Below are 57035 nucleotides of genomic sequence, written 5' to 3'. Positions count from 1 at the left end.
ACTCTAATTATCTGCGGTAATTATCGGACAGCCTGTTTAGGTTGGGGTGGCCGCACGCAATTTGATTTTCAAAAATTCTTTTTTAACTTGAGTCGATAAGTGAAATTGCAGTAAGAAATTATTAAATCAACAATTCTAAAAACCAATCAACAAATCTAAAAATCAATCAACAATTCTAAAAATCAATCAACAATTCTACTAATAAATCTTTAAAAAACAATAGGACTTTGAAAAACATGCTATTTGAATAATATTTATAAGTTGCTACATACACATAGCCAATTTTTTATGTATTTACACTCCATAAATATAGTTACTTTTGATGTATGTCCCTTATTTTCAGTTAGACTGTATTTATTTCTTAAGCAACAGTTTTGTTATCGACGATCTTATTTACATCAAAACTGTTTTTATTTTTAACACATCCACTTTCGTTTTAGTATGGCTGTTTGTTTCCCTAACATTATTATTTTGTGCTAAATATTTTTTATCATTCATTGGAAGTAAAGGGGTTCAAAATTTTCCTCTATTCTTCCATGCGAAAAAGGGGGTTTAAATTTGACCTTCGGGGGGTCTGGAATTGTAAATCTCTCATTTTTTTAAAACTGAGTTTGGTGATGTCGTTTTCTTCAGGGTGTCTTTAAGGGAAATATTAGTTCCATTGGAAATGCAGGGTGCTTTACCATAACTATTAATACCGTGTACTTCCATTGCATCTACTGCAAATATACCTTGAAATCAAATGTTTATATATAAATTTCATCTAAAATTTTGGGTAAAGAGTATTCCAATTACAGGTTCTATCAGGGCTTAAGAGATGATTTAAAGTGCGTAACTCACTCTCCAGTTTATCCCCCGCATGTTGAAAATAAAAAATTCAGGCATTAACTTTAAGAAACATGCATTTATCTATCCATCTCCCCTTTGTGAATCTCTCATCCATAAGGTTTGACTTATCAAAATTATACAAAACAACAAACCAGGTTTCAAGAATTACTGAGAATCAAGAGGGACAGACACTTTGAAAATTAACAATTACGCCTTTACATATATCTTTTCCATGTCTGGGTGATATTATGTCTGAATATATTTAGTCTAATATATTCTGTCTGGATAGTGTTCTGAGTTTTCAATATACTAACTTCGAAATAATGAAAATGGTTCAAAAACTCTTTCAAAGTCTGGATTTAAATGTTTGCAGTTTTCTCTCTCATCTGTATCCATGAAAAATTAGTGATATGATTCCTTAAGCAGGACTTTCAATTATTTAAACTTGACACAATAATTGGGGCTGAAAAACAGGACTTAAAACTAAAAAAATTATAGCTCAACGACTTAAAACTAAAAAAATTATAGTTCAAAAATTAAGACTGAAAATGGAACTCAAAAATCAAGATTAAAATATGGAACTGTAATAATAAAACTGAAAATTTAAAATTAAAAAAGGAAAAAGGCGTGTATGAACTCATAAAGCGTGCAGAAACTCCTTACCTTCTTTAATTAATTCTTAACTTTGCATACTCTATCTGTGTATTAAACCGTACATATAAACCGTACATATTAATTGTCCATATAATCCATCTTAATCCGTTGCATCTGTATATTATAATTTTTATACGAGAGGGTCATTCATGATAAAAGCTCAATCATTAGACGGCTTATTCGAAAAATTACTTGACGGAAAGTCAATTTTTAAAAACAAAGAGGTTCTTCGTCCTTCTTATACACCGGACCTGTTATTACACAGGAACGAACAGATAAACAGTCTTGCAACTATCCTGGTTTCTGCACTCAGGGGAGAGACCCCTTCCAATGTCCTGATTTACGGGAAAACAGGGACAGGAAAGACTGCAGTGACAAGATATGTAGGAAAGGAACTTGAAAGGGTAAGTGAAGACAAGTCCGTTTTTTGCTCTGTTGTTTATATTAACTGTGAGGTAATCGATACTCAGTACAGGCTTCTTGCAAACCTTGCCAGGCATTTCGAAGAAGAGGTCCCTATGACCGGGTGGCCCACGGACCAGGTCTTCATGAAATTTAAGGAAGCAATCGATGCAAGAGATCAGGTTATTATCATCATTCTGGACGAAATTGACAAGCTGATTAAGAAAGGTGATGATGTCCTCTACAACCTTTCAAGAATCAATACCGACCTCAAAAAAGCCAAGGTTAGCATGATTGGGGTTTCCAACGACCTCAAATTTACAGAGTTTCTGGACCCCAGAGTCAAAAGTTCCCTGGGCGAAGAGGAACTGATCTTTCCGCCTTATGATGCCGAGCAGATCAGCGATATCCTGAAGCAAAGGGCAAAAATGGCTTACAACGACGGAGTGCTGGGCGAAATGGTAATCCCGCTCTGTGCAGCCTTTGCAGCCCAGGAACACGGTGATGCCCGCCGGGCACTTGACCTTCTGCGTGTTTCAGGAGAAATTGCAGAGAGAGAAAACCAGCCGCAAGTTCTCGAAGAACATGTAAGGCGTGCGCAGGAGAAGATCGAAATCGACCGTGTAGTAGAAGTCGTGCGGACTCTCCCCACCCAGTCCAAGCTTGTTCTCTACAGCATCATCCTGCTCAGGAACCGGGGAAGAGAAGGCAAGAACATCACAACCGGTGAGATGTATAATGTCTACCGCCAGCTCTGTCATCATATTGACGTGGATATCCTTACCCAGCGCAGGGTCACCGACCTTATGTCAGAACTTGACATGCTGGGCATAGTGAATGCCGTGGTAGTAAGCAAGGGCCGTTACGGAAGGACAAAAGAAATTTCGTTGAGCGTTCCTGTGGAAAACACTCGCAAAGTACTTCTTGAAGATTACAGGCTCAAACCTCTTGTAGATTTCAAAGCTTCCGTCTTCAACAAGATGTTCTCATAAAGTCCGGATTATCTTCCTTATCTGGCCTTTCTTTTTTATCCTGCCATTTTAACCCGTTCTTAAAATGTACTCACAAAGACTCTTCCTTTTGATTTCCCTGGTTTATTACGGAAAAACTTTTTCCCATTATTTTCTTTCCAGAAGCTTTTCCTCCAATCTTTCAGAAAATAGCCTCAGCTTTTCAGGAAATAATATATATGATCCTGTGGTTTGACTAGGATCGTATCATAATTAATATGTCATATAGATCTATATCATTCAAGTTCCATATTATTCAAGTTCCCATATTATTCAAGTTCCATATTATTCAAGTTCCCATATTATTCAAGTTCCATATTATTCAAGTTTCTACCAGAGTTAATGATCCTAATTTGCTAACTCGAGTTTCTATTGAGATTCTAATTGAGATTTCTATTGAGGCTTCTACTCAAATTTATAGTTCAATCTTATAACTCAAATCTAAGGATTCAGGTTTAAAAGGTAATTTTTGATGAAGATAATAGCGTTTGTAGGCATGCCAGCTTCGGGAAAATCCGAAGCTTCCAGGATTGCTGCTGAGATGGGCATTCCTGTTATTATTATGGGTGATGTGATCCGGAAGGAAGTACTGAAGCGTGGGCTTGAACCCAACGATTCCAATACCGGAATGGTTGCAACGGACCTTCGCAAGTGTGAGGGCATGGATGCTGTTTCCAGGCGCTGCGTTTCTCAGATCAGGGAAGTAGGCTCGGAACTTGTAGTTGTTGACGGTGTGCGCGGGATTGCCGAAGTGGAGTTCTTCAGGCAGGAATTCGGAAAAGGTTTTGTCCTGATTTCCATTTACGCTCCCATTGAGATTCGATTTTCCAGGGTCCAGAAGAGAGGCAGAAGCGATGATATGAACAGTATCGAAGGCCTTCGCCACAGAGACGAACGAGAACTCAGCTGGGGCATGGGAGAAGCTATAGAAGCCTCTAATGTGGAAATCGAAAACAATTCCACTCTTGAAGCCTTCAGAAAAGATGTTGTTGAGGTTTTGGGGAATTATTCAGGATCACGCCCGGAAAAATAACATTTCAAGAACAAATCTGACAGGATATTGTTCAAGAATAAACCAGGAAAATAACGTTTTAAGAACAGATTCGATAGACTAACTTCTCTGAAGATAGTAAGTCATTTCTGTTGAACAGTGTCGAAAATACAATTCAACTGAATACTTTCCGGAACAATCATATTGAGATTATAGTGGAGTAAATTTATGATCAGTGTAAAGATTTCAGCACCTGTATATCCTACGGAAGACCTTGAAAAGGTCATTAAAGCAATTTCAGTTCTTTTTACGGGAATAGAACTTCAAAAAGAAACTATTGAATCAACGGAATCCGAAAAAGAAGTTTCTCCTTCTTTTCTCCTTACCGGAGAGGGGGGACTTGATCTCCTGTTTAATCTGCACGGACTTATTCGCAGGGAAAAAATTATAGACAGTCTCCGTAACAAGGCTTTCAATAAAGGATTATCCCGGGAAGGGCTTTTAGTTCGTTTTTTGCTCAACAAGCAAGCAGCTTTTGTTGGAGTTCCAAGTGTTCCTGCTGAAGAAGGATCTTTGGGAGCCATTAAAGTCGTTATCAGGGCAGACTCTCCTGAGGAGATGGAAAGGCTCTTTGAGTGGCTCTTACCTCTCACCGAAGAAGGGGTGCCGGTTGTCGAAGTGGGAATGGACTATGTGGAAAGGGGCTGAAATCTCAAAGTTTAGTTAATTACGAAGTTTAGTTAATTACGAAGTTTAGTTAATTATATTTCAATTCCCGCCCCAAGTTTATGTTAATCAGGGATGTATTAAAAGGGATTATTTAAAAAGGGCTGAATTGAAAAGGATGAATTAGAAGAGACGAAGTAAAAAGGATGAATTGTCACCATGCAGCTGGATAGAATCAGTTTTTCATCGCGTGCGGTCGTTGAAGATCCTTTTAAATGGGCATACACGCTCGAAGACTATGGGTATACTGGCTGGGAGATCGTACAGGAAGGATCCCAGTGCCTGAGCAGCAAGACCTTTCAGAACCTGAAGAATATTTATGATACCACCAGCCTGGAACTTACCCTGCATTTGCCTTTTTCTGATATGAACCTCGCAGGCCTTAATGACTCAATCCGTGCAGAAGTCCTCAGGCAGATGAAGAACTACCTTGCCCTTGCCTCGAACTATGTCAATCTTGCTGTGGTACATCCCGGATATCTTTCACCTTATGGGGTACAGGTTCCGCAGCAAGCCTATATGACAAACCTTGCCTCTATCCGGGAATTATGCGACTTTGCAGCAGATTTCGGGATCCTTGTGGCTGTTGAGAATATGCCCGATTTCCCAAAGATTTTTGGCAAATACCCCGATGAAATGCAGGAAATGTTCGATGCTGTCGGGAGCCACAACGTGGGGTTCACCTTCGATGTAGGGCATGCCAACACCGTGGGGCTTGTAGACGAATTTCTGGATCAACTGGGAGAGAGGATATCCCATGTTCACATCCATGACAATATGGGCAAAAAAGATGAACATCTCCCTCTCGGAGAGGGTACTGTAAACTGGAAACAGGTTATGGAGAAGCTCTCAAACTATAAGGGAATTTTTGTTACCGAAATGGCTTCAGTCGAAGAAGGGATCAAAAGCCTCGAGTTCTTAAGAAAGCTGTGAGTTCCCTGTGGCTTTTTTACTTGTCGCCTTTTCTTCTCAGCTCTTACCGCCATTTCTCTTTAATTCTTGCTTAATTTTCTCTTTAATTTTTGCTTAATTTTCTCTTTAATTTTTGCTTAATTTTCTCTTTAATTTTTGCCTCATTCCTTTTTCAGGTCTTCTCTTTCAGTTCTTTCTCTTTAAGGTAATGGGTCCAATCTCCATGCCCTATTATTTCAGCTTCGGGTTTTTCATCGTAGACATAGATAAAACCCCGAATTTTCTGATTTTCGATTTCAAGGTCCACATATTCTCTGTGGTACCCCCCGAAAAGCTCCATATAATCAATGGATTTTGCAACTTCAAGCTGTTTTCCGGAAAACCTGCGAACCTCTGCAACCACCGAGCAGCCTTCAGAGGGATATATTCCGGGATAAGGGCCCAGAGAGTAGAGTGCATATCCGCTGACTTTTGTAGTCCCAAGGAATTCCGACCTGTTCTGGAGATCAAAGTGCCGGCTGTTGTATAGCCCGTTTCGCAGGCTGCCGTAAAGTGCCATTACGATCTCTTCGCCTTCCGCCCTTTCGTATGAGCGCTGCCAGCAGATGTTTCGGTGGAAGGTGTTCCCGTAAAGGGTTTTGTCCTTCCCTGAGGTTATGTATTCCCCTGAGCCGTTTTCCATGGCATATCCCTTTTACACTCGGTCTTAAACTCGGTCTTAAACTCGGCCTTAAACTCGGTCTTAAACTCGGTCTTAAACTCGGTCTTAAACTTGGTCTTAAACTTAGTCTCAAACTTATTTCAAAAAGCCGTAAGCTGCAAAGCGCTGGGTCAGATCAAGGTTTGAAAGCAGAAAACGGTCTTCTTTGCTGTAGGCAACCTTTTTGTTTCCTGAAAGTTCCAGCACGCAGGCAGTGCCTGGCTTTGCTTCCTTTGCTTCCTTTCCGTCAACCAGGATTTTCTCAACGCGCACAGGTTCGGACTGAAGTCCCACAAAGAGGTGAAGCACACTTTCTGGCTCTATCTTTTTCGTGAATTTTGAGATCGCACATTCCAGAACGTAGTCAGTGGTTACGTTTTCTTTATCAGAAATTATGAAGCCTCTTTCTATATCTTTGGCCTGGACATTTTTCAGGCGCATGCCAACTCTTGTGCCTGTCGGGGCGCTGTCGATGTCAACATCATGGCTCTGGATTGATTTAATTTCGATTTCCCTGTCCAGTGGAAAAATTTTGGTTTTATCTTTTTCTTTTGAGATTCCCTGTTTGACAACTCCGAGAACGACACATCCTTTGCCCTTCACATCGAAAGCGTGGTCTATAAAGATTCTTGCAGGCAGGCTGTTAAGTTCTGCATGTTCTACTTCTATTTTCTCTGCCATCTCATTTATTCTGGCTTTAAGGTCGTCCACGCCTTCAAAGGGGTTCTTTGCGCTTTTGTTTGTGTTCAGGGAGATACATTCCCAGTTCTGGAGTGCGGTTCCTGCAGTGATTACCTTTAGTTTTGCCTTAAATTCATCAATTGCATGCATGTTGGTGCTGTCCGACTTTGTCAGGGCAATAATTCCATGTTTAAAACCGAGCAGGTCCAGTGCAATGATACATTCCCCGGTATGGGCGTCCAGGCCCTGAGGGATGCACAGGACTGCTATATCGGAAATATTCAGTACTGTGACAAGGGATTTCAAGGTTTTCGGATAGCTGTGAGCATCCACAAAAACCATATTCTTGCCTTCCTTCTCGTTGTTGTACATCGTTATGTCGGAAACTGTTCCTTTTTTCCCGAGGTTTGCGGCAAGGGAAGTCCTGCCACTTTTTTCTGTCCCTATAATTGCAACGTTTACCATTGTGAGTCCCCTTTTCTGAATCAATGCTATGTATGGAGTCTTTCCAGACCCTTCGAATTTGTGTTGAATGTAAGGATTAATTGAACCTTAATGTTTCTCAGGCAACAGATTTTTGAAATTCGCAACTCTCTTTAAAGCTGCACTGTTTAGACTATGGCTTTCGCTAACTTTGTATCTGTCACTGGTATTAATATACTGTAACATCTTACTACTAAAAGTAATATATACAGTGACTGGGGTTTTTATGAAAGTTAAGGAATTGCTAGAAGATCTTGTTGTTAATGATTGGTTGGATATTTTAAATCCTTCGGGCAATACAAAAAAAATCTACCTACAGGCTATGCAAACCTTTACGGATTGGATTGGGCAGACTCCTGAAGACCTTTTAATTGCAGCTGAGGGGGAAATAAAAGCAGGGAAGCTTATGCGACAACGTCAGGTTAAGCAACACCTTACAGGGTTTCGGAAGTATCTGCAGGAGCAGAAATTATCTGATCTTACTATCAGGTCCCGTATGACTGGGATTAAAAGCTTCTATAAAACTTTTGATATTGAAATCCCAACCATGCAGCGCACAGGGAGGCGAGCAAGACCACTGGAGGAAAATAAGGCAATTCCCACAAAAGAAGACCTACAGCAGGTTTTGAAAGTTTGTGACCCACTGGAAAAGGCAGTCTTACTGATTGGGGTTTCGAGTGGGCTATCCTCAAACGAAATACGAAATCTAAAAATTAAGGAATTCAAAAAAGGGTATGACCCTGAAACGGAGATTACAACCCTCGTATTAAGGCGGGAAAAGGTAGCTGTTGACTTCGTGACGTTTATATCCCCTGAGGGATCCAGGGCAGTATGGGATTATTTAGCTTTTCGGGAAAGAAAACCAAAGTACTCGAATCCCAAAAGGATAGCGCAACTTTCTAAACAGAAGATCACAAATGATGATGGATACCTGTTTATTATTAGGAATGTTCCAAAGGAATTTATAGAAACACAGGATGAAGAGCTCAGGAAGCTACAGGAGAGTACAGTAACAAAAATATACCGAGTGATTTCTGAGAAAGCCATTAAGAATACTCCTACAGGACAATGGAATCTGATACGCTCCCATAATGTGCGGAAATACTTTAATTCAGCCATGCTGAATGCTGGCGCTGATTCTTTTTTTGTGGAATTCACAATGGGGCACGCATTAAACGGGACACAAAGCGCATATTTCCGTGCGAGTCCTGAGAAACTCCGAGATATATACAAAAAGTTTATTCCTTTTTTAACAATCCAGAAAGAGCTTGACATCTCGGAGAGTCCTGAATACCAAAAAATCAAGTATGAAAACCAGATTTTAGCGACTGAAACCGCCCGTCATATTGTTGAGCGTTCAGAGTTGCAAAATATACGGATAGAACTAGAGAACTTGAAGGCACTAGAAAAAGAAAAATCCGAGTTTCTTCTTGACATATCAAATCTAATTGCTGAAAAACCAGAAACATTAAAAGCAATTATTGACAAACAAAAGCAGCTAAACGAGCTGTAACTTTTCTTATTTCTTTTTTTTTCATTAAAAGTCAAGTCACGCACATTTTAAATTAATTCTTATTATTTTTTTTGAGAAAATTATCTTAATGGGTGCGTACACCGTATATTGTGGATACATTCTTACTTATTTATTATTAGAATTCTAATGAATATATAAACTAATCATAAAAAGTGACCTGAATGAAATATTAAACGATACCATCAGACTTTAACACGTAAAGGACAAGAACAGTAACTTATTTATATTTTTAAATGACAATAAATTATAATGAATAGAAATCAGTTAGGTGACAATAGTGTCTAAGAAAAATAACCCCGAATGTAAATACAAAATAGGTGATTGCTTACGTCGATATCCCGACGTTCAACAAAATCGAGAAAGTTCGTGGAATATACTTTCGGAACTGTTCGCGGAAGCCTGAGGTGACGATGTACGAATTGGATACCGAAACCGTAAACAAAATGAAAAAAATATACACAGAGAAAAAGGAAGTTTTGGAGTATGTTCGGAAATTCGGAAACTCATTTGAAAAAGCAGCGGCAAGCGTCATTATTGAGGTCGCAACAGCATCGATATAAGAACACAAAAGAAGAGATGAGTGCACCCCCCAGGCTGGTATCCTGAAGGCGTGCGAAATTTCTTTCCAATCTCCCCTTGTTAAGAGAGTGAAAGTTGGTGAGCCTTTGCAAGTCACCATTATTATATATGCTAGGACTTACGCACTTGAGATATTAAATCAAGTGCAACAGACGTTGAAGCTAAATCCACATTTTGCACAGTTGAAGGTTTAATATTATTGATTTTCAGTTCAACCGCGTAAGTCCTATATGCTTCAACCATAAATAAAACTTTCGTAATTATTTGTGCTTTAATCGGGCGCGAAACGCCCGACTTCTTTCTCGATTAAATTTCATTAAGCAATCCAGGAATGACTTGACTGGAATATTGCATGATGACTCAATTCCATCTTTAATAATCTTGGGATATTTTCTTAAACAAGTGTTCGACAACTTCTATACCGTCTTCAAGGAAGAGTATATTTTTATCTAGTAATTCTTCTTTAGTTGCTTTCCATTTCAAGTCTCCACATTTTGTTGGGGAGATTATGAAACAGTTCAATTTTATGTTTAGCTTTGATTTTGTCTTCAGTTCTGCCTCAATGTTCTTTATTTCATGATACAGATATAGTTTTTCATCATCTGGATCGGTCATTTGCAATCCATGGGGTTCAATAAATGTAATAGTTTGTTCGTTTCCTTTTATCGTCCAGAGAATAAAGTCTGGATAGAAGTTTTTGGTTTCGAAGAATCCTATTCCTTTTCTGGAAGGATTTCGGAGGAGATATATTTCTTCAAACTGTTGGCTTTTATTGTCATCTTCGAGATATTTGTCCAAAAGTTTAATGAAATCTCTTTCGCTTTCCACAATGTTTACGGGACTAATTTTTATGAACTCCAAATCTTTAGAATTTGAGTTTTTATAAATCAATGGCTTGAATAAGTGGACGTTTAATGCGAAGAAATCAAGAATTTTGCTTCTTTCATATAAATATGAAGTGTTTTCGTCATAGATGATGTCACTAACTTCTGAATTTAATCTCACAAAATTTTTAAGCTCGTTTGTTAGATCTCTTACATCCCTAATCAATGTTTGAGCGTTTGCATTGATGGTGAAAACATATTCTTTTGGAATTAATGAACCGTCTTCTTGACTGATGGCCTCATAATTTAGATTCTTCTGATACCAATGATATTTCTCATAATTGTACACTTTATCTATATGAGATTTTAAAAGCTGGACAACATATTCTTGAATTTTTTCAATTTTCGTAAGCTCTTCAAATTTTGACAGCTTAAGAATCTCTTTCTTGCATAAAATTAAATAATTTCTTTTAGAGAGAATTTTTTTAAGGTCTTCTTCTGAGAAGTATATATTTGAGTATTTTTTAAGATCTTTGTATTTGAGTAATTCAATATAAACAGCTTCGAAGTCGATTAAATTTAGTATTTCATCGTCAATAACATTTGATATTACTGGCGAATCTGAATCAACTTGCTTGAATGACTCTCGGGATTCCAAGACATCTATCTTTGAGCTTAAATCCATTTTTATCTGCGAAATGTTTTGACCAAGAGAAACAATTTGGTGGGAACCTACAAAATCCGTCTCATCATCAGAGCAACGCGGAACGTACAAAGCTGTATATGGCATAGTTGGTTTAATTTTTAAGATAATTTTTTCATATTCCTCAACACCTTCTTCTTCTAACGTTTTTTTGAAAGTTGCCATATAATTCGCATTCAATCCAAATATGTTAAGTGTCTCAAGAACGGTCAGATTATTTGGGATTCTAACATCAGTAGGGATCTTACTTTCATCATCCAAGACGTAACTTCGTTTTAGACAATTATCATATCCTCTCAGCCTTACTCCACGCCCGAACAATTGGATAATTTGGGCACCTTCTTTTTTTCCAATGTTGAGGAGCCCCATTGAAGATACCCTGTAAGAGTTCCATCCTTCAATGAACTTTTTAGAACCAATCAAAAAGTTTATTGGGGAATTTTTCTTATCTATTTTATGAAATAGAGATTGCTCAAAATTTGATTTTTGGCCTATTTGAAAATAAATATTCCCACTTTCAACTAATTCAAGGAAAGTACTTGTGTCTCCAATATCTATGACACCAAAATACTCTGAATCGAATCTTAATCCTATTTCCCCTTTGGCACTTTTCAGTTCTATGAATTGTAGAGTTTTCGAAGTTTTAACGTGGAACAAAACTTTTAGGATGTCTTCATATATATCCTCGATTTTCTTAGTATTAGTCCGAATCAAATCTCTTAGATAAGGGAATTTTGTGCCGAATAACGGTTGGTCATTATCATCAACCAGATTGGACTTATCAGTAAGTATGTTATTGATAAGTTTACTGAACCCATCTTTTTCATTGACAAATCTTGCAAGAAATTCTACAACTTTCAAGACATCCGAATCACTTTTCTTTCCACTGACACTACTTCCAACAAAAAGCATTAAAGGATCTTCAAGATTAAAAGGTTTTATCTGACTGGTATAATTTTTGTAGTATATTTTTTGCTCATACAATGATAGAATTGACCCTGTGAAATACTCGTCACCATATTCATTTTTATTTTTAAGGTTGAGGATGTTGTAATCTTTACCAAACCCATCTTCGTAGAAATACTTATAACGATAGTCAAAAACTATTGATGACGCATACTCATTAAAGGTATCTTCTTTTCCAGTGATTTCCCCAAACGTGGCACTATATTCAAATGTGAAGCCACCTTTTCCTGAAAGCTTTTTTTGTATGTTTTTCCAGGTCTGTGCCTCTGTTGAGTGACCTTTATGCCCCTCATCAACAAAAATAATGTTGTTTTCCCCAAATGAGTCCACAGATACTGTTTTACCATCCTGGCTTGTCACATCGTTCTTAATTTTGGAAATTTCAATAACCTTAATTGGATCCCGAAGAATCCAGTCATCAAGAGTTTTTTGAGCTTCAAACTTTTTATGTTCAATACTGCTAAACTCTAGGTCCCTGATATGTTGTGTTGAAAGACCTTCATTTGGGGTTATCAGCAGTAAATTATCATATTTCCTATTGTTGTATTTCAGGATTTGGAGCATGTTAATATGCATAATCAACGTTTTGCCGCTGCCCGTAGCTGACCAGAAAGCAAGCTTCTGCATAAAACGCTTGTCAGGATAGGGATATGTATGAGCTCCTGTTTTTTTCTCTTTAGTATTTAGTTCCAGTACAAATTTTGTGAGATCTGAGCGTAAATTATCGAATTCATTATAATACCTATCCAAATAAATTTCGGTTAGTAGAATGGCTACATATTGGAAATGTTTAAGAACAATCGGAGGATCCCGTTTTTGATTTATATGAATTAGATAACTCTGAATGTTTTCATCATACAGGTTAAGTTTCTGTCGTAATTCCTCGGAAATCTTCAAAGTCTGCAACGCTTCCGTAAAGTAGAATTTCTTCTGTTGACTAACCCCTTCTTCAGATTTAAGTAATCTGCGAAAGTCATTTATATCCTTAAAACCAAATGGAGAAGAAAGATATCTGTTAAGGAGGAGATAATTTTGAAGCTTTTTTTCATCCTTAGACATTATATCCCTCAAACATATTGGCTTTGAAGATTTCATCTACAGACTTTGCATAAGGAATCAAAGAATTGCCATTGACAAGAATCTCGTCATACTCTTCTGTGAGAATTTCTTTTTGGACAAATTCTTTATCACGTATTGGGTCAAAACCTTCAGACTTATTACGCCAAATAACGATGACGTCTTTCTCATTACGTTGCCCCTTTACAATGATGTAATCTACCTCTTGATCCTGTTTCTTCTGTATTTTCTTGACATCAATACCTGCAATATAATTAAATGTCTCAACAAGGTCAATATTGAATTCCTTAATTTCATTATTATTTTCGACCTTGAGTCTATATTCAAAAGGATTATTCAGTGCATCCAAGTTCAGGAAAACGTTGTTATCTCTCGACTCAAAATCAAGCATGTACTTAATATTGTAATCTTTTGACTCGAGAGCAAGCTTATTTGGCTGTTTAAAATCAATATTATTCAATGAGTCTTCATACTGTTCAAGAGTCTGATATTTGATAATCTGCTTTTTTGAACCATCGTTATCTAGTGGCTTTCCATTTTTCCAGTTATCGGAATAAATAACTTTCAAGATTCTTGGCTTAGTAACTGTATCAAAGTATTGACCCATTTCAACAAGAATAAACTTCCTGCTTCCACTATCTTCTTTATTTAGCTTCAATACTGAGTGCCCAGTAGTTCCAGACCCTGCAAAGAAATCAATAACATAATCAGACCTTTGGGAACCAATTTGGACACATTGTTTTATTAATGATACTGGTTTTGGAAATCCAAATTCTCTTAATCCTAATTTATTGCATTCAACAGTACCTTGTTCATTAATCATTTCTTTTTCTGTCCAGAGAGATTTGGGAGCAGTACCACTTTTTCTTGATTTCTCATAAATATTCCACCCACCATCACGTTTTTTCTTAGCAATTAATATAGAATAATCATTGTTTTTAATTGCATCAGAAACTTTTACGGTCCCCCACCTCCAACAAGAATCTTTACCTTCACTATTTAATGGAAAAACTTCAACATCGTATTCTTTTGTATTATACAATGAAATTTTAGCATATCCTTCTTCGTTTAGAGAATTCGGATTTACATAAATTGGGTAAAAAAGATTAGGTCGGTTAAATCTTCCAAATTTCGGGTTTCTATTTCTTAATTCCCATAATTCGTAAGGTCCATTTTCATCTTTTAAACTATTTTCACCTATTTCTTTGGGTAATTCGTTAATGATAGCTTCTTTTGAAGCACCGTATAATAATAGATACTCGTGAGTCTTGGCTACAGATTTGTAAGTTTGACCCCTCTTGTTTGATTGCACTATAATTTGAGATTCGAAATTATCGGATCCAAAAATTCTATCGAAAAGATATCTTAAATTAACATTTTCATTATCATCGATACTTGCAAATATGACCCCATCTAATGATAGTAAAACTTTCCCTTTCTCCAATCTTTCGCTTAATAGAGACAGCCAACTACTATGACTAAAGCCATCTTTATACAAAAAACCATCATTTCCAGTATTATAAGGTGGATCTATATAGCAACATTTGATTTTCCTTTCATATTTATTAAGAAGTAAGTTTAATGCATGGAAATTGTCAGAGTTAATTAGAATTCCAGTTGTCTTCTCATCAATATTATCAATGTTACTTAACAATTGATATTTGAAATCAACATCATAGAATTTTGTGTCTATGACTAAGGTTGGATTTTCTTTTAAAAGTTGTAATTTATTCTCTTCATCTCCTTTTCCAACTCCTGTAAGTTTTCCTTTGAGTTTTTTTGCTTCTGCTTCTACATCAAAGGAAAATGAATTATTCCATTCTTCAAGCTGAGCTTTGTTTTTTAGAATTTCAGGATAGTATTTCTCATCTACATAATCAAGTGTTATGCAATAATCCGTTGAGATAACGAATTTCTTCTTTTCCCAGAACTTCTTCTGGAATTCTTCTACTTGTGCTAAGAATTCTATAATCTTTAATGATATTTCCTTTAATACTCTGATTCGTTTCAGATTTATGTTTAAGTCTTCTTTTGAATCAATGTCATCAATGTGCAATAGTTCATTCTTGATGTAGAAGTCAAGTTCTTGTCCTAAGAATCTCTTTAAGTTTTTGTGTATGAAATAATCTGATGTGTTTTTTGTTGTGTATTTGTTAAGATGCCATTCGAGCTCAGAACTTTCAGATTTTTCCCCATCCATTTTGATGTGTTTCTTTTGTAAATTAGACAAACCATAGATACCTATTCTTTCCTGAATTTTTTGTAAGTTGTATTTGTTAACTTCATCCTTGCCTATTCTTGTTTTCTTAGTTATTTCTGCAGTTTCCTTTTCTTCTTCTGGGATAAGTCCTCTGTATCCAAATTTAATTGATAATATCTTATTCTTTGGGTCATATTCAGCATCATTGAACAAAAAGAATTTATTTTTAGAGTCTTTGATGTTATTCTTTTCGACATCCACATCTTCGCTAACAATTTCAAAATTGACTTTTGTGTCTCCTGCTGTGAATAAATAGGTCTTGAATTTCTCTGTTGTTTTTATGTAGTACTGGTCATTGTTTGCCCAATAAAGATATACTTCTTCTCCATTGTAGGGGATTGCATATTTATTTTCTTTTGAGTATCTTCTTTTTGAGATGAAGTCTCCGTTGTCATAATATCTTGAGAAGAAGTTGATGATGTCATCATAGATTTCTTCTTCAATATCATTTTCTTTATCAGCTATCTTAAGCTCTTTTTCTTTATCCAGATAATCCCTTACTTTTGGCGTTTCCGCGTATTTCTTCTTCGCTTCCTGAATCTCGCAACCAAAAGTCGATTCAATTTCCTTTTTCAGAGACTCGAGACTTTTTTGTACCCCAGTATTACCTTCTACAGTCTTGATTCCTTCACTTATAATCTCAAACAATTCGTGATCTATGAACTCTGATATTTCCTTCTTCTTGATATTGATAATTCTGTATATTCCAAAGTCCAGATCGTTATTCTCAAACTGAAATAAGTCTTTTAGAAGTAACTTTAATTCTTTAATTCGTTCTTCATTCACCATTTTGAACGTCCTCTTCTAATTGATAGCAAATATGATAAAAATCACATTTTCCTGTTCTTGTTTCACAAAAAGGTCCGTGCCAGTTTCTCTTAAACTGTTTCATTTCGATTGAGCCTGATATTGATTTAATAAGCTCTTTAGTTTTTTCCAAATCTTCTTCCGTATTTGTAAACCTGGTCTGTTGATTATCTTTAAAAGTATATGCACTTATTGTTTTAATTTTATCAGTGTATTTATTGTTTAAGGCAACGTTGTAGATTCTGAGTTGGATATCAACATTCATCCTGTGAAGCCCTTCTTTATACCTTGATTTGTAGTCGATGATCTCAATTTCTTCATTTTTATTTTTAATGACTAAATCAACCTGACCATTAACCACCAAATCCGAATCGATGTATGAAAAAGGCAATTCAACATCTACCACTTCTTTGATGAACTCAGATGTTTTCTCGTAATAATTCCATAAATCGGTTATAAGCTCGTCTCGCCATTTTTTTCTGCTATCGTCATCCTTGCAGTAGAGATCCACAGTATCTATGATGTCTTGAATTGAAACTTCGTTTCCTTCTTTAATTAGGATATGAAGTTTCTTCAGAGCATTATGAACAATAACTCCATATACCTGATAGTAATCAGTTGGTGTTTGGAATTCTAAGTAGTCTCTAAGATAAAACCTGAATGGACAGTCAATGTACGAACTAACTGCAGAATAACTCAACTTCGTTTTTTCTTTTGGTGGTTCATAATGCTCGTTATCTGATAATTTCTTGTCAAACTGATGCCTATCGATAAATAAGTCTTGTCCAATATCATCAATAAATTTGGATGGATTGCTGCCTTTCCCATCAATCGTGCTTATTGCAAGTATTTTTTTGGCTCTAGAAAGACCAACATAGAATGTTCTTTGAATTTCTTCTCCTCTATCGAATTCGTGCTTATCAAGCATTAATTCTTTTGGAATTTCTATGATAAAATCATCATCTGGTTGATTCCTATTGTAGCGCCTGTTGGTGACGCCTGCAAGTATGACAACTGGAAACTCAAGCCCTTTTGCCTGGTGAATAGTTATCAGTTTTACTGCATCTAAATCTTCAAATGAAGCTGCATCTCCCATCTTCCTTTCTGGTATTCTACCCAACTGATACAAGAGTGATTTGAATTCTTTAGAGTGGGTATTTTCTTCAAATTTATGGATAATGTTGGAGAATTTAGATAGATTCTTGATTTTAATACCTGCATTTCCATCATGTTCTGTCAAGAGTTCCTTAAACAGCCTGTAGTGGTATTTTGTAGCATCAAGGATCTTATAGAATAAACGTAACTGACTAACAGGATTTCTACTCTGTTGCTTTTTAAGATTTCTTAAGTTGATCAGTATTTCAGAGTCTTCCGCAGAGATGTTTAACCTTAGTAGTTTATCGTGATCAAATGATTCTAACAGGTTATAGATATCTACATTTTCATTTAGTTTCTGAATTGTGTCTTCATTCATTCCCAAAAAGTCTGAAGCTAAAACGTTGTGGTCAAAAAGCCATCTTTTTTGATAATCGTTGGGTTTGTATGAATTAACATATAACATTAATATAATCAAATCCTTAATCTCATCTTGAGTTAAAAGCGAGCTGTCACCAGTGGTTAAAAAAGGAATCTTATTATTTTCCAATTCATAAATAACGTCTGTAGAATGGAGCCTCACACTTTTAAATAGTATTGCAATATCTTCATATTTGACATTGTTATTTTTCACAAGGTCATTAATCCACTGAACAATATTTTTTGCTTCTTCTTGTGAATTTTCACCAGTGATAAAAATTGATTTAGAGAATTCAGCATTATTGGTGAATATTTTTTTCTCAAATGTCCTGTGGGGTTTCATGAAATGATCAAAACAAGCTACGATTTCCTTGGTGGAACGAAAGTTCTCCTCTAATTCCAGTTTCCTAGCTTCAGGGTACCGCTCTAAAAATGTTCTGAAATTCTCGACTGATGCACCCCTAAAACCATATATACTCTGGTCTTCGTCACCAACCACGGTAATGTTATATTTTGGATCGGAAATCAGCTTGAAAATCGCATCTTGAATGGGGTTTGTATCCTGGTATTCATCAATTAAAATGTAATCATACATGTCCCTGACAATCTTAAGGACGTCCTGATTTTTCAGTAGCAAATGATAAAACTCTCTCTGTAATAAAGCAAAATCTAATCGGGTATCATTCGGATTAAGAAGATTACCCAAATAAATCTCATAACTTTTTGCAATAGCTAAATCCCTTTCTGAGGAACCCTTTTTCTTATGATATTTCGCAAGTTCTGAAGGGTTTACATCATTTTCCGTGCATTTATTATAGAAATTGATCAGCTTATCCACATCAATATCTGAAGCAAATTCTTTTAAACCATAATTCCAATAATTTTTGTTCACGTAAATGAATTGATCTAAATCATCAAGTACATTGAAAACATTACCAAAATTATGGTATTCGGGAAAAGTTTGAAGCATTTTATTACAGAAAGAATGAATAGTAGATATTTGCATACTTTCTACTTTATCGCCCAATTTTACCCTTAGTCTGTCTTTAAGTTCTTCAGCCGATTTAATGGTGAATGTGCTTACCAAAATTCGATTGGGATCAAAACCTCTATCCTCTACAAGATAAACAATTTTTTCGACTAAGACGCTTGTCTTTCCAGTTCCTGGACCTGCAACTATTAACAAAGGTCCATCAACATATTTGATAGCTTTTTTTTGTTGTGCCGTTAAGCTGACAGTATTCATTCTCTACCCCAAGTTGCTACTCCTAAGATTTTTATCGATTCCTTATCATTTTTTGCCGATATTTACTAATGTTAATTTCCCTGATAACTATTTAATATAGTTTTAAAATCCACAACATCTTTAAAATTGTTCTATTAATAACTTTTCCTAATAAGATAACGTCGGAAAAGTCCATAATTTCCAAAAATTTGCCCAATTTGATCATTGTACATAAATTTAACAATTCCGCATGATGCCGATTTACTACTTTAAATTTCAATTACTGTGTGCGATAAGTTATAGATTTCAGACTTTTCCGACGCTCTCAATAACGACCAAAAAATTCCATACACTCATATGAGAGGAATTGAGCGTTCCGCTCAGAACCGCTGTAGATGCATATTTGAGCGGATAGCACGCTGGAGATGTGATGGTCACCACCAATCTGCTCTGGATAAATCGTTAAAGAGTGATCCAACTGGAAAAGATGATGCACGATATTCACATCGTGCACTCTGTGAATATATGAAGCTGAAGGATATGCCAATTGGTGAAAAGAAATAAACAAAAATATCAAGATTATTCGAGGTGTTTGAAGAAAAATTTGAATTTACCGTAAACGACCAGTTGTTCCAATTTCAATCAGATATTCCGCAGGTGCACACATGTATAGAATTTAGAATCGCATGTTTTACTATTTAGATTCATGCCTGAATATTTTGCGTCGATCAATAGAGTTATATGGGCAACTACTTGTATTATTTTGTAATGTACTGGGATTATACAAAATCGTCGAAATTGAAAAATAGGACCGTACCACTGTCCGAAATCGAAGCTCATTATACTGGTATATTAAGAGTCGTGTATCCTGACCGAAGTTTCAGTCCTCAGGAAGTTCATGAAATTGCTATTTCAATCATTCGAATACTGGAATATCCAAATGCAGATCGTAAAAGGTTCAATTCCAGTAATTTGAATGATACTATTCCCAGGGAAGAAAACTTCTACCTAAGTCTGATTACATTTGATCTCAAAACCTCAGCATACGACATTTCGGACACGGGTCTGGATCTGATGATTAATACGAAGGAACTGTTTAGCGAAGCAAAAACAGATCTCAGCCTGATACTGGTCCAGTATCAGCTCAAAAATGGGTATTTTGATAACGTGTTACAAACAGTCCGTGAGCTCACCGAAGACGTCTATAAGTTACGGGATGAGAAAAAATCCGTGCTTGAACAACTCATGTATAATGGGAAGGACGCACATCGGACATACTTCGAGTTTCGGGATCGTGTACAGTCCCAACTGGATAAGGAAAATACCCTGTTTATGGCAGTGAATGCATACATCTCCCAGACGATCCGAGACATTGAGGACAGCTTGAAAGATGACCAGGTATCCAAGAAATATACTGACATGAGCCAGTACCAAGTTCTACTGGACATCAGAACCGAGCTTGAATCGTGTATTAACCTGTACGATTTATTACCAAACAATTGGAACTGATTGGGTGTGAAAGAAACAAAATCATCTGTCTGAGATTAGTTTTATCTGGCTGATTTCTTATTTTGGTATAGAGAATGTTTCGCTCGAGAACATCCCCTGATGCAAGCCCATGTCCCCGAAAAAGAACATGATCCCGCTGGATCAAATACAATGACGGTGGAATTGTTAGGCATGCACGAAGTGCTGAGCGAAATTCTTGTATGTCATTGACATTCTCATATCCAATGTTATATATGTATCTCATTATATAAATATATATCATGTTAAGGGTTTGAAATAGTAGTGACTGTTGCGAAGTATGAAAAATACCACAAATCGAAGAAAAGATGAAGGAAAATATAAGCTTCTTCACATTCCAACATATGAAAAATACGACCAGGAATTGTTCTGTCATCATAGTTAGTGAGCTAACAATTCCATTCCCGAAATTTTTATAAGTTAATAAGTTTGACTTATTAAAGTTTTGTTATCCGCCATTCGTAATTTCAGTCAGAAATTTCCCGAGCATTTTTGGTCAGACTGAATCTTTACAATTGTGAAGAATATACAACTGTTAAAAAGTTATGGAGTTACGTTGGACCACATGGACGTCTGTAATATATTTAGAAATATTATAGATTAAAAGTTTAATACTGTTAATTATTAATTTTCTCACAAAGTAACATGATACAATAGTTATGACTTCAAACAGTTCCCTAAATTGACACATACTGAAAAAATTAAGCTGGTTTAATGGTATCAATAGAATCTGTGCCATCGGGACTTCCGTATGATTTCGGGCAAGCAGGGACATCACTCAGAAGGGCCTTCCGTGGGAATGCCCGCTAAAAAAAGCCATACTACTTTCAAATACCCAAGTGGTTTCACAGGGTATTTCCACGCACGTATTGACTGGAATCATGCGGTTTCACATGACATCCAAAACACAAAATAAAGCCGCTCGTCATCCAAATTTACTAAAACGGGCGGCCAACAATTTTAAATAATTTTAATTGGAACCACCAAAAAAGCGTTTTTTCCAACATCAGTTAGTATTCCTCAGAATATTATCTGTGTTATAGCCCCAACATTTAATTATTTTTATATTTAAGCAGTATGCCCTACTTGACCGCTACAAGGGTAAAATAATCTGTTTTCGCTATAAACTGCTATAAAGACAAGTCCCGAAATGGGCCCACATGTGTTAGAACTGGGCAGCCCAGGCAATCTGTGTGCAAACGACAACATAAGAAAATCAGGCGGTAGATTAATTCCAAAAATAGATGTAATACTGGTACGAGGGACCAGCTCATACCAGATTTCACTTTGAATATGAAAATACCCAATATATACTAACACCTTTGAAATATTTATATTTTTTCATGGCCAACACGGTCAAGTGGGACAACGTATTTATATAAACAGTTTTATATAATAATCTAAGTTGTTAATATAACAACTGAAATATATAAATATGGAGATATATTACATGGGAGCACAAACATCCATAAATGAATCAGAATGGATTGGTGCCACAGAAGCTGCACAGATCCTGAAAGTATCCCCCAAGACCGTAGGAAGATACGCGGATCAGGGGATCATTGTATGCATACGAACACCAAAAAACTACAGGCGGTTTCTTCGATCTACTGTGAAAAAACTTGCATAAGGTGAACATTAATGACTGAAAATACCCAAACTGAAAACATAAATGACCAAATTGAACCGACCCCAATAACAAGCCAACAAAATTCCCAAACACCCAAACAAACAATAACACCCAAACAAACAATAACACCCAAACAAACAATAACACCCAAACAAACAATACATGTAGATCCGTACCTGAACGCACCAATGGATCTTGGGACACCCGCTGGAAAAGGAATTGTATACAAGGTGATCACAAATGACGTCATCAGGTATATGCAGGGCGGAGTGGCCACCACTACAGGAGACCAATATCCCAGACTCTTCAAAGACGGAATATACCCACAAGAAGAAGGAGAGCTGGTATTATCTAAAATAATATATGACTTGGGTGAAGATAGGGGAGTAGTCCTATCCCCAGAACATGTATCCAATGTGATGAAGCGCCTTAAAGTGGAAACTTATGTGCCACTTGCACAATGTGAGCCAGACGCAGACCATGTCATTGTAGTGCAGAACGGCATACTTGATGTTTGTACGGGGGTCCTCACACCACACGACCCAAAAAAAGTGTACTTTTCCAAAATACCAGTGGCTTGGGACCCAAATGCACCATACCCAACAATGTTCCATACATACATGGACCAGACGGTAAAGGGTGTAGAGTGGGAGAAAGACGTCATTCAAGAAATGATCGGATACATGCTCTACCGACAATATACCTTCCATCTCATGTATTTCCTCATAGGAAACGGGTCTAATGGGAAGGGTACACTCATCAGGATCATTGAACAACTACTTGGGAAGGAAAACATATGTTCGATGCAACTTCATGATATCAACAACCCTAAAAGCGAGTTCTTACTCGCAGCCCTTCAGGGAAAACTCGCCAATCTCTGCGGAGAAACGAAACAGACCAACATCCTAAGCGCGGAAAATATTAAAATGGCCACGGGAGAAGATGAGCTGGAAACAAGGCAACCTTACGGAAGATCATTCAGATTCAGATCACACGCCAAAATGGTATTTTCGGCTAATAGGGTTCCATCAACAAGTGATTTCACGGACGGTTTCAAGCGGAGGCTCGTCATTCTGGATTTCCCGAACAAGATTTCAGGGTCAGCCACTATCAGAGGTATTGAACAGAAAATGGAGAACTGCGGAGAGCTCCCTGGGATTCTTCTGTGGGCAGTGGAAGGACTCCAGAGGATGCTCAGACTCGACAAGACCAGTTACGGGCGCAGTATCGCAATGAACGGAATCATATATGACATGAAGTCCCACCCAATTAGGTATTTCGTCCGCGATATGATAGATCACGAGTTCGGAAAACGCACCATGAAGATCTCCATTGAAGAAGCGTATATGATATATGCACAAGAAAACCTCCTTCCGACACTCACATCTGAAGAATTACATCATGAATTCGTCGCCGAATGCAACGCAATATCAATGAACGTTCGACAGATACAGGCGAGAGCAAGCCAGCTATGTAAGGATGATCAAGCAACTCTGAAAACACAGGGAAAACGGCCATCATATCGGCCATACGCCTATGAAAATGTAGTCCTCAGATATCCTCAAGGACACACCCCCACAACATGGGAAGAAAAGGAAAACCGCTATAAAGCGAAAATGAAACATCTCTGGGATGAAGAACAGAAGAAAATCATCTAATCACGGCTTATCTAATCACGGCTTAAGTGTGTCATGTTTACCAACATGGCACATTCCTTTTTGATGTTTTGTCTTTTCTTGTCTTTTCAATGTCTTATTTAAATGATCAAAAAAAAGCTCACTTGATACCTATTTTAAAAACTTGTCTTAAGCACGTCTTTTTAAACTGTTGCCGCATGTACTCGATGTCTTTATTTAAGGGTACATTTTGCCTAAAAAATTTCGGTATGTATATATACTGGGAAATAGTGCCATTAATCTTTTTATTTGTTATTTTTATACATTATTAAAGACATCGATATCAGTAGACAACTGTCTAAAAATACATACTTAAGACATGAAAAGACGAACTTATAATAATCGTATACATTAGACATGTGTAAGAGTACAGCTCAAAAAAGACATTAAAAAGACAGAACTTAGACAGTTCTCAGGCTGTTCTTAGTAATGCATTCCTAGACAAGATGTTCATAATACTATACATGAAGATCGGAATTACGAATGCATTACAAAGAACAGTCTAAATTTACTGGTATGGTCCCAGGTATCCAGTCTTACCTGTGTTGGACCAGGTAGACACTCAGGTGTTAGTTTCCAAAAACGTCTATAGACCAAAAACGGGCATGATTTGTGAGATTTTGGCTTGTTGATCGGAGTAAGTAGTGCACCACTGAGAACAGTCTATTTCACATAAGTGGCATGTATACATATAAAAAAAAGTAATATAACACTGTGAATGTTAATGTTCGCTATTTTGGTATGTGGTTGGACTTGTATGTGTGGCACAGGCAGCATATGTCACCTGTTCAGAAGACAATGTTGCCCTCTGCGTTTGGGTTGATATTACTGTTTTTGTTTTATCTGCCCGTGTCATACATGTATCCGTAACTTATGTTCTACATAATAATGTTCGTGCATTTATGATATAACAATCTCATGTGAAAGTGCAGTAGAAAGATTCTTTAGCTGGATAAAGTCATACAAAAAAAATTTTTCCAAGATATGAGATCAAAGAAATATCATATATGGGAGTTGTAATGTTAACAGCAATAATGAGGTTAAATCAAGTTTTGGGATGAACTCTAAATGTTATTCCTAAAATATGGCAAAAAGGGTATTAAATAAATAAAATCGTGTAGGCCAGTTATTGAGAAACGTCAGCAGAAGAATTAGTTTCAAATCTGACCAAGCGAGAATAATGATCATTTCAAATTTTTACGATCAATTACTTACCTCCACTATTAAAAATTAATTATAAACCAAATTTATGCCGCAGCACGGACAATTCAGATCGGCGCCACAATACGGACAGAAGTGACGTTTTATATCTAGTAAATTACCACTAAAATTAAAACTCGACGTCAGGTTGGAACTACAATAAGGACAGAAGTGACGTTTTCTATGTATTTTTTTCTCACAATTAGGACAATTTTCCTTTGTGATCTCAGTGTTCTTCGATTCATACACTCCATAAACTCCTTTTGAAATTTTATAAATTCCTTTGTCCCGTCTTAAAACAGGCGTAATTGACCGCGACACGACTACAGGAATTTCTTTATTATGAGCTTGAAAATATCCTTTCCTTAGAATCACAGATTCAATATCTTCAATATGAAGCGGTTTGCCTACTTTGTGAAGAATTTTCAACACCAACGACTGTAATGATTCCATGGGTGAGATTTCATTATCATCTACTAATAATTTGATCTGTTCCTCCTCTAACCTCTCTACAACAAAATTCATACTGTTTGGCCTCCGTAATGATTTTATTTTCCAATGACCCAAAATAAGAATAGAGGTCAACATATTTAATTATATCTTTTGAAAAATATAAATTAACAAATTATATATATTTGAATTGTTAATTTATAGTCATCTTTATATAAGAAAGACTCATACAGTTCACCTATTTTTTTAATTGCGATATGAAAGATAACTAATTGTTTTATATGCTTTATATATAGTAAGCACCCTCATGCCAATTAGCTATTTAAATATATTTCCTCTGTTCGGCTAAGTTTCTTTAATGTTGCATCTTGGAATAATTTCGCAGATTCAAAACCATTTGAAAGTTCAATGCATAATATAACAGCAAACGATGTAAAAGGTTAAAAGTAGAGTCAATTCCATTGGTCATCGGTTAAGGAATTTTCTTGCCCGAAAGCTATCGATTTTGTACCAGAAATCTGCATCAAACTTTGCCCTCTTTAGCTAAAATCGATACTCTGCTCCAGCCCACACTCTGTTACACTTTTATACAACTGTTGTGGAAATAGATGCAATTTATCATGATTCTTCACTTAACCGAAGACGCATGTAACTAATTTCAAAATCCAGTGATTTTTTAGTTTACACTAATCACTGGATTTTGGAACTGAGTCCATTCAAAGGGATCTTGAAGCTAGGTTGCAGGAATGGGAACATCTTGCGGCAAAAAACCGATTTTTTGGAGTATATTTATTTTTCTCAGTGCTGCTGCAATTCCACCGTATACATAGGTATATATTACTTTTAGGCGTTGGATATACTGTAATATATTTCTTTTCGCACTGTTCCCAAGAAAATCAATCAAGAAAAAGAAAAGTGATTAACAAAGAAAAACAAGCAGAAAAAAGAAAAAAATCAATCAAGAAAGCCAAAAATAGGTTTTATGGCCAGGTGAACACTGTCACCAGACCTCTCCTTCCCAGATCGCCTGAGTTTTATCATTGGTGCTCTTATTTATTTTTTTAATAATTATCAGATACTCGTTTCCTATCGGTTGCGGTTCTTCAAAAATCGTATCAATTCCAAGCCTTTTCAGATAATTCTCAAATTCTGCGGCGGTTTTAAGGTCCTTTACCCTGATTTTGGCTTCCTCATAGAGCCTCTGACCATTCTTTACACTCCGGATTGACTCTCTTAGAGGGTTAAGGATGCTTTCCCCAAGCTGCATAAAGCGCTTTTTGAAATCGGCTTCATTTTCATCCCATTCTACCGTCTGGAAACCTTCTCTAACAATTCTGGAGAGCATATAGTCCCTGCCCGCTTCATTGTAGAACTTGAAGGCATGCCTGAGATCAGAGCAGTTACTCTGGGATGAAGTATATTTCAGGGGGGCAAGAACCATTTCTGGGTCCTTTATCACCACACCTTCGTGCTCTTTTTCCCCAAGTGTCCGGATGATTTTAGCAATTTCTTCAGCGGCTGTTTTCAGGGAAATTTTTCCAAAGGATCGAACTTGCAGAAAGTCGTATTTTTCCAGAATTTCATGTTTTCTTGCTATGGAAAGAGGGTTGCCGCTATTCTTCTCTCGGATATCGAAGATGTAGAACTCCACGGATTCGATACCATAGATTTCTTTTGGAACATAAGGATTGTCAGGACCCAGCATCTCTCCATAAAGTACAAGCTCAGGAAAGTCGTCAAAAAATCTCAGGTCAAGCTTCTCTTTTGCCCTTTCAGTCGTGTAAGGGCAGACATAGCCGCTCCGGGTGATTGCCAGAATCTCGCCTTTTACGTTTGCTACCCTGACATTATACCCGTTCATTTTTTCTTCAACAGTTACCTTTTCAAGCCCGCTGAAATGTTTTTTAAGCGTGGGGTCCAGTACCATGGCTCTCCGGATCTTAGGAAAACCCATTATTACTTCAAACGAATCATCTTTTTCGTAAAGCACTGTTCCCCTTTCTATACGTGAAATCTCTTTGTCGAAGCGGAAAAGGTAGTCATGCTTTCCCCAATTCCTGGCAAGATAATTTTTTTCAAAAAGGTGTTGAACTCTCCCTTCATCAAACTCCAGGTAGTCAACCAGTCGCGCAACAAAGTCAGGATCAATTTCCCCATTTTCCCCTTTATTCATATTTGTTTATCTGTGTTCAGGCATGAAATAAGTTATCATTCCCAGAGTGAGTTTCAGGACAGGTCAGGCTAATAAGGAATCAGCTGGTTTGTAAAGAATAATCCAATTTCTCAAAAATCTTTTTAAGTATGCAGCTTCTAATCTCTTCCGTACTTAAATTTTAATGTAAGCCAGGAGACTACAAAATGGCTGACGATATCGACTACGAGATTATTGGCAACGACATGCAGATCGTTGAAATTGAGCTTGACCCCGGCGAGGCTGTTCAGGCAGAGGCTGGGGCTATGGCGTATATGGGGCCCGGAATCCAGATGCAGACAAGTATGGGCAATGAAGGCGGCGGGCTCCTGGGAGGCTTGAAGAAGGGACTGAAAAGAGCCCTGACAGGGGAGAGTTTCTTTATTACAAGCTTTACACACAAAGGCTCCGGAAAAGGGCATGTGGCCTTTGCGGCTCCGTATCCGGGCAAGATTCTCCCCCTTGACCTTGGCAAGTTTGGAGGCAGCATTCTCTGCCAGAAGGATGCTTTTCTCTGTGCTGCTCGCGGAATAGAAGTGGAAGTAGCTTTCACCCGCAAGCTCGGAGCAGGGCTTTTCGGTGGCGAGGGTTTCATTCTTCAGAGGCTGCGGGGTAACGGCCTTGCCTTTGTCCATATCGGAGGCACAGTGATTAAAAAAGATCTGGCTGCAGGCGAGACTTACCACGTTGACACGGGCTGTGTGGCAGCTTTTACTGAAACAGTGAATTACGATATAACCTGGTCAAAGGACTTTAAAAATGCCCTCTTTGGCGGGGAAGGAGTTGTCCTTGCTACCCTGACAGGTCCCGGCACTGTGTACATGCAGAGTCTGCCCTTCTCGCGCCTTGCTGACAGAATCTATGCAGCTTCAGCTTCCAATCAGCATAGGGGAGAACAGACCGGTATTGGTGGAAGTGACATCCTCGGCGGCCTTCTTGGAGGAGACAGGTCATTCTAAAACAGAAATAAATGCTAAGTAGCCGCAGGTAAGCGAAAACTGATCTCGGATAAAACAGGAAATATTAAAGTTAATAAAAACCGATCACGGATAAAACAGGAAATATTAAAAGATCAGGAAGGCCTGTCCCTCAAGGGGCAGACCTTTTTCTTTCCCTCTCTTTTTTCCATCTAAGATTTTATTCCTGGATTGTGTTTACGACATTCCTGCGTGCGAGGAAACCGACCAGTTCTTCTTCCAGATTAAGGACAGGGACACCTCCGACATTGTGTTCCAGCATGGTATTAACTGCATCTGAAAGGGGGGTGTTGGTGTACACACTGACTACACTGCGGGTCATAATGTCTCCAACAAGCAGATTTTTGATTCTGGAGTCCTGCTGGTTGTCAGCTACCAGGTCCCTGAAAGAGCGCATCGCAAAAGCGATGTCGTCTTCTGCAACAATTCCTACAAGCTTTCCATTTTCAATTACCGGTAGCCTTCCCACATCCTCATCAAGGATAAGGTGTCTGGCGTGGCTTACACGGTCTGAGGGGCTGACAGTGATCGGGTTTTTTTCCATAACTTCCCCGGCGAAGCCTGTGAAACGGTTTGCTTTCATAAATTCCTGTGGGGTCACCCAGCCCATTGCGTTTCCATTATCAGTGACAATGATCACGCCTCCGTTCTTTTTAATCAGAGTGAGGGCATCTTTAACATCGGTATCTGGCAAAACCCTTACAAAGTTGTCGGATACGGCTGTTGCAACATGCAAAGAGGATGCAGGTTTGCTCAGTTTCCTGCGAGTTCCGAGTTGCTCTGTCAGACTTCTCATGGTTAGTACACCGAGCACCTGGTTGTCATGCACTACCAGCAGGCGCTTTGTATCCTTTTTTTCCATGAGATCAAGGGCGTGAGATATGGTGTCTGACTTATCAATCTTGTGTGGTTGTACCATTATGTCTTTAACTTGCATGCATTTCACCTCATGCGTATCCAGAGTTTTAGTTTCAATTTTTCGCAACTTTCGTTTTTACAGACCTTAATGCATCTGTTTTTCCAAATTTCTGTTTCGCATCCTTCTTTTGCTTTCAGCCATCCTTTTCTGTTCCTTTTTTGCCGTACATACCTCCGTACCATATGTGCTTTCGTGATCTTACTGTTATAGTTAGTTGCTATAGTTAGTTGCTATAGTTAGTTGCTATAGTTCGTTACTATAGTTAGTTGCTATAGTTCGTTACTATAGTTAGTTACTATAGTTAGTTACTATAGTTTATTACTTCTTACCTTTTTAAAGGTACTTTGCTCTCTTTTATGTTCAATTTTTACTGGATTCTATTTCTTAATCCACTTTTTAGAGCACGGATTTCATAATGTCTGTCCTGCTAATTATTCCTACTATTTCTTCACCATCGCTGACAGGCAGGGCCGTTACCTCTTCTTCAATCAATTGTTTTGCAGCAGCGCTAATTTTCTCGTTTACATCAATGGATATTATTGGAGAAACCATGATGTCTTCCGCTGTTAAAGGCACTTCTTTTACATATCTGTAAGTTTTCTGACCTCCAGGTGAAGACTTCCGGGCCAGCTTGATGCTTTTTGTTGAAAGTTTGCCTTCGTTATCAGTTAAGAGGTTTAAGGCAAGGCTTCTTTTTGAGATTATTCCCACAGGTTTTCCTGCATCGTCTTTAACGATCACTCTTTCGATCTCGTTTTTGTTCATTTCGTCTATCACATGGTTGATTGTGTGGTGCCTGTGAACAGAAACGACATCTTCCGTCATCAGTTTGGGGATCCTTGTATCTATTTCTTCCGAATGTTCAGCAACATAGCGCACGATATCTGTCCTGGTGACAATACCTACGATATTGTTTTTTACCACCGGAATGTCATGCACTCCGTTCTCAAGCATTAAGGCGGCTGCCTGGGAAATGGAGGCTTCGGGATAGATGGTGATTACGGATTCTGTCATCAGCAGCTTTATAGGGATCTGGTCTATCGGCCTTCTCCTCCAGAGAGGTTCGGCTTGAGCCAGGCGGTTTCCTATATCTGATTTCGTGACAATTCCCACCATCTTGTCCTCGTTCAGGACAAGCAACGTACTGATTTTGTGCCTTAACATCAGATTTCTTGCATATGACACGGGTTCATCTACATTTACAATGTACACAGGTGAACTCATGATGTCCGCCACATTCATGAAATACCTCCTTCATTTTTACAATATATAAGTATTAACAATTATAGTTTTTGAATTAAACGTAAACTTTACAATTTTCAGCTGTAAATCTCGATATTTTACATAACTTCTGTCTATTTCCTGTAAGTCTTGTAGAAGTACAGATTAATTGGGAAGTATCGGGCAGTTAGAAGACATCTTCCGAATCTCTGTTTTAAGACCAGCTGCGCTCCGAGATACCAGAGAAATCTAGAATACGGAGTTTATTCTGGTCTGTCCAGCCAAGAAGTTTGCCTCCTTTCCCAAACTCTTTAAAGCGTGCCCGGATATTTTCCATAGCTTTTCCGGGCTTTAGTCTGGCTTATTTAGCTCTGTTTCGGTTTAGCAGAAGTTTTATTCCAAAACTCCTGTTTAAAATTCAAACCCTCTCAGGAAATCGCTCTCTGTAATAATACCGCGCAGCATTCCATCTTCCAGAATCGGAAGTGAGCCTATCTTTTTCTCGAGCATGATTTCCATGGCTTTTCCCATATCTGTGCCAGGGCTGGTCCAGATCAGTTCTTTTGAAACAATAGAGCCTACAGGCTGGTCCAGAGCCTCATGAATATTTCCTGTTGTCAACTTGCTGAATGCATCCCCTCTTCCAAGGAAATGGACAATATCGGAGGCAGTGACTATTCCCGCAAAGATTCCGTCCTTTACTACAGGAAGTCTTCGGAATCTGTTCTGTACCATTACTTTTGCTGCATGTCCGATGGACGTATCTGTTGTTACCATTGTGACATTTTTGGTCATATATTCATCAACAGTTTTGTTTGTCACAATCCCCCCCATCAGTTCCACGGCATTTCTTTCGGTAAAGATGGCGATGACCTGCATTTCATCATTTACTATTGGCAGGCCTCCGGTCCTCCTTTCAAGCATTGTTGTAATGGCCTCTTTAAAATCTGCCTGGTCATCGATGTACGCAACATCAGTTTCCATAATCTGTCGTACTTCTTCGTTTATTGCAGCCAAAAGGTTGCCTTTGAAACGGTTTTCGACAAGAAGGTTCCTACTGCCGCCTCCCAGGAAATCGATGATATCAACAGAAGTAACGACTCCTTCCAGCCTTCCTGTTCCCGCGTCTGTGATCGGAATACGCCTGAATCTTCTTTCAGTCATAATCCTAACTGCGTCCATGATGGTTGCAGTGGGAGGGAGGGTTACTACATCCCTTGTTGCCAGGGCAAGAATTCTTCCTTCATGTTCCGCAATGCGGGACTTGAAACTTGGGCCTATTCTCATTGTGCCCATGCTGCTGACCATGTGCGGGTCTTTCTGTTGCGCTTTTTTGCCTGACTTGTTCAGGTTTGGCTGAACATTCATTTTTTCGACTGGTACAAATGTCTTATTTTTGTTCAATAGGATCACCGAATCGAGTTGCAGTTAATTGCTTTTTTCATCTTCCGTTTTTCCTCTACCCGCATTTTGCAGGAATTTATCCCTTGAGCCCAATTCATATTTTAGCAGACTCATGGTTAACTGTTGGAAACAAACAAACCTTAAAGCAATCTTCTCTCGAATCTTTCTGAACACTTACTTTTGTTTGTCAATCTGTACTCTCTATTAATTGTAATCTTCATTAATTATAATCTTTAATCATTATAATCCTTTTGCGCGAGAACCTGTCTATTACCTTTCATGCAATTTGTGATCAGTTATGTGACCGGTTTCACTATTCCACTGGAAACTTCTTTCTTAAAAGGGTTAAAATGTCATTAAAGACATTTAGATAATTGGCTCTCTGCCTAAGGATTACTCAGACCACACGTTGGCGATGGATCCAAGAAGGTCCTGCCTGTCAACGATTCCGGATATTTTACCCTGTTCATTTACTACAGTAACTCTTCCGATATCATGCCGAATAATCATTTCAATCGCACTCTTTACGGAATCGTTCTCTGAAAGAGTATATGCAGGAGTTGACATAATCTTTTCAACTTTAGGACTTTCGTTTGGCCTTGTTGCCCGTTCGTCTTCTACGGACCTTCTCAAAATGCCTGATTTAATTATATCCCTTCTTGTTATCATCCCGATGGGATCGCCTTTCTTTGAAACTACTGGAATACCGGTATAATCCGTCTCTATCATATAATTCCAAATCTTGGAGACCCTTTCATCCGGCAAACAGGTTTCGACTTTTTTTGTCATAACCGTTTCTATGGTCTTCGAAACACTTTTGGGAAGTTCCACTTTTTTGAGAATATCAACGTCACTCAGGACACCTACAACCGTATGGTCTGTTGTTGATTTAACAACCGGAACCCTGTTCTGTTTCGATTGCACCATCAATTTTGCAGCTTTCACAACATCCATATCCGGAGTGACTGTCGGGGATTGCCTTGCATATCCACCCACCGTGACATCCGAGCGCGTGGACGTAATCCTCATGATATCCTGGTCATTCAGCATTCCCACAAGCCTGTTTCCCTCATCAATAACAACAAGACCTCGAAGTAAGTAATCACGCATCATTTGGCGGGCATGAGTTATGAAATCCCCTTCTTTGACACTTACAGCCCCCACTGTCATAATCTCGCTGACGTTCATAGTTTACCTCCCTGCGCTTTCGTTAAGACAGATAATTTGAAAGTCGAGATTTCAAGCTCGTGATTCATTCGTAACTCTCCCCTTCTGCTTGCCGACAGTTTTCGCATAAGTATCTGCCGTCCACTAATTTCAGGTCTACTGAATGATAAGAACATGATTCACATATTCCTGTACTGAAGTCTTCTTCAATCTCCCCCATTGAAGGAACGGAGAGGAGAGCTTCCCGGTTCATATCAATAAGATCCTTGAGTATGGTACTGAGTCCGGGTGTTACCATCAGAATATCGGTATTTGAAATCACTCCTATTATTGTACCGTTTTCCAGGACTGGTAGCCTTTTAATATTGGCTTTCAACATAATTTCGGAAGCTTTTACGACACTTGTCTCAGGTTCCACGGTTAACAGAGGGGTGGAGAGGATTTTGCTTGCATTTACTTCACCTGGTTTTCTGTCCTCTGTAACGATACCCTTCACAAGGTCCCTTTCAGTTATGATCCCCATGGCCTTTTCGTTTTCTGTAATAATTACGCTTCCGACATCGTGTTTGACCATTTCCCTTGCAATGGCAGGAATATCTGTGTTAATGTCCATTGTGATGACTGTTTTATTCATCACTTCAGCAACCGAGACCTCCCTCTCAATTTCTCTGTTGTGAATATCAGTACCTGGTTCCCCTTCAGGTTCATCAACCATTAACTGCCGATCCCCCTTTATTCTTTCAGCATCCCAAACCCCGGCAAACTTACTATTAAAATCTCTTCAGGTTTTCAATTTCCCATGGAAAAATATTCCAGATCCCTTTAAACTTCCCCTTTTTATACAGATCTGGAGTGAAATCCTGAAAAGCCGGTGTTCCGGTAAGCTTTCCGTTCAAATATTTCTTCAGGCGCGTTTCCCTTTAAAGGTCTTTCCCGCACTTCTAAGACCTTTTTATAACACTCATTATATACGAGTCAATAGTACATAATGATAACGGCATTTCTTTTTTTTTGTAAATACTAGAATTTACATAAAGTGGGTGCAGAAACCGTTTTTGAGGCCTAAGCCGTCGATTTCTTCACGAAAGGTTTATGAAAGTCCGGCAGGAATTTTTTTATAACCCCCTCATTTCCACTGGAAATTTTTGCTTAGAATTATAAATATCGCGGTTTCTTGAAAAAACATCAGGGAGAAGCAGCAGAAGAGAAATCTATCTTAGAAAAAAGCTTTATACAGAATAAATTATTCTGAATTATATTTATAATGCTATTGATTTTTTTCACAGGAAATTTTTCAGACCCCTATATTTCCACTGGAACCTATTTTCTCACTTTTTATCCGCAAATTTCCGGATTTAAAATTGCTAATAGTTTGTGTAAAGAGTAAAACAGAGAAAATAGAAATTAGATCGCAAGTAAAAATGCAAAAACTGGATAAAAGGTAAAATAAAAATTCAGACAAAATTTAGTAAAATCCAGACAAAAACTGAAATGAATAAAACCAAATCGAAGCCGATAATTATTCAACAAAGAACATATATGCATAAATAAATAGTTAAAAACAGTTAAAAACAGTTAAAAATAGGGAGTGATCAGAGAATAATCACTCTACTCCTGTTCCCAACGCTAAGTTCCATTTCTTCGTTCAACCCATACTTGGCATAAGCGTCAATGATCTGGATCTCGGAGTCGATATCCAGGTCCTCTATCACATAGGCCTGTTCTCCCCAGAGAGTTAGCCGGATACTGCCTGTTTCGTCCTTAAGCTGCAGGTTTGCGACCACACTTTCGGTTCCGTCTTCCTTCTCAAATTCTCTTAGTTCTCCGATTTCGGAAACTTTTCCCTGGACAGAATAGCTTTCTCCCGGGATAATGTTGGTGATGTCAGTAAATTTCTCCCTGTACTCAACCTTTTTTTCACTTCTCTGAATTATCCCTCTGGCTCCCAGGCTGAGTTCCACCTGCTGGCTGAATGTGTTTTCCCGGGAATAAGCATTGAGAACCTCTACGGTTTCATCGAATTCAATCTCGTCAAGAAAATCGGTTTTTTCGTCCCAGAGTGTGAGCCTGATTTTGCCTGTGGAATCGCCCAGAAGGATGTTTCCAACCCTGCCGGCGGAGCCGTCTTTTTTCTCAAAGGTTCGGACTTCTGAGATATCAAGTATCCTTCCTGAAATATTGATATTATTCATGTCAGCTTTTATATCTTCAACAGGGGTAAACTCTTCTTTATATTCGATTTCCTTTTCGCTTTTTCTGATTATGCTCCTGTTTCCTATTTGCAGCTCCACTTTCTGCGTAAAGGCATTTTCACGGGCGTAAGCATTGATCAGTTCAACAGTGTCCCCGTACTCAATCTGGTTCAAAAAATCGGTTTTTTCGTCCCAGAGAGTTACTCTGAGTGTGCCTGTGGAATCCCCAATCATCAGGTTTCCAACTCTCCCGCTGCTGCCATCTTTGCGCTGGAAAGTCTTGACTTCGGAAACCTCCAGCACCTTTCCAGTAAGGTTTAGGTCTCCCATTCCGTCTTTTATGTCCTTTATATTCTGGTTGCTCGAAGCAACATCAACTTCCTCTTCACTTTCGGTCAGGACTCCATTATTGCCGATGTTAACTTCCACTCCGGAATAGCCCTGCTTTGCATAGCCACTGACCTGAACGGTTTGCCCTACCGTGATTTTTCCGTTTTTAATCAGGTCTGCCATATTGTCCCACAGGGTTAACTTTACTTTTCCGGTTTCGTCTCCGACGATCAGATTTCCAACTCTACCTATAGTACCGTCGTTCCGGGTAAATTCCTTGATATCAAAAACCGAAACAATTCTTGCAATAAAATTAACAGGTCCGCTCTCGGGTGTAATATTTTCTATTTTCACGCTGTCCATGCCTGCATCCGAGAATCCCAGTTCATTGGCAACCAGCATGGCAGCCATCGCCTCATCACAAAGCCCTCCCATATTCTCGACCTTTTCCTGTGTGCGCTGCAGGAAATCCTCTCTACTGATGACATGGCTGAGCTTCTTATAAATAGTATCAATATCGGTCATGGTACTCCCTTGAATGTTTAATACTTACCTTCAGTGTTTGGTGGTTCTTTTCTTCGATATGTATTCTTGCCTTAAATATCAGGTGTTTGTCCCTGAGAGACAGTTCTTATTAGTGTTATTTTGAGATGTGAAACTTTTTGGAAATCTGATATATTTCAGGTGAAAGCTTGAGGTGAAAATTCAGAACAAATATTTTCAAACTTAAGATAAAATATCTTCCAATTTCATATGAGAAATCACCAGGTTCTATACGTCCTTTCATTAATGCATAATAAGAATATCCCTAAAAATTAAATATTATTTGGTAAGTCTTTTTCCTTTTTTGGTTATCTTTTTAAAGAGCTCTTGATACGGTATGTAAAGTGTCTTACTAAAGGCTACTGTATGCAGGGTGAAAGTATTCAATATTCGGGATGAGATTATCTTGTGTGCTGGGCGAGTATCTTGAGAGTGATTCTTTTGAGTGAGTGGCTTTTATTTTAACTCACATTTTGGAAAACATAATAAGTTATGCCGGTGCTTTTTATCGTGTGAATCTGCTTGATGAGAATAAATAACGTCCAGTTCCTTTCAAACATGGCTAATGTTCTCTCGCTGCTTTTTATTCCCGTTTTTGCCGCATCACTCGGTGCCTCTTATATAGAGATCGGGGTTATAGTGGGGATCTATTCTGTCACAACCCTTCTTTCTTCCTTTATTTTCGGAAGGCTTGCCGACCTTCACCATCTGCGTACAGTGCTTCAGGGAAGTTTTGGGTTTGCTGTAGCCGCCTTTTTTCTTCAGGTCTTTGCTACCGATCCTTCTGCCCTCATGCTTGCAAGGGCTCTAGCCGGTTTCAGTGTTGGGATTCACCCAGGAGCCCTGATAGCCTACGCCCATTATCAGAAGCAGAGCCTCGGAAGGTTTATTTCTCTGGGTTCTCTCGGCTGGATGGCGGGTTTTCTTCTGGCAGGGGTGATAGGGGTAAGAATGGATCTGCTTTTTGGACTTTCATCTCTCTTTTATGCCTTATGTTTCCTGCAGACTTTCAGGTTAAAAGACATTGAAAAACCGCAGCTGAATATTTCTTACTTTTCCCTTAACACACTGCTGAAGAATTCAGGGACCTATTTCTCTCTCTTCCTGCGGCATACCGGAGCCGTCGGGGTCTGGACTATTTTTCCCCTCTATCTCCGGGAGCTCGGAGCAGGCGCCTTCTGGACCGGAGTTATTTATGCTATAAATCCTGCAGTCCAGTTTCTGATAATGCGCAGGCTTGACCCGTTTGAAAATGAAAAGTTGATCCGTGCGGGCTACCTGCTCTCAGTGGTCGGTTTTATCAGTTATGCCTTTGCCTCCTCCTATCTTTACGTCATCCCCGGGATGTTCGTCGTTGCCTGCTCCTGGTCTTTTCTCTATGTGGGTTCAACCCGCAGGGTTGTGGAACTGAATCCGGATAAAGCTACAGCAGCAGGTCTGATCAACTCAATGATCGGGGCTGCAGGGGTTGTGGGAGCCATTCTCGGAGGAGGCCTATCCCAGCTTTTCGGCTTTAGGGCGACAATGCTCGGAGCTGCCATTTTCTCCATTTCAGGCTTCCTGCTCTACAAAACCCTTGGAAGGACCGCAGGCACGGGGATAACAGAAGATGAGGGATAACTGAGAGAATAACTGAGAGGTAGAGAAATCAGAATTTTGAAGGTAAAGGCTTAAAATTCTCTTATCAAAAACTAATTTTAAGAAATAAAGCAAATTAAAACAAAACCTTATTTATGGTAAAGTTTCATTATGTACGTGATACTATGATTCGAAAATGCACTGATCACGGCTATTTTAGAGGAGGCAGCTGTCAGCAGTGTAAATGCCCTGGTAGATACGTGCTGGACGACGGCAGGGAAGAAAAGCTCGGCAGGTTTGTATCAGGTACTCTCCGGCATTTCCCGGCATCTGCAGGAGTTAAAATGGACAAATACGGTTGGGTGGACCTTAACACCTTCTGTGACGTTATGAATAAACGTTATAACTGGATGAGGAAAGAGTACCTTTATGCCCTTGTGGAGTCCGATGAAAAAGGAAGATATCAGATCAGCGGGTCTATGATAAGGGCACGTTACGGACATTCTGTTAACATTGATCTTGACTACGAGGAAAGCGATACTCCATACGTGTACTACGGGGCAAGCCCGGAGGAAGTTGATGTACTGCTCGAGAACGGAATTTTCCCTATCAAACAGCGCTATGTTCATCTCAGTACTTCATATGAAAAGGCAACTGAAGTCGCCCTGATTCACACTGAAAGTCCTGTGATCCTGCAGGTTGACGCCTTTAGAGCTCAGGATGACGGAATTTCTCTAAAGCTTGCAACGGATTACATCGTACTCGCGGAAAAGATACCACCTGAGTACCTGTTTGTACTCGAGGACTAATTTCCCCTTACTGTTTTTTCTCACTTTTTTTCTCACTGTCTTTTTCCGTACTCATTTTTTACTTATTTTCATCTGTTGGTTTTTCGTGTCATTTTCTATTTTTTTCCCTTTTTCTCCTTTTTTCCTTTAATCAGTCTACTGATACTTCAAAAAGTCCCTCTTTTTCCTCTATCCTGAATTTCACATCAAGAAACTGTTCTGTGACCCAGATGTTTGTTGCCGCATGCAAAGTCAGCTCACGGACCGTGTAAGAACTGTTTCCTGCAAGTGCCATATACGGGATCAGCTGATCTGCCAGATGTACATCTACAGAGGCTTCTGTTCTGAGTTCCGAGATGATCTCTTCTGCAGCGCGCCTGCCAACCTTTTCAGCAGGCAGTCCCCTTTCTCCAAGGGCACTTCCTCCGCAATAACCGGACCAGAGGGTTATCCCGCTTCCTGTGGAAAGTAATTCGCAGGACCGGACCTTGATCCTTGAACCGTATCCGGCTTCAAGAAGCATGGATTCGGCAGCTTCAGCCTGGCGGGCTGGCACATGTGCCGGAAGATTCGATGCATGTGAAATTCCCATGACTTCTTTCCTCTGGTTTTGGCTCTCCCCTCTGTTTTGGTTTTCCTCTTCTATTCGGTTTTTTCCGGCTCTTTTGTTTTCTCCTTCCTTTCGGAAATGAAAACCACGAAGCTTACAGGGTTCAAAAATAGCTGAGACCTCTCCTCCCCCCCTGGGATAGTAACCGCGATTTTTCAGGGTCACGCTGCCTGCATATCCAAGTTGTTCAAGTGCCCTGAAGGTTACATGCTGAAGGTAGTCAATTGTCGGTGACCAGGCAACGTCAGTTCCTCCACGTATCGTTATTTCAATTTTTTCTTTTGCAAAAGGCAGGGCTGGCATAAGGCTTTGCAGAAACAGGGTTATGCTTCCTGCGGTCCCGATATCAATCTCATATTTCCCCCCCTTTATTTCCACTGGAGCAAAAAATAACTCTGAAGAACCCGGAAAAAGCCCTGAAACCCGTGCTTCGCAGATCCTGGCTGCAGTTTCCAAAGCTTTCAGGTGCTGTTGTTTCAGGCCGGGATTAGGTCTGTTTCTCCTTATGTTCGTAACCTTTACTTCTTTTCCAGTAACTGCAGAAAGGGCAACAGCTGTCCTGACTACCTGTCCTCCTCCTTCCCCATATGAACCGTCAATTTCTATCATTTCCCTCTCTCCTTATTTCACTCCGTTTTTTTCGTCCTGTGATTTAACCATATCTTTCATCCGAGCTCTTATCCGGGTCCAGTTCATTTGTTTTATCCTTCCGCATATTTCTGACTGCGTCTTTTACAGCCGGCATGAGCGGATCCACAAGCATGGAAACTGGAGGCGCATAGCAGGTTTCAAGGCTAAGAAGGTCTTTGATTGTTGTTTTCTTTCTTATTGCAAGGGAGAGGGCATCGATTCTTTCCTTTATTCCTTCTCCACCTGCGAGTTGCGCTCCTGCAAGGCAGCCGTCTTTAAAATGGAGTTTTATATAGAGATCTTTTCGACCTGGATAGTAGGAAGCTCTCGTGCGCCCGCGAGAAAATCCGGTTACAACTTTTATCCCCTGCCTTTCCGCCTGTTCGGGTGTAAGCCCAACTCCTCCGAATTGCAGGTCTCCAGCAACAGCTACCCAGGGGTCAGCAAGGGCTCCGAAAGTAGAGTATTTGCCTGTAATATTATTTCCGATCACATCTGCCATACGCCGTGCAGTTGTGCCCAGCTGGCTGAGCCTGCTTTCCCCGGTTACAAGGTCCGTAACTTCCGCACATTCGCCACCTGCGTATACATGGGGGAGAAATTCCCCTCCTGCCTTTACCTGAAGCATTTCATTTACGACTATTCCTCCTGCTTTTCCAATATCTATCCCTGCTTCTCTGGCAAGGTATACTTCAGGTTTTACACCGGTTGCCAGGAGCACAAGGTCTGCAGGAAACTGCCTGTCCTTTACAAATACAGTTTTTTCTTTCCAGAAATTTTCAGGTAAAAATATAGGTTCCCCGGTAATAACTTCCACACCGAGGGCTTCAAGGTGTGCCCTGACAATTGCAGACATCTCGGAATCAAACTGGCTGGAAAGCAGGTCTTTACTTCTGGTTATAAGGATAGTTTTAATTCCTCGCTTTTTTAGGGCTGAGGCACATTCAATTCCTATTGTACCTCCACCTACGATGCATACTGTCCGGGCGGTTTCCAGGGCTTTTCCAAAGAGCATGCCGTCAGCAAGGCTCCTGAGAGTGAAGATTCCGTAAGGTAGAATATTTGCCTGGCTTTTGCGAGATATAAAGGGCAGGCTCCCTGTAGCAATCACCAGTTTGTCAAAAGGATAGGCTCCTTCTCCTGTCAGGGCGACCCGCCTGGTCAGGTCTATTGACCTCACTTTCTCGTTCAGTTTCACATCTATGTTTTTTTCCCTGAAAAAACCCGGAGGTTTTACAATCAGTTTTTCAAAACTTTCAATTTCCCTGCCCAGAACAAAAGGAATTCCGCAGTGACTGTAAGCTGTGTGGGAATCAGATGAAAGCACAGTTATTTTAAAGTCACTCTGCCTCCTGATCTTGGTAGCAGCTGCCATGCCACAGGCCCCCCCTCCTATAATGACCACCCTTGTAAGGTTTTTATCTATCCTGGCCTGCGCGGAGACTTTTTCAGGGACCTCTTCCTGAACTTCACCTGCGGTTTGAATAACTTTGCCTGCAGCATCCTTTACGCCAAAATCGCTTCCCATGCTTTTTATAATGGTGTTTCGCGCCTATTATAGGTTTTTAAAAGGAAAAGAACCTTCAACACCCGGAGAGTCTTCAACATCCGGGGAGTCTTCAACATCCGGAGAGCCTTCAGTACCCGGGGAGATTTCAGATGATCTGGAAAGACTTTAAGTGTCCTTCAATGTCCTATAAATTAAGTTTAATCGAACATCTTTCCTGAAAATATCCATTCGAAGGTGTTTTCCAGAAAACAAAAGAGAAAGATAATGATTTTATGGGGGGGTGAACGAGCGAGTTGGGAGTGGGGGGGTTAATACATAAAACAGTGTATTTGTCTCGCTCGTTCAAATTTTTAGACGTTCTTTGTTTTATATATACTTTTCTAAATTTTTCTAATTAACTCTTTTTTAGGAATTTTGAGAACATTTCCAGATATCATTATCCTTAAATTTATCAAGAATGAATTAAAATAATTCAGGGTTAACTAACCTTTTAAATAACCACAAAGTTCTTAAAGCCTGCAGGCATTAGACATATGAATTTAAGACATGTGACATACAGGATTCCTGTTTCTCCGAAGTTGCTTTAAGGCGGGCGGGAGCTGTTCTGTCAGGTCATATCATAAATTAATTACTTCATCCATTCATCACCTACCGGATTCGTAAAGAATCTTACGTAACTAAACGTATGCAAACTTAATAGAAATTTCAGATTATACATGTTACCAATTCAGGGCTAATACCATTCAGTCCAAAAATAAACCTTATACTTATCACCCATGAAGTAATAGTCAAAAAGTGCTTTCAATAAACCTGATGCATTTCATTCACTGCTTTACCACTTATCGTTTAGGGATACTTGTTTAATCAAAAAGGCGTCTGGCACACTCTAGCTGCTCACGCCTCAGGTTTATCCCATCTCTGGGAATATCTCTGGAAGTCTTCAGTTATCAGGTATATTGAATGGTAAACACATTATTTGACTTGGGACTCTGAGAGTTATTTCAGACCCATCAATAAGCTTATGTTAGGGCAAAGATTTTCGGGCAGGTGCAAAAAGCCTCCGTGGATATTGTGGAGGTATACTGTTATACTTTGGTCGAAAATCAGGAATAGCTCTATCTTTGAGAGCTTTAAAACCAGGCTGGTACTTATCTGGCGATTTGCCTTGCAGGTAAGATTTCATCAAGCAACAGTCAGGAAGTATTCCGCCGGTTTAATTATCCTGGCATAAGCGCAACAGGCAGTTGCAGGCAGGTTCGGAACTCCTCTTTCCGGTTCATAGGGTTCATAGTAATCCTCAATTATGAAATCTGTCTTTTCAAGGGTGTATTATCTCTGATCTGGTTTTAAATCTGATTTTTACTACTATTTTTGCATTTTCTGGCCCTTTATGGTATCCAGCACGTTTCCAGGATATAGAGGATAGGTTTGTACTACCAGAAAAGTACTATGAGCCTGAAGACGGAAAAAGAATTGTATGCCGGAATTGTTCGGGTGTTAAGGGTGATTTCCCGTCGATTAATTAAAAAAATCACCAACGAAAAAACGTTCACAATACATTGTTCATAATACCTCGTTTATAATACATCGTTCATGATAAATCGTTATAATAGTTTGGGAGAATTCACATGCAAAATACTGATACTACAAAATACATTATTCATTCTAAAATCAATGCTGATGGGGTAATTGAGCGTCCTGATATCGTAGGCGCAATTTTTGGTCAGACTGAAGGGCTGCTTGGAGCCGATCTTGATCTGCGTGATCTGCAGAAGACCGGAAGGATCGGCAGGATCGAGGTAATGGTTACCGCCAAAGGTGGAAAAACCAAAGGAAATATCTTTGTTCCTTCGAGCCTTGATAAAGTAGAGACATCGATTCTTGCAGCATCTCTGGAAACCATTGACAGGGTAGGTCCTTGCAGTGCCAAAATTGAGGTTTTCCAGGTCGAAGATGTAAGGGCTGTAAAGCGCAAAAAAATTATTGAAAGGGCAAAACTCATCTTCACGAAAATGTTCGATGAGACTGTACCCGAATCTCAGGAACTTGCCGACGAAGTCCGGCAGTCCGTAAGGGTTGACGAACTGACTTATTATGGCAAGTCAAGGATACCCTGCGGGCCGAACGTGCTCAACTCGGACGCTATCATTATTGTTGAAGGAAGGGCTGACATCCTGACCCTGCTCCGCTATGGTATAAAGAACACCATCTGCGTGGGCGGAACTAACATTCCACCTGAGGTCGCTGAACTTACTAAAAAGAAAACAGTAACTGCTTTTACGGACGGAGATCGGGGTGGAGAACTCATTATACGTGAACTCCTGCAGGTGGCAGATATCGATTATGTTGCCCGTGCTCCAGATGGCAAGGGTGTAGAAGACCTTGTCCAGAAAGAAATAATCAGGTCTTTGCGCCGAAAAGTTCCAGTGGAACAGATTATTGAGAAATACGGAATCCAGGAAAAAGAAACTGAAGATAGTGCCTGCAGGCTGGAACACATTTCCAAGAGAAAGATAAGAGCACCTGAAGTTGCTCCCAGAATTGCGGAGAAGAAGTTACACAAACGTGTGAAAGTTCACAGGGTATCTTCAAAGACAGACGTTTACGAAGAGGAATCCCCTGAAGAAATGGAAGAGGCGGCTTCTGAGAAAACTTCGGAAAAAGTTCCCGAAAGGCCCTCTGAAAAAACTCATGCAACGGTAGAAAGAGTTGAGGCAAGAAAGGCTGTCTCAAAGCCAGTTATAGCAAGAGCAGTTCCAGTCACTAGGGTTCCCAGAGGAAAGGCCTCAGCTGAGAAGGTTTCAGCTGAGAAGGTTTCAGCTGAGAAGGTTTCAGCTGTGAAAGTTCCTGGCGGAGAGGCCGTAAGGGTTTCCCCCGCTCCTGCCAGACAGGCTCCGGCTCCACTCTCTCCTGAAGCGGTGAGGTTCAGACCGCATGTAGACGCCCTTAAAGGAACATTGACGGCAAGGATTCTGGATTCTGAAGACCGGGTAATAGAGGAAATGGCAGTCAGAGACCTTGCAAGCAGGTTAAAAACCTACAAAGACAATGTGAAAAGTGTGATTTTTGATGGTGTAATTACTCAGAGGCTCGTTGATATTGCTTCGAGTAATGCAATCAAGAATCTTGTAGGGGTAAAAATCGGAAATCTTGCTAAAGTTCCTGCAGATATGGAAGTTATGACCTCCAGCATGCTCTGAGCAGGTCTTTTTACTTCCTTTCTTCATCTTTTTTATTTCTTTTCTTGTTGTTTTAAAAAAAATCGTTTATTTACGTCTGTTTTTCGTCCTAGAGTCAATTTTTCCCTGAAAATAGGGTACCGTACCCAAAAATAATTCCAATAAATATATGCCATTGAGTATATTCTCCTGGTCAGGAACTAATTATTTCATTGTTATTATTTTATGTGTATCATTTATATATATCTCCGGGGAAATCACTACGATTTGGCATGGATTCACACTATAATACTAAAATTCACACTCTATCCTACAATTCATCATCATTTATCATTTACATTATATGAAAAAGTTTATTAACAAAAACTAGGAAACAAATTTCCTCGGGTAATTCTTTTATTCGGTTCAAGATAATATTTAATTGATCTTGTAAAATTGTAGGTATTTAATTGAAAAATTGTAGGTCTGTTCGCTATGCACAAGGAAGAACTGATACAACTGCACACATATATGGCTCAAATGAAGAGATACTTTGAGAGGCACGGTGTAACGCACGAGTTCGATGACTACAAGGCTTTATCGATAAGCCCCGTCCACATCCACAGGAGCAAGGCGGATCACAAGCGCGCAATTTTTATTTTGGGAGGCGAGCTTGCCACTCTCATGTCACGGGATGACCCTATCTTCGAGGAAGCGTCTACCCATATGAGAGATTCTTTGAATTCCGTCATTAAGCTCATCGGTAATAACTGATAGGGCCCTTGATTGTAGTAAAGAGTTCGTTGTTCGAGAATACGGGTTCGAGATATTTTTGTTTTGAGATCAAGAGGCGGTATGGGTGCAGATGCATTTTCATAACCATACCGTCTTCTCCATCTGAATAATACTTTTTTTCAGTCCAGCAGGATACGAATCCTATCGATCTGTATAATTTTTGTGCGTCAGTGTTACTGTTTCTTACTTCCAGTCTCGCGTATCTAAGTCCGTTTGCAACAAAAACGTCACATATGGCATGAATAAGTTCCGTGCCTATTCCCCTTCCCCGATATTCTTTTTTTACGCCAACGGAAAAAATATGCCCTTCGTTTTCCGCGGAACGGTAGCCCACTACATACCCTACTACTTTTCCATCCTGTTCCGCAACAAGGAAGCCGTCTCCAACCATCTCGTAAAAGTTCATATACACCAGGGAATTATGCTCCGAAAAAGCCTCTTCTTCAATTTCGACTATTTCCTGGAAGTCCTCAGGTGTGAAACGTCTTATCATAATATCATTATATATTCCTGCCATTTTATTACTTCTTCGAGGGAAGACCCACTCTCTCAAGGAAGCCTGTATGGCTTTCTGTTCTATATATTTTCTATTCAGGAATATCTTTTTTGACGCAGGCTCCGCACTTCTGTAATGTTTTACCGGGCTGAAAATCAGGCTAGATAATCAGCTTTAAAGTTTTCAGCCCCAAGGTCTTCAGATTTAAAGTTTTCAGGTTTAAAGTTTTCAGGTTTAAAGTTTTTTTACATGCCGGACGTCTACAGCAACACCCCTGCCTGATTCTTCCATTTCTCTCCCGCTCATCATAGCCCTTCCTACACAGAGAGCTTTTTTCCCGAGAACTATTACCTCGTCATTTGGTCGTATTTCGGGGTCTGCCTCAAGCACACCAGGGGCAAGAATGGAACCACGTGGGACAAAGTCGTCAATCTTTACCACATATTTCTCACTTTTTAGTACCAGTTCCGCTCCTTCAGGAGAAAGGGCAAGCATCCCGTACTGCGGGATTAAAGTTGCAAGCTGTTTTTTCCCTGCAAAGAGCTGGTACTTCGGGAAACGGCCTTTAACCATGGGGTTTCCGACTTCTTCCGAAAAGAGATGCTCTGCGCCCTCTCCGAATTGATAGCCTGCAACCGCCTTTACGAAATTCTTCTTCTCTTCTTCAGCATTCTGTTTTTTCTGGCTGAAATTCTCGGATATGCAGATAGATTCAACAGTATTTTTCAGGTTCGAAAGAGACTCATAGGACGTGAGACTTTCCCCGGCAGTATAGACTATGTCAATCCCCAGTTTTTCAGCTACCCTTTCACAGATCTCCCTGTACGCCCCTTCCACATGGGCAACTATTGTTTTATACTCGTGTTTTGAGAGATAGGCTTCCAGGCATCCGGAAACCCAGGCTTTTTCATCTTCGTCCCAGTGCCCCGTAACCGCAGTATCGTAATGGGCTGCCGGATAGGTTAATTCGAGTTCCCTGGGCACAATTCCCAGGGGTGAGGTTATGATTACCTCATGGACAAACTTCCGGTATTTGCCAAGGGTAAGGATAAACTTCTGGTGGGATTGGGAAATTGAATAGGGTTTTTTAGCTGCACACGGGAGGAGCAGGAGAATATCAAGGTCCGGAGGTGCATACCTTTCCTGCACACGCTGTGCAAACCTGACCACTTCGATCCTTGAAAGGGCTTCGGAAGTATCTGCAAGGAGCTGGTTTTGCCGGAAAGCGGGAACTCTTTCTTCAAGGTAGGAGTATTCGAAATCCCCAAAGCGCAGCAGGGCTGTAAGCCAGGGCCTGACCCTGCACTGTCCTTCCACATACTCCCGCAGTGTCCCCGCCCTAATTTTTTCGCGGACAAGAGCAAGTTCGGCGTCAAGGGCGTCTCTGTTATGGGCTGAAAGAAGCTTTGCCCTTTCGGCTCTCGGGAGAGTTAGAAGCTCTGCGGGCGTTGTGGCGGCACATACCCTGCACCTGCAGGGAAACTCTACCAGGGAATCAAGATAGAAACTACCTGCAGTTGTAAGGTAGATGTCAGAATAGGCTGCAATTTCTGCCTTTGTATCATCCATAACATCTATCCCGATGTAGGCGAGCATTGCTGCATTTTCAGGACGGGCCAGGTTGGGGGCATAGAGAGCAGTATCTGGGGGGATCTGGTTTCTCAGGCCTATTAAGGTTTCAAGAAACCGTCGAGCGTTATTTTCCAGAGTCCCTGCCCCTTCCATTATATAAAGGTCGCTCTTCTGAATCTCTCCTTCTGCTCTAAGAAAAGAACCTGTAGGACCTTCATCTTCAGTATTTCCATCACTTGTGGCAGTAAATGTTTCTACTTTTTCGAGTGATTCGGCTGGGATGGCAGGCGTATAAGTCTGATGGGGAAGGATTATGAGAGTCCCCTTTCCTGTTTTCTCACGAATTTCCTTTATGCGTGCTGCAAGTTCTTTCCGGTCAACAGTCCAGAGGCTGCCTGCATCAACAATAGATCCAGGGTTTTCAAGGTTTCCTAGTGCTGCCGTATGCAGGGCACAGGGAGTGCGGAGTTCGGGAGAGAGCAGGAGTTTTCCTATACGTGCTGCTCCATCTCTATTTTCTATTTCAAAGTACTGTGTCATATTTGTCCTCTTATGTCTATCAGGATGTAAAGGTTTGCCCTGCACATTTTTCTGAAAAAGTTCTTATCTCTCTTTCTTTTTCCTTACTTTACCTTCACTTTAATCTGAAAAGCTGTCAATTTTCTTCTGGTTTTTAAATAGATCTCAGGAGGAAGGAGGATGGTATATTCTTATATATTATTAATATTGATTATCTGCTGCAACTTATCTCTCATTTCTGTCCCAACTGTGGCAGAACTTTCTATTTTTCACATCCGAATTCCAGATTTGAGGTCTATAATGGATATAACTGCAGAGCTTCGAAAAATCGTTGGCGAGCGGCTCTCGGTCTCGCCTTCTGAACTTTATTGTTATTCTTCTGACGCATCCCAGGTCAAAGGGATGCCTGATTACGTGGTACGCCCTACAAGCACGGACGAAGTCAGCCGCATTGTCAGGCTTGCTTATGAAAATGAAATCCCTGTGACTGCAAGGGGAGCAGGCACCGGACTTGCCGGAGGCGCAGTCCCTGTTGGAGGGGGCATTGTGCTGGACATGTCGGGAATGAACCGCATTCTTGAAATCGATATTGACAACATCCAGATAGTCGTGGAACCGGGAGTAATCCAGGATGTCCTTAATGACGCCTTAAAGCCATACGGCTTTTTCTTTCCCCCTAACCCGGGCAGTTCTGCCATGTGCACTATCGGGGGCATGATCGCTTATAATGCAAGCGGAATGCGCTGTGTCAAATACGGCACCACCAGGCACTATGTTCGCGATCTGGAAGTGGTGCTTGCGGATGGGACTGTCATTCACACAGGCTCAAAAATGTTGAAATCCGCTGCAGGTTATGACCTGACCCAGCTTATTATAGGCTCTGAAGGCACGCTCGGAATTGTCACTAAAGCCAGCCTGAAGATCGCGCCTCTCCCCAAGACCCGGAAACTTGTAATCGCATCCTTTAAAAGTGCTGAGATTGCAGGGCAGGCAGTTGTAAAGACTTTTTCAAACGGGGTCATCCCCTCAGCCTGCGAGATCCTTGACAGGGTTTCCCTGCAGGTGCTTAAACGCTACGATCCGAAACTTGTGCTCCCCTCGGAAGGAGATGTAATCCTTTTCGAGGTCGACGGTACCGAAAACTCGGCGCGTGAGGCTGCAGAGCAGATAATAGAGGTCTGTTCCCCCCTTGCCCTCTCCATAAAGCTTGCGGAAAGTGAAAAGGAAATGGCAGATATCTGGGCAGCCAGAAAGCTTGTAGGAGCTGCTGTTTCCCGCCTTGATCCCACGAAAACCAGGATTTATGTGGGGGAAGACGTGGGAGTTCCTATAAAGAAGATTCCGGAACTACTCAGGAGAGCACAGGAAATTTCTGAGAAATTTAACCTGCCTGCCATGAAGTACGGGCATATTGGAGACGGAAACCTGCACCTTGCCCTTTTCATTGACGTCCTGAATAAGGACGAGTGGGATCGCTTGAACCGGGCTGCTGATCTGATCCACAGGACTGCAATAGAACTTGGAGGTACGGTCAGTTCCGAACACGGTGTGGGGGCTGCCCGCGGCCAGTATATGGAAGCCCAGTGGGGTCCGGCCCTTGAGGTAATGCGTGCAATCAAGAAAGCCCTTGACCCGAAAGGAATCCTGAACCCGGGCAAACTGGGGTTGTGAGAGCCGTGAAAAACGAAGGAAAAAAGGAAACTAAGAGAGCAGAAGAAATGAAAGAAAGTGGAATAAGTGAGGCCAGAGAGAAAAGTGAGACTAACGGCAAAGAGCAGCCCTTTGAAATTGACCGCCGTTCGGTTTATAAATGCGTGCAGTGTGGAACCTGCCGTTCAGTCTGCCCGGTCTTTGATGTAGTTGGCTGGGAGTCCGCCAATACACGCGGAAGAATGCTTATCATTAAGAGTCTCCTCGAAGGAAGGCCGCCGTCAGAAGATGTCCTCTCAAGCCTTGCTTCCTGCACAACCTGCGGGATCTGCGCTGCCAAATGCCCTGCCGGAGCAAACCCTCCTGAAGTAGTGGAAGCTGCCCGTGCCCAGCTGGTAAAATGCGGTGTGACAACTGAGGCCCAGGAAAAACTGAAGGCTGCGATTACGACCAGTGGTAACTCTTTTGGGGAAACACGAAGTCGCCAGCACTGGCTTTCCGATACAGAACGTTCAAACCTCCCGGAGAAGTCTGACTATGTCTACTTTGTAGGTTGTTTCGACTCCTACCGCTATCCGGAATTTGCAAAAAAGACTTTTGAGGTTTTGCAGCGCTTTGGAGTCACCCTCCTGCCGGACGAGCAGTGCTGTGCTTCTCCCCTCCTCCGTACTGGTTTCCGGGAAGCTGCGGGAAAGATTATGGAGCATAACCTTGAGCAGATTCGGAAAGTGGGAGCTCACACCGTCATCACAGGCTGCGCCGGTTGTTACACCACTCTCAAAAACAACTACCCCGAAGAGCTCAGGGTCATCAGCCTCCCCGAGTTCCTTGCCGAGCACCTGGAAGAACTGAACCTGAAGCATCTTGACCTCACAGTTACCTACCACGACCCCTGCCATCTGGGCAGGCACAACAAGGTATATGACGCCCCCCGGAAAGTTATTCAGGCTATCTGCACTCTCAAGGAGATGAAAAACATCAAAGAAAACTCCCGCTGCTGCGGCGGTGGGGGCGGAGTCAGGATAGGATATCCCGACATCTCCCTTGCACTTGCAAAAAAGCGTATTGAAGACGTGCCCGAAGGCGTGGACTACCTCGTTACCTCCTGCCCCCTCTGTGTGAGGAATCTCAGGGATGCAGGTGGAGATGTCGAGATCATCGATATTGTAGAACTCGTGGCAATGGCACTGGAGTGAATTAGCTACTGATTTATGGTTGATTTTTTTCCGGGCCGGGTTTCATTCCGGCTCAGTAATTCCTTTTTTTGCTCCTGAGAAGAGGTTTGTTCCTGATGTAAAATCAGTAATTGTTTTTTTGCGACTTCTATTTTTTAATTGTAAATATCACAGAATTTTTATCTTCCTGATTTTATCTTTCTGGATGGACACAATGATAATCCGTCCGCTGTCGGTCAACGCTATATTTTTATTTCTTGAAGGCGACTGTTGTTTATTGAGCAATACAGACAAACGTAAGCTTTAGGAATTTATGGGAGGATAGGATCTATGAGTTGTAAACCAATTAAGTTTCAGAACGTTCCCCCTGATGTGTTTAAATGTATGAAGAAAAAGCTTCAGGACTATGATATCCATGTCCCACCGGGAAACAGAGGGGAACTTTCGGGCAAGGGGGTCACTGCAGATTTCGAATGGGACGGAAAGTCTTCCCTTACCATCACAATCACGGAAAAACCGTTTATTGTCAGCTGTGACACTGCAGCCCGGAAAATAAAGGCTTTCGTGAAAGAGTGCCACGGTTCCTGAAAGCATCCGGATAAAGTTTCTTCGGGCAGGAGGAAAGAAAGAGATGGGTGAAAGGAAACTGGACACGGAGGGGTGCCAGGGGATCAGGTTTAGAAATGTAACTCCGGACGTGTTTTCCTGTCTGAAGAAAAAACTGCAAGCATATGGGATAAAGGTACAGCCGGGAAACTCCGGAGTGCTTGAAGGCAACGGTATAGTTGCCCACTTTAGCTGGGACGGGGGGAACAACCTGCTAATTGAGGTCAAGGAAAGATCCCTGGATACCTACTGCGGGCAGGTAAGCGGAAAACTGAGGTCTTTCCTGCGTGAGTGCCAGGGGTACTGAGGAAATTAGCAAAATCTGCTCATTCCCGTCATTCCCAAATTCAGGATAAAAAAGCATTAAGCCTTTTTAATAAAATTTATTCTTTCTTCTTATCAAACAATTATGGGCATTTCCCACAAGGTCGAGCCTTCCTGCTTTTTCCAGGGCTTCATATACGAGTTCATAGTTTGCAGGACTCATGTAGTGCATCAGGGCTCTCTGCATGGCTTTTTCTTTTTTGCCCCTCGCAACGTATATTTTTTTGCCGGTGAACGGGTCAAGCTCTGTGTAATACATGCAGGTCGATACTGTCATCGGGGTTGGGGTAAAGTCCTGTACCTGTTCTGTGTAGCCCCCATGGTCCCTCACATACTCTGCCATTTCGATCATATCTTCAAGGGTACATCCCGGGTGTCCTGACATCAGGTAGTTTACTATATACTGTTCCTTGCCGCATTTTTTGTTAAGGACTGCAAACTTTCCGGAAAATCTCTCATATACTTCTTTTCCTGGCTTGGACATTGCATCGGTTACTCGCTTTGAGAAGTGTTCAGGCGCAACCCGCAGCTGCCCGCTTATGTGGTGGGCGCAAAGTTCTTCGAGGTACTCTTCATCCTCAAGAGCCAGGTCGTAGCGCACTCCGTAGCCTGTAAAGGCGTGTTTGACGCCGGGCAGGTTGCGCAGGTTGTGGAGGAGTTCGAGCAGTTTTTTATGGCTTGTGTCAAGGGCAGGGCAGATGCGGGGGTAGAGGCAGGCTTTATCCAGGCAGGCCCCTTTTTTCTCCCAGCTTTTGCAGCCCATGGCGTACATGTTGGCAGTGGGTCCGCCGACGCCGTTGATTATGCCCTTGAAGTCCGGTTTTTCCGTAAGCTTCTTTGCTTCCCTGAGGACGGACTCGATGCTGCGGCTTGCGATCATGCGCCCCTGATGCTGGGTGATGGCGCAAAAGGCACAGCCTCCGAAACAGCCTCTGTGCGTTGTCAGGGAGAATTTTACCATCTCAAGGGCAGGGATGGGCTCGGGGTAGAAGGGGTGAGCTTCGCCTGTAAACGGCAGCTCATATACATGGTCAAGTTCCGCTTCTGTCAGAGGGCGCATGGGCCTGTTCTGCACAATAACGGTTTTCGGGTGAGGTTGGACAACACCTTTTCCGGTGACCGGGTTCTGTTCCATGAAGTATTTGCGGAAAGCATTTGCAAAGTCTGCTTTGTCCTGAGAAACTTCGGAAAAAGAAGGAATTTCGATGTATTCTTTGAAAAATTTGGTTGAGCTCTCAGCTACACCTTCAGCTACACCTTCAGCTACATCCCGAGCTATTCCCTCGGCTGTACTTACTGATTCTCTCTCCCCTTTTTGTTCCCGTTTGTCCTGTTCCTGTCCATCCTGTTCTTTAGCGGTCTTTTTGCCCTTTTTGAGCTCTTTCCAGGCTTTGACTTCCATCTTCCAGACCGTGCCGGGGATGTCTCTGATCTCCCTGATGTCTTCCCCGGCTTGAAGGCGCTTTGCAATTTCTACAATCTGGAGTTCTCCCATGCCGTAGACAACGAGGTCTGCAGGGGCGTCGGCCAGAATTGACTGCCTTACTTTGTCCGAAAGATAATCGTAATGAGCAAAGCGCCGCAGGGAAGCTTCAATTCCTCCGAGCACTATTGGCACCTCGGGAAAGGCTTCTTTTATCCGGTTTGAATAAATAATCACGGCGCGGTTCGGGCGAAGCCCTGTTTCTCCTCCAGGGGAATATGCGTCCTTATCTCGCGGCTTAAGGCCCGGAGTCAGGTTGCTGACCATTGAGTCAGTGTTTCCTGCGCTTACGGAAAAAAAGAGTCTGGGCTTTCCAAGTTTCTTGAAATCCTCGGGATTATCCCATTTTGGCTGGGCAATTATTCCTACCCTGAAGCCGGCATCTTCAAGGACCCTTCCTATTATTGCAGTCCCGAAACTGGAATGGTCCACATAGGCGTCTCCTGTAATCAGAATGATGTCAAGTTCCTTCCAGCCGCGAGCTTTTACTTCTTCAGGGCTCATCGGGAGAAACTTTGATACAGGGAGAGCTGGATAAAAGCTTTTTTTCTGCTTTTTTTCCTTCTTTTCGGTTTTAGTTTCAGGCCTCGATTCGGATTTTTTCCCTTTTCCCGCTGAGGTTTCAGGAACTGTCCTTTCGGATTTTATTGAGGTCCGAGTCCCGGATTTTATTTCTTTTCCGGTTTCTACTTTTTTTGGAACAAAAAAACTGGTTTTTCTGGCGGACCTTTCTCTATCCGGTTTTTTCTCCTTTTCTTTATCTGTTTTTTCCAGGTTGAATTTTTTATTTCCTCTCGGGACTGCTGTATCTTTTTCCATAATTTGCTTCCGGACTTCCAGTCTTTTAATTTTTTTTCTTCCAGTCTTTTAATCTCTTTTTCTTATTCGCTGCCTTCAGACTCCCATCATCATCTTTAGCATTGTATAAGAAGCCAGGATCTGTTTGTTTCCGTCCCTGTCATTCGGGGCTCCATGCCCTGAGTACAGGTTTTTTACATCGAGTTTTGTGAGTTTTTCTACGGAACCAAGCATTTTGTCAGGCTCTGAACCTTCAAAGTCCATTCTTCCAAAACCTCCGCCTGGAAAGACGGTGTCTCCTGAAAAGAGGTTTTTTGAGACGGGTTCATAGAGGCAGATGCTCCCTTTTGAATGGCCCGGAGTGTGGATGACTTCGAGGTATTCCCCGTTTCCTATGGGAATTTTGTCCCCTTCCTCATAGATGACTGTTGGTCTTACAGCCGGAGCGCGGTCTCCGAAGAGCACTGAAACACTTAGATACTCGTCGTTTACGCCTTCAAGGTCTGCCCTGTGGATTCCAACTTTTGCTCCACTCTTCTCAGCAATTATTGCAGCTGCGGCAGTGTGGTCATAGTGGCAGTGGGTCAGGACGATTAATTCAAGGTCAGTAAGCTTGATAGATTTTTCCAGCTCCCTGATGATCAGGTCACTGCTCATTCCCGCATCGATCAGGACTTTCCCGTTTACAAGGTAGACACTGGAATCATAGGCGGTGGGGCAAATATATCGGACTTCCATATTTCTTCCTCTTCTGTTCCTCTTTCTGTTTTCTCTTTTTCCCTTCTTCTTTCCCTTCTTCTTTACTTTTTCTCAGAAACTATTTTAAAACCTCAGATGCCGAAAACCCTGCGTGCATTTTCAGTGGCGGCTTTCGCAATTTCTGCAGGCTCCATTTCCTTAAGCTGCGCTATAACAGGGATCGAATCCACTATATATGCAGGCTCGTTTCTGCCTTTTCGTGGGGAAAGGAAAGGACTGTCGGTTTCCAGGAGCAGGTTTTCAAGGGGTACCTCAGCTGCAAGGGCCTGGTGATGTTTGGAAAAACAGACAAGAGTAGCCAGGGAAATATAGTAGCCTGCGTCTACGATTTCACGCATTGTTTCAAGGGAACCGCTATAGCAGTGATAGACTACGGTATCCATCCCTTTTACGAGTTTAAGGACCTCCACTTCAGCCATTCGGGCATGTACTACAAGGGGTTTGTCCAGATTTTTTGCAATCTCGATTACTTTTTTGAACGAAGTTGTCTGTCGTTCACGTTCTTCATTTGTTTTGCAGTCCTGAAAGTCCAGGCCGGCTTCTCCGATACCCACTGCGTTTCCTGCATTAGCCTCTATCTGGGCAATGATAGCGTCTATATCTTTATCACTGCCTTCTCTGCCGATGTCAGGGCTCAGTCCCAGTGCAGCATGGATATCCTCATTCTTTTCCGCAAGCTCAAGACTTATGCGGTTGCCTTTCAGGGAAATTCCGGAGTTGATCATCCCGATAACTCCTGCTTTCCGGGCACGGATGATAGTATCTTCCCGGTCTGGGTTGAATTTGGGAAAATCAAGGTGACAATGAGAATCAATGATCGGATAAGGCATGGGTTTGTATTCCATTTCATTTTATTTTACTTTATACATGCATGAGGAATACAAACCCGAAAAACTAACAGGTATCAGACCTTATCCGGGTTCAGGCTTCGAGCTGTTATTTCCGGTATCATTCTCCAGCATTCTCCAGCTCTTTGGCCCTTTTCTCTTTGCCTTTTAACTTTTTTCTTATTTTTTATACAGCAGGTTCATAGCATTTACAAGGGCTTCCACGGAAGCCATAACTATATCCGGGTTTGCAGACCGTGCTGTTACAATTCTGCCCTTTTCGTTTTCGAGACCTATGTACACATCGGCAAGTGCATCTGCCCCACCGGTGATAGCATCGATCCTGAAATCCTGAAGTTTGAAATGGTTGCTTTCGCCGAGGATATCCCTTACGGCATTGAGGGCGGCGTCTACAGGGCCAACTCCGGTTTTTGCTGAAATGATTTCTTTTCCTTCGATATCAGCCTTGACCACAGCCGTAGGTGTGAGGATGTTTCCTGTCATGACGGATACTTCTTTGAGCTTGATAAATTCTTCATCAGAGCTTGCTTTTCCGAGCACTGCAGAGGCAACTGCATAGAGATCGGCATCTGTTATCTGTTTACCTTTGTTTGCGATTTCTTTGATCCTGAGCACAATCTCGTCAAGCTGCTTTTCATTGGTTTTTATGCCAGCAGACTCAAGGGACTGTTTGACTGCATGTTTGCCTGTGTGCTTTCCAAGGACGATGCGCCGTCTGTGCCCGACCATTTCCGGGGTCATTATACCTGGTTCGAAGGTGTCGGATTTTTCAAGTACTCCCTGGCTGTGGATTCCTGATTCATGGGAGAAGGCGTTTTGCCCTACCACAGGAGTGTTTGGCGGGAGTCTGATTCCGGTGTAGTTTTCAATCATTTTCGAGGTTTCGAGAAGGTATTCTGTCCGGATATTGGTTTTTGCACCGTAGATTGACGTCAGGCTCATCACTGTCTGGGAAAGGTCAGCATTTCCTGCCCTCTCTCCAATACCGTTTATAGTGACCTGTACCTGAGATGCCCCGGCTTCAACGGCCATAAGGCTGTTTGCTACTGCAAGCCCGAAATCATTGTGGCAGTGGACGTCTATTGGAATCGTTATTTCGGCTGCAATGTCTTTTATTTGTCTGTACATTGCAGATGGAACCATGATTCCTACCGTGTCTGGCACGTTAATGATATCGCATCCTGCCTCCTGGACCGCCTTGAAAACCTCTATGAGATATGCGGGGTCAGTTCTGGTGGCATCCATTGCAGAAAACATGCACTTCAGCCCCTGGTCTTTGATGTACTGGACAGCTTCTACAGCCAGTTGAATTACTTCTTCCTGGCTCTTTTTGATGGTATAGATCCGCTGTACCTCCGAGGTCGGGACGAAGGTGTGCACAAGGCCAACATCACTTTCAAAACAGGCATCGATATCTTTTTTTAGTACACGA

Annotated in this window: 40 protein-coding genes; 19 read left to right on the top strand and 21 right to left on the bottom strand. The window is 40.9% G+C overall.

The window, feature by feature from the left end:
* Nucleotides 1-1631 precede the first annotated feature (1631 nt).
* The 4 genes from EO93_RS09385 (at nucleotide 1632) to EO93_RS09370 (ending at nucleotide 5544) form a co-directional block, all read left to right on the top strand.
* Nucleotides 1632-2876, top strand: coding sequence for an ORC1-type DNA replication protein (locus tag EO93_RS09385; protein ID WP_048131952.1), 1245 nt, complete (start codon nucleotides 1632-1634; stop codon nucleotides 2874-2876).
* Nucleotides 2877-3366: 490 nt separating this feature from the next.
* Complete coding sequence (locus tag EO93_RS09380) at nucleotides 3367-3927, top strand: dephospho-CoA kinase (RefSeq protein WP_048131954.1); 561 nt, start codon at nucleotides 3367-3369, stop codon at nucleotides 3925-3927.
* Between the two features lie 186 nt (nucleotides 3928-4113).
* Nucleotides 4114-4593, top strand: coding sequence for an RNA-binding domain-containing protein (locus EO93_RS09375; RefSeq protein ID WP_048162199.1), 480 nt, complete (start codon nucleotides 4114-4116; stop codon nucleotides 4591-4593).
* 177 nt (nucleotides 4594-4770) lie between these two features.
* Entirely contained in the window at nucleotides 4771-5544 is a 774-nt protein-coding gene (locus EO93_RS09370; RefSeq protein WP_048162196.1) for a sugar phosphate isomerase/epimerase family protein, read from the top strand.
* A 151-nt stretch (nucleotides 5545-5695) separates the two neighbouring features.
* Here EO93_RS09370 and EO93_RS09365 read toward each other — a convergent pair whose 3' ends face one another.
* Together EO93_RS09365 and EO93_RS09360 are read right to left on the bottom strand one after the other, a co-directional pair.
* On the bottom strand, nucleotides 5696-6205 hold the full coding sequence (locus EO93_RS09365) for a gamma-glutamylcyclotransferase (protein WP_048162195.1): 510 nt from the start codon (nucleotides 6203-6205) through the stop codon (nucleotides 5696-5698).
* A 114-nt stretch (nucleotides 6206-6319) separates the two neighbouring features.
* Nucleotides 6320-7369: an elongation factor Tu gene (locus EO93_RS09360; RefSeq protein ID WP_048162192.1), complete on the bottom strand. Its 1050-nt coding sequence runs from the start codon at nucleotides 7367-7369 to the stop codon at nucleotides 6320-6322.
* Between the two features lie 244 nt (nucleotides 7370-7613).
* Between EO93_RS09360 and EO93_RS09355 the strand changes: the two genes are divergently transcribed.
* Nucleotides 7614-8900, top strand: a complete 1287-nt coding sequence (locus EO93_RS09355; protein ID WP_048162190.1) for a tyrosine-type recombinase/integrase — start codon at nucleotides 7614-7616, stop codon at nucleotides 8898-8900.
* 431 nt (nucleotides 8901-9331) lie between these two features.
* Nucleotides 9332-9481, top strand: a complete 150-nt coding sequence (locus EO93_RS17420) for a hypothetical protein (RefSeq protein ID WP_156161281.1) — start codon at nucleotides 9332-9334, stop codon at nucleotides 9479-9481.
* A 391-nt stretch (nucleotides 9482-9872) separates the two neighbouring features.
* On the opposite strand, the gene EO93_RS09350 is transcribed toward EO93_RS17420, so the two are convergent.
* From EO93_RS09350 to EO93_RS09340, 3 genes are read right to left on the bottom strand one after another with little or no spacing between them, the layout of a single operon-like run.
* A complete protein-coding gene (locus tag EO93_RS09350; protein ID WP_048162188.1) occupies nucleotides 9873-13052 on the bottom strand; it encodes a DEAD/DEAH box helicase family protein in 3180 nt (1059 codons plus the stop codon).
* On the bottom strand, nucleotides 13045-16119 hold the full coding sequence (locus EO93_RS09345; RefSeq protein ID WP_048162186.1) for a site-specific DNA-methyltransferase: 3075 nt from the start codon (nucleotides 16117-16119) through the stop codon (nucleotides 13045-13047). The genes EO93_RS09350 and EO93_RS09345 overlap by 8 nt, the downstream gene beginning before the upstream one ends.
* Nucleotides 16109-18898, bottom strand: a complete 2790-nt coding sequence (locus EO93_RS09340) for an ATP-dependent DNA helicase (RefSeq protein WP_048162184.1) — start codon at nucleotides 18896-18898, stop codon at nucleotides 16109-16111. The genes EO93_RS09345 and EO93_RS09340 overlap by 11 nt, the downstream gene beginning before the upstream one ends.
* An 840-nt stretch (nucleotides 18899-19738) precedes the next feature.
* On the opposite strand from EO93_RS09340, the gene EO93_RS09335 reads away from it, so the two are divergent.
* The 3 genes from EO93_RS09335 to EO93_RS09325 all read left to right on the top strand — a co-directional run bounded on the left by EO93_RS09335 (nucleotide 19739) and on the right by EO93_RS09325 (nucleotide 23692).
* Nucleotides 19739-20386 carry a hypothetical protein gene (locus tag EO93_RS09335; RefSeq protein WP_156161280.1) on the top strand — a complete coding sequence of 216 codons (648 nt, stop codon included), beginning with the start codon at nucleotides 19739-19741 and terminating at the stop codon, nucleotides 20384-20386.
* A gap of 1468 nt (nucleotides 20387-21854) precedes the next feature.
* Nucleotides 21855-22034 (top strand): helix-turn-helix domain-containing protein, encoded by a 180-nt coding sequence (locus tag EO93_RS09330; protein ID WP_048162180.1) that lies wholly within the window; start codon nucleotides 21855-21857, stop codon nucleotides 22032-22034.
* An 11-nt stretch (nucleotides 22035-22045) separates the two neighbouring features.
* Nucleotides 22046-23692 (top strand): phage/plasmid primase, P4 family, encoded by a 1647-nt coding sequence (locus EO93_RS09325; RefSeq protein WP_048162178.1) that lies wholly within the window; start codon nucleotides 22046-22048, stop codon nucleotides 23690-23692.
* A gap of 1248 nt (nucleotides 23693-24940) precedes the next feature.
* Here EO93_RS09325 and EO93_RS09320 read toward each other — a convergent pair.
* Together EO93_RS09320 and EO93_RS09315 are read right to left on the bottom strand one after the other, a co-directional pair.
* A complete protein-coding gene (locus tag EO93_RS09320; protein ID WP_048162176.1) occupies nucleotides 24941-25435 on the bottom strand; it encodes a hypothetical protein in 495 nt (164 codons plus the stop codon).
* 925 nt (nucleotides 25436-26360) lie between these two features.
* A complete protein-coding gene (locus tag EO93_RS09315) occupies nucleotides 26361-27533 on the bottom strand; it encodes an RNA ligase (RefSeq protein WP_048162174.1) in 1173 nt (390 codons plus the stop codon).
* Between the two features lie 185 nt (nucleotides 27534-27718).
* On the opposite strand from EO93_RS09315, the gene EO93_RS09310 reads away from it, so the two are divergent.
* Nucleotides 27719-28510 (top strand): TIGR00266 family protein, encoded by a 792-nt coding sequence (locus EO93_RS09310; RefSeq protein WP_082105962.1) that lies wholly within the window; start codon nucleotides 27719-27721, stop codon nucleotides 28508-28510.
* Between the two features lie 178 nt (nucleotides 28511-28688).
* On the opposite strand, the gene EO93_RS09305 is transcribed toward EO93_RS09310, so the two are convergent.
* The 6 genes from EO93_RS09305 to EO93_RS09280 form a co-directional block, all read right to left on the bottom strand.
* Nucleotides 28689-29465, bottom strand: coding sequence for a CBS domain-containing protein (locus tag EO93_RS09305; protein ID WP_200895220.1), 777 nt, complete (start codon nucleotides 29463-29465; stop codon nucleotides 28689-28691).
* 378 nt (nucleotides 29466-29843) lie between these two features.
* Nucleotides 29844-30689, bottom strand: coding sequence for a CBS domain-containing protein (locus EO93_RS09300; RefSeq protein ID WP_048162172.1), 846 nt, complete (start codon nucleotides 30687-30689; stop codon nucleotides 29844-29846).
* A 390-nt stretch (nucleotides 30690-31079) separates the two neighbouring features.
* Nucleotides 31080-32081: a CBS domain-containing protein gene (locus EO93_RS09295; RefSeq protein WP_048133523.1), complete on the bottom strand. Its 1002-nt coding sequence runs from the start codon at nucleotides 32079-32081 to the stop codon at nucleotides 31080-31082.
* Between the two features lie 384 nt (nucleotides 32082-32465).
* On the bottom strand, nucleotides 32466-33260 hold the full coding sequence (locus EO93_RS09290) for an HPP family protein (RefSeq protein ID WP_048133522.1): 795 nt from the start codon (nucleotides 33258-33260) through the stop codon (nucleotides 32466-32468).
* 64 nt (nucleotides 33261-33324) lie between these two features.
* Nucleotides 33325-33954 carry a cyclic nucleotide-binding/CBS domain-containing protein gene (locus tag EO93_RS09285; protein WP_048162171.1) on the bottom strand — a complete coding sequence of 210 codons (630 nt, stop codon included), beginning with the start codon at nucleotides 33952-33954 and terminating at the stop codon, nucleotides 33325-33327.
* A gap of 877 nt (nucleotides 33955-34831) precedes the next feature.
* Nucleotides 34832-36286 (bottom strand): OB-fold nucleic acid binding domain-containing protein, encoded by a 1455-nt coding sequence (locus EO93_RS09280; RefSeq protein ID WP_048133520.1) that lies wholly within the window; start codon nucleotides 36284-36286, stop codon nucleotides 34832-34834.
* Nucleotides 36287-36829: 543 nt separating this feature from the next.
* Between EO93_RS09280 and EO93_RS09275 the strand changes: the two genes are divergently transcribed.
* Both EO93_RS09275 and EO93_RS09270 read left to right on the top strand, forming a co-directional pair.
* Entirely contained in the window at nucleotides 36830-37924 is a 1095-nt protein-coding gene (locus EO93_RS09275; protein ID WP_048162169.1) for an MFS transporter, read from the top strand.
* 143 nt (nucleotides 37925-38067) lie between these two features.
* Nucleotides 38068-38691: an RNA 2'-phosphotransferase gene (locus tag EO93_RS09270; RefSeq protein WP_048133518.1), complete on the top strand. Its 624-nt coding sequence runs from the start codon at nucleotides 38068-38070 to the stop codon at nucleotides 38689-38691.
* A gap of 130 nt (nucleotides 38692-38821) precedes the next feature.
* On the opposite strand, the gene rtcA is transcribed toward EO93_RS09270, so the two are convergent.
* Both rtcA and EO93_RS09260 read right to left on the bottom strand, forming a co-directional pair.
* A complete protein-coding gene (gene rtcA, locus EO93_RS09265; protein WP_048162167.1) occupies nucleotides 38822-39889 on the bottom strand; it encodes an RNA 3'-terminal phosphate cyclase in 1068 nt (355 codons plus the stop codon).
* Between the two features lie 43 nt (nucleotides 39890-39932).
* Nucleotides 39933-41438 (bottom strand): NAD(P)/FAD-dependent oxidoreductase, encoded by a 1506-nt coding sequence (locus tag EO93_RS09260; RefSeq protein ID WP_048162165.1) that lies wholly within the window; start codon nucleotides 41436-41438, stop codon nucleotides 39933-39935.
* Here EO93_RS09260 and EO93_RS17415 point away from each other — a divergent pair.
* From EO93_RS17415 to EO93_RS09250, 3 genes are all read left to right on the top strand, one after another.
* Nucleotides 41437-41589, top strand: a complete 153-nt coding sequence (locus tag EO93_RS17415; RefSeq protein WP_156161278.1) for a hypothetical protein — start codon at nucleotides 41437-41439, stop codon at nucleotides 41587-41589. The genes EO93_RS09260 and EO93_RS17415 overlap by 2 nt on opposite strands.
* Before the next feature lie 1459 nt (nucleotides 41590-43048).
* Nucleotides 43049-44620, top strand: a complete 1572-nt coding sequence (gene dnaG, locus EO93_RS09255; protein ID WP_048162163.1) for a DNA primase DnaG — start codon at nucleotides 43049-43051, stop codon at nucleotides 44618-44620.
* A 453-nt stretch (nucleotides 44621-45073) separates the two neighbouring features.
* Nucleotides 45074-45352: a UPF0058 family protein gene (locus EO93_RS09250; RefSeq protein ID WP_011024502.1), complete on the top strand. Its 279-nt coding sequence runs from the start codon at nucleotides 45074-45076 to the stop codon at nucleotides 45350-45352.
* On the opposite strand, the gene rimI is transcribed toward EO93_RS09250, so the two are convergent.
* Both rimI and arcS read right to left on the bottom strand, forming a co-directional pair.
* On the bottom strand, nucleotides 45336-45866 hold the full coding sequence (gene rimI / locus EO93_RS09245; RefSeq protein WP_048133530.1) for a ribosomal protein S18-alanine N-acetyltransferase: 531 nt from the start codon (nucleotides 45864-45866) through the stop codon (nucleotides 45336-45338). The genes EO93_RS09250 and rimI overlap by 17 nt on opposite strands.
* Before the next feature lie 237 nt (nucleotides 45867-46103).
* Nucleotides 46104-47981 (bottom strand): archaeosine synthase subunit alpha, encoded by a 1878-nt coding sequence (gene arcS, locus EO93_RS09240; protein ID WP_048162161.1) that lies wholly within the window; start codon nucleotides 47979-47981, stop codon nucleotides 46104-46106.
* Nucleotides 47982-48260: 279 nt separating this feature from the next.
* Between arcS and EO93_RS09235 the strand changes: the two genes are divergently transcribed.
* The 4 genes from EO93_RS09235 to EO93_RS09220 all read left to right on the top strand — a co-directional run bounded on the left by EO93_RS09235 (nucleotide 48261) and on the right by EO93_RS09220 (nucleotide 51698).
* A complete protein-coding gene (locus EO93_RS09235) occupies nucleotides 48261-49631 on the top strand; it encodes an FAD-binding oxidoreductase (RefSeq protein ID WP_048133512.1) in 1371 nt (456 codons plus the stop codon).
* Nucleotides 49632-49678: 47 nt separating this feature from the next.
* Nucleotides 49679-50806 (top strand): (Fe-S)-binding protein, encoded by a 1128-nt coding sequence (locus tag EO93_RS09230; RefSeq protein ID WP_048133529.1) that lies wholly within the window; start codon nucleotides 49679-49681, stop codon nucleotides 50804-50806.
* A gap of 309 nt (nucleotides 50807-51115) precedes the next feature.
* On the top strand, nucleotides 51116-51373 hold the full coding sequence (locus EO93_RS09225) for a hypothetical protein (protein ID WP_048133511.1): 258 nt from the start codon (nucleotides 51116-51118) through the stop codon (nucleotides 51371-51373).
* A gap of 43 nt (nucleotides 51374-51416) precedes the next feature.
* Nucleotides 51417-51698 (top strand): hypothetical protein, encoded by a 282-nt coding sequence (locus EO93_RS09220; protein ID WP_048133510.1) that lies wholly within the window; start codon nucleotides 51417-51419, stop codon nucleotides 51696-51698.
* A 66-nt stretch (nucleotides 51699-51764) separates the two neighbouring features.
* Here EO93_RS09220 and EO93_RS09215 read toward each other — a convergent pair whose 3' ends face one another.
* From EO93_RS09215 to EO93_RS09200, 4 genes are all read right to left on the bottom strand, one after another.
* The gene (locus EO93_RS09215) at nucleotides 51765-53702 is read right to left on the bottom strand and encodes a YgiQ family radical SAM protein (RefSeq protein ID WP_048162201.1); all 1938 of its coding nucleotides are present in this window, start codon (nucleotides 53700-53702) and stop codon (nucleotides 51765-51767) included.
* A 390-nt stretch (nucleotides 53703-54092) separates the two neighbouring features.
* Nucleotides 54093-54734, bottom strand: coding sequence for an MBL fold metallo-hydrolase (locus EO93_RS09210; protein WP_048132378.1), 642 nt, complete (start codon nucleotides 54732-54734; stop codon nucleotides 54093-54095).
* Between the two features lie 92 nt (nucleotides 54735-54826).
* Nucleotides 54827-55600, bottom strand: a complete 774-nt coding sequence (locus EO93_RS09205) for a TatD family hydrolase (RefSeq protein WP_048162159.1) — start codon at nucleotides 55598-55600, stop codon at nucleotides 54827-54829.
* Nucleotides 55601-55762: 162 nt separating this feature from the next.
* On the bottom strand, nucleotides 55763-57035 hold a 1273-nt coding region (locus EO93_RS09200), incomplete at its 5' end, for a 2-isopropylmalate synthase (RefSeq protein WP_048162157.1).

The sequence above is a fragment of the Methanosarcina sp. 1.H.A.2.2 genome (assembly GCF_000979975.1).
GTDB lineage: Archaea > Halobacteriota > Methanosarcinia > Methanosarcinales > Methanosarcinaceae > Methanosarcina.
Note: the sequence above shows the minus strand (reverse complement) of the source record. Positions and strands in the feature narration are given on the sequence as shown.

Excerpts from the sequence above, each read along its gene's own strand:
- EO93_RS09385 (WP_048131952.1), top strand. The coding sequence starts at position 1,632 with ATGATAAAAGCTCAATCATTAGACGGCTTATTCGAAAAATTACTTGAC.
- EO93_RS09380 (WP_048131954.1), top strand. The coding sequence starts at position 3,367 with ATGAAGATAATAGCGTTTGTAGGCATGCCAGCTTCGGGAAAATCCGAA.
- EO93_RS09375 (WP_048162199.1), top strand. The coding sequence starts at position 4,114 with ATGATCAGTGTAAAGATTTCAGCACCTGTATATCCTACGGAAGACCTT.
- EO93_RS09370 (WP_048162196.1), top strand. The coding sequence starts at position 4,771 with ATGCAGCTGGATAGAATCAGTTTTTCATCGCGTGCGGTCGTTGAAGAT.
- EO93_RS09365 (WP_048162195.1), bottom strand. The coding sequence starts at position 6,205 with ATGGAAAACGGCTCAGGGGAATACATAACCTCAGGGAAGGACAAAACC.
- EO93_RS09360 (WP_048162192.1), bottom strand. The coding sequence starts at position 7,369 with ATGGTAAACGTTGCAATTATAGGGACAGAAAAAAGTGGCAGGACTTCC.
- EO93_RS09355 (WP_048162190.1), top strand. The coding sequence starts at position 7,614 with ATGAAAGTTAAGGAATTGCTAGAAGATCTTGTTGTTAATGATTGGTTG.
- EO93_RS17420 (WP_156161281.1), top strand. The coding sequence starts at position 9,332 with ATGTACGAATTGGATACCGAAACCGTAAACAAAATGAAAAAAATATAC.
- EO93_RS09350 (WP_048162188.1), bottom strand. The coding sequence starts at position 13,052 with ATGTCTAAGGATGAAAAAAAGCTTCAAAATTATCTCCTCCTTAACAGA.
- EO93_RS09345 (WP_048162186.1), bottom strand. The coding sequence starts at position 16,119 with ATGGTGAATGAAGAACGAATTAAAGAATTAAAGTTACTTCTAAAAGAC.
- EO93_RS09340 (WP_048162184.1), bottom strand. The coding sequence starts at position 18,898 with ATGAATACTGTCAGCTTAACGGCACAACAAAAAAAAGCTATCAAATAT.
- EO93_RS09330 (WP_048162180.1), top strand. The coding sequence starts at position 21,855 with ATGGGAGCACAAACATCCATAAATGAATCAGAATGGATTGGTGCCACA.
- EO93_RS09325 (WP_048162178.1), top strand. The coding sequence starts at position 22,046 with ATGACTGAAAATACCCAAACTGAAAACATAAATGACCAAATTGAACCG.
- EO93_RS09320 (WP_048162176.1), bottom strand. The coding sequence starts at position 25,435 with ATGAATTTTGTTGTAGAGAGGTTAGAGGAGGAACAGATCAAATTATTA.
- EO93_RS09315 (WP_048162174.1), bottom strand. The coding sequence starts at position 27,533 with ATGAATAAAGGGGAAAATGGGGAAATTGATCCTGACTTTGTTGCGCGA.
- EO93_RS09310 (WP_082105962.1), top strand. The coding sequence starts at position 27,719 with ATGGCTGACGATATCGACTACGAGATTATTGGCAACGACATGCAGATC.
- EO93_RS09305 (WP_200895220.1), bottom strand. The coding sequence starts at position 29,465 with ATGCAAGTTAAAGACATAATGGTACAACCACACAAGATTGATAAGTCA.
- EO93_RS09300 (WP_048162172.1), bottom strand. The coding sequence starts at position 30,689 with ATGAATGTGGCGGACATCATGAGTTCACCTGTGTACATTGTAAATGTA.
- EO93_RS09290 (WP_048133522.1), bottom strand. The coding sequence starts at position 33,260 with ATGAACGTCAGCGAGATTATGACAGTGGGGGCTGTAAGTGTCAAAGAA.
- EO93_RS09285 (WP_048162171.1), bottom strand. The coding sequence starts at position 33,954 with ATGGTTGATGAACCTGAAGGGGAACCAGGTACTGATATTCACAACAGA.
- EO93_RS09280 (WP_048133520.1), bottom strand. The coding sequence starts at position 36,286 with ATGACCGATATTGATACTATTTATAAGAAGCTCAGCCATGTCATCAGT.
- EO93_RS09275 (WP_048162169.1), top strand. The coding sequence starts at position 36,830 with ATGAGAATAAATAACGTCCAGTTCCTTTCAAACATGGCTAATGTTCTC.
- EO93_RS09270 (WP_048133518.1), top strand. The coding sequence starts at position 38,068 with ATGATTCGAAAATGCACTGATCACGGCTATTTTAGAGGAGGCAGCTGT.
- rtcA (WP_048162167.1), bottom strand. The coding sequence starts at position 39,889 with ATGATAGAAATTGACGGTTCATATGGGGAAGGAGGAGGACAGGTAGTC.
- EO93_RS17415 (WP_156161278.1), top strand. The coding sequence starts at position 41,437 with ATGCTTTTTATAATGGTGTTTCGCGCCTATTATAGGTTTTTAAAAGGA.
- EO93_RS09260 (WP_048162165.1), bottom strand. The coding sequence starts at position 41,438 with ATGGGAAGCGATTTTGGCGTAAAGGATGCTGCAGGCAAAGTTATTCAA.
- dnaG (WP_048162163.1), top strand. The coding sequence starts at position 43,049 with ATGCAAAATACTGATACTACAAAATACATTATTCATTCTAAAATCAAT.
- EO93_RS09250 (WP_011024502.1), top strand. The coding sequence starts at position 45,074 with ATGCACAAGGAAGAACTGATACAACTGCACACATATATGGCTCAAATG.
- rimI (WP_048133530.1), bottom strand. The coding sequence starts at position 45,866 with ATGATAAGACGTTTCACACCTGAGGACTTCCAGGAAATAGTCGAAATT.
- arcS (WP_048162161.1), bottom strand. The coding sequence starts at position 47,981 with ATGACACAGTACTTTGAAATAGAAAATAGAGATGGAGCAGCACGTATA.
- EO93_RS09235 (WP_048133512.1), top strand. The coding sequence starts at position 48,261 with ATGGATATAACTGCAGAGCTTCGAAAAATCGTTGGCGAGCGGCTCTCG.
- EO93_RS09230 (WP_048133529.1), top strand. The coding sequence starts at position 49,679 with ATGAAAGAAAGTGGAATAAGTGAGGCCAGAGAGAAAAGTGAGACTAAC.
- EO93_RS09225 (WP_048133511.1), top strand. The coding sequence starts at position 51,116 with ATGAGTTGTAAACCAATTAAGTTTCAGAACGTTCCCCCTGATGTGTTT.
- EO93_RS09220 (WP_048133510.1), top strand. The coding sequence starts at position 51,417 with ATGGGTGAAAGGAAACTGGACACGGAGGGGTGCCAGGGGATCAGGTTT.
- EO93_RS09215 (WP_048162201.1), bottom strand. The coding sequence starts at position 53,702 with ATGAGCCCTGAAGAAGTAAAAGCTCGCGGCTGGAAGGAACTTGACATC.
- EO93_RS09210 (WP_048132378.1), bottom strand. The coding sequence starts at position 54,734 with ATGGAAGTCCGATATATTTGCCCCACCGCCTATGATTCCAGTGTCTAC.
- EO93_RS09205 (WP_048162159.1), bottom strand. The coding sequence starts at position 55,600 with ATGGAATACAAACCCATGCCTTATCCGATCATTGATTCTCATTGTCAC.